Genomic DNA, 57,671 nt, shown 5'->3' with positions numbered 1-57,671 from the left:
TAGCTGGTCTGGGTGGCACCGGAGACGCCTTCGATGCCGGCGGCGTTGAAGTCGATGTGAGCGATGTTTTCGGTGGTCATGCCATCGAAGGTCTTTAGAAACGCGGGGTCGCCGGTGACGTAGCCGACGTACTCCTCGGTATCGTAACTGCGACGAAGGGCGATGCCGCGCAGGGTGGAACCGGTGGCATCCATAAGCATGAAGGTATCGCTGGGGCCTTTGTAGCCGATGGTGCTGTCTGAGGCGGGGGCGGTGCGGACGGCGAGGGCGATGAGGGTGCCGGTGGCATCGAGGACGTCTTGGGAGCCGGGGTGAGATTTGGATTCGCGGAGGGAGGCTGCCTTGGGTTCGAGCTTTTGGACTTCGGCGAGGGTGAGGGCGTCGGGGAAGCGCAGGGAGGTGGTGGCGCTTTTGCCGAGGCGGCGGAGGACGCCTTCGGCGATGGCGCTGCTGGTGAGGGTGGCGCCGGTGACGGCCTGGGGCTGGAGTGTGGCGAGGTCGGCGGCCTTCTTTTCGGTGAACTGCTTGAAGAAGGGGCGGTGGCGCACGACTTCGGCGAGGTGGTCGGTGGTGTCGCCGCTGGAGAGAATGCGGAGGCCAAGGACTCTGCCGCGGGAGTCGAGGGCGATGAGGGTGTTGGTGGGGCCCGAGTAGCCGATGATGTCGTCCGCCTCCGGGGAGGTCTGCATGACATGGCCGAGGGTGATGCCGGAGGCGTCCTGCACACCCTGCATGCCGCTGCTGTTTGGCGGAGTGAGAGAGGCAGCGGCGGGGAAGAAGTCGTGGATACGGTCCGGGGTGAGGGCGACGGCTGAAGCCGTGGGGTGGGTGCGGCGGAGGGCGAGGACCGCGAGGACCAGCAACGACAAACGCCAGAGGCGGAGGGCGTGGGGTTTCCAGCGGTGGGGAGCGGGCATGGGGGAGTGCTAGGGAAGCACTGATTTTTTACACCGCGAGCTGCGTAGCCGCGAAGCGAAATTAGAAAACCTCAGAGATCGGATTCTTGGGAGCCGCAAAGAAACGCAAGAGGGGGCGCAAAAATGGGACCGGAATCTGATGATTTGGTTTTTGCGACTTCTGCGTTTTTTTTGCAGATAGTTTTGCTCCGAGAACTCTGAATTTAGTGGCCGTGGACAAAAAAGAGGCGCGGGACCGGTGAGGGGCCGCGCGCCTGACGATCACTTTTGTTGTGAGCTCTTCCTAGAGGGGTCGAGCTGTACGTGTCGGTGATCACTGAGTTATCGTGGTGGGTGGGAGGGGTGGATGTGTGGTGGAGTGTTTTTTGCCAAAAGGCGACTTTTACCGCTGACCAAGGGATTCGGATCGTTCTCGACAACTGTGACGGGAGACGTTAATTTCAGGCCATGAGCCAGACGCTGGATCATATCAAAGAGGAGATCAAAAGCCTTCGGCCTGCCGAACGTTTTGACCTGTGGCGTGATCTGGGACAGGAGTTCGACACGTCGATGGGTGAGAGTGAGGATGGAGCATCGGTTGAAGCCGATTGGGACGCAGAAATTGACGCTCGTGTCAGGCAGGTAGAGAAGGGTGAGGTGGAGCTTGTCTCTGCTGACGAGGCGATTGAACGCGTCCGTGCCAAGCTTGCTGCTCGGCGTGCCGAACTGACGACGGCGGCATGAAGCTGACGGCCATGCATCCTCTGGCCGAGCAGGAGTTGGATGAAGTCACTGACTACTACGCGGCGATTGACGTAGACCTGGCCGAGGCGTTTGTGGACTGCTTTACGTCCTCCAAGCAACGAATCACCTAACACCCGCTGCATTTCAGGCAAAGGAGAGGAGTGGTGCGCCGAGCCAATTTAAGCGCGCCGTTTGGCGAATATTATCTGCCGTTCATGATCTGGAAGGACCGCGTGGTCATCCTCGCTGTCGCCCACGCGAAGCGTCGGCCCTATTACTGGCAAAAACGCATCGGCGAGGCGAAAGACTTGTTCTGACCGAGAGTCGATCTTGGGGGAACGAGCAGCAGCAGACAAAAAAAGAGGCGCGGGACCGGTGAGGATCCGCGCGCCTGACGATCATTTAGGTTTCGTGCTCTCTCCCGAGGGGCCGGGGTCGAGTGTCGTATCGGTGATCAATGAGTTATCGTTTGGGGTGGCAGAGGCGGATGGGTGGAGAGGAAATTATTTTTGGCGGCGTGCGGGCGGGTGAAGAAGGTGCCTGGCGTTAGAGCGGGAGAAGGGTAAAAAAATTGAGGGTAAAAAGATTTCTTCCGTTAGGTCTCTTGGGGAAGTTGAGTTCCGCAGTGCGGGGACAAAAAAGAGGCGCGGGACCGATGAGGGTCCGCGCGCCTGAAGATCATTTTCGTTTCGGCTCTTCCTAGAGTGGTCGAGCTTTTGTGTCTGTGATTACTGAATTATCGTGGCAGGTGGGAAGGGCGGATGTGGGGATTTTGTTTTTTCGGTGAGATTGATGGGTGGCCGCCATGAGGCGCAAGAAGGGCTCAAAAAACGGACCCGAATTTGGAGGGCTGATTTTGCGACTCCTGCACTTTTTGCGGCTGGACTAGGTCTGCCCTGCTTTCACTGACGGACGGGGCAGAAAAAGCCGGAGGCGCAAGGTTTACTCGCGCAGATCCACCACCCATGCGGGGCCGCAGCGGTGGGTGAGGATGAGGTCGGAGGCGAGGTTGTACCAAGAGGCGGCGCCGTCGATGACGACGGCGTCGGAGCTGATGGTGATGGCGTCGCGTGCGGCGATGAGGTCGGTGTCGGGATTGAAGACGGGTTCGACGGTCCAAGGCCAGGCGTGCTGTTCGGCGAGTTCGCGGATGCGGGCGGCGAGGCGGCCGCTGTTGGAGACGGGCTTGTCGAGCAGCCAGTGGACAGAGGCGGCGTGGAGTTCGGCAAGGCGATTGCCGACGAGGGTGATGGCGGTGTCCGTTTCTACCACGGTGTGGTAGGAACCGTGGACGCTGGACATGTCGCGCAGGCAGCCGTCCCGGCAGTGCAGGAGGACGCCGCCGCTGAGGGCGGCTTCGAGGGTGACGAGGAGATTGAAGCCGTCGATCCAGACGGTGCGGCCGTGCAGGATTTCTGCGGGAATGTGATTCTGTGAGCGTGCTTCGCGTGCGGTGTCTGAGCAGGCGGCGCGGGCGGTGGCGAGGCGCTGCCGCTCGCGCAGTTCGTAGCGGTCGCCGACGAGCTTGACGGCGGAGTTGCGGGCGTAGCCGCGGCCGAGGAGCCAGGAGAGGTCTGCCACGGCCTGGCGGAGGGCGGGTGTGGAGGCGGGGCCGAAGAGTTCTTCATCCAACGGGTGCCTGCCACGATGTCGGTCTGCGCTGCTCATGGGAATGGCGCGCATGATGAAGCAGGGGGCGGAAGAGTGCCCGTTTTTTTAACCACAGAGGGCACGGAGGAGGGATTTTGGGGGATTGAGGGAATGGGGAGCAACCTGAGTGGGTTTATTAGAGAGAGCCCATTAGCTGCGAGGAGCGAGGTCCCAGATTCCGTCTAAAGCCGGTACTACAATACTTGAGCTGGCTGGTTTCGAATCAGGGGCGATGCGGAGATCCGGAACGGGCTAAAGTCCGAACTACGTACTTGGTTCAAGAGCGGCGGAGATGCTGGGTTATTCGAGAAGTGCGGCAGAAGACAGCCGAGTTTTGGTTTGGTGCTCCAAGTGTTAAGCTGGAAGGACTTTGGGCAGACAGATTTTTGAAACCTCTGAAGTGGTGCTGGGTGGAGACAAAAAAAGAGGCGCGGGACCGGTGAGGGTCCGCGCGCCTGACGATCACTTCTTGTAACGCTCTTCCCCGAGGGGTCGAGTTTTGTGTCGGTGATCAGTGAGTTATCGTGGGGAGTTGGAACAGTGGATGGGTGGAGAGGGGAATATTTTTGGGTGGTGGTGCTGAAAGGGTTCACGACCGAGATCAATTCAAAATGGCAGCCGATGATGGGGGTTTCGTCGGTGGGTTTTTCGTCGGACCAGCAGGATTCATGGTCGCGGCGGAAATCTTCGGCGCTGGTGCAGGCTTCGCCGCGCCAGAGCTTTTCAGGGATGGAGCCGAAGGGGGTCTGGTAAACTTCGGTGATGCGGATGTGGCAGCGCAGGGTGCCGCGGCGGTCGTAAACTTCGACGATGTCTCCGGCGACGTAGCCGCCGTCGTCGTAGTCGCCAATGGGGATGTGCCAGTTCTTGGCGAGATCTGCGGTGGCGGTTTTATGGCCGTCGAAGACTTGATGCAGCAGGCGATCGTCGTCCTGGTCGCGGCCCCAGAACTGGGTTCGTTTGAGACGGTGCATGATGATGAGTGGATGGGGCCAAAAAGAGACGCAGAATTACAACCCAAGAGATTGGAAGACCGCAGAGGGGACCGGAATTTAAACCACGGATTACACGGAATACACGGATGCCGGATTGGGTGGAGGGAGCTGGAATGGCCGAAAGAAGGGGAATGAGTGTATGATCGGTCTATTGGCGTGTCAGCACAATGTGAGTCGCTCGTGGGGAAGTGACGTGCTGGGTGCAGGTGTAGCCGAGGGCGGGGAGGTTGAGGCCGGTGAGGAGGGGCTCGCCGGTGCCGAGGAGGACGGGGGAGATGGCGAGGTGGAGTTCGTCGATGAGGCGTGCTTCGAGGTATTGGCGGATGGTGGAGGCGCCGCCGCCGATGCGGATGTCTTTTCCGCCTGCGGCGGCGCGGGCGCGTTCGAGCGCGGCGTGGATGCCGTCAGTGACGAAATGGAAGGTGGTGCCGCCTTCCATGACGAGGGGGTCGCGAGGATGGTGGGTGAGGACGAAAACGGGCATGTGATAGACGGGGTTGTCGCCCCACCAGCCGCGCCAGCTTTCATCGGGCCAGGGGCCGCGCACGGGGCCGAACATGTTGCGGCCCATGATCCAGGCGCCGACATTGCGGAAGCCGCGGGCGGCGAAGTCTTCGTCGATACCAGTCTCGCCGTCGGGTTTGCCGAAGAGCTTGGACTGGAAGGTGCGCGTGGGGAAAGCCCAGGCGTGGAGGGCAGTGCCGCCGATGCCGAGGGGGTTGTCGAGCGTTTGGTCGGGGCCGGCGGCAAAGCCGTCGAGGGAGAGTGTGAAGCTTTCGACGCGGAGTTTGGACATGGGGAGTGGTGTTGTTCGGGGTAAGGAGCTGGCTGATGATGTTATGCTGTTTGGTGCAGAAATATCAAAGAAGATGGATGGCCGCAAAGAGTCGCAAAAGAGGGAACAAAAGGAATCTGGCATGAAGGGCACTCGTTTAAGGATCATTATCGCGGTTTTCGTTGCCACTGGGCGCAGGCGTGGGGCGGAGGTTTGTCAGACGCTGCTGGCACCCGGCAGACTGCGGCGAAGCGCTGGGTTTGCTTTCCGATTTGCCTGCGGTAACCCAGGGTCGCCTCGCTGAGGCTCGGCTGACCCTGGGCTGTAATCCGCAGCCCTTTCAGGGCTGATGTGTGGCGGAGTCAAGTGATGGAAGAGAGCGGTATTCCAGCAAGAAAACGCATAGTCCCGACATCAGGGAACCCACGAAAAGATGCCTTAACCGAGTCACATTCATATCTGGTATCTTTTTCGACGTGGCGAGTTTAGGTCTATCGCACGGAACAGCCGGAGGTCCGCTTTAACCCACAAGATTTTTCGTCTATGAGTAACGACGTTGAGATTAGGCCTGCATTCCAAGGCGGTCCGAACATCGCCATGAAGGTGCCTTTGATTGAGTATGAGGCGACGTTGCGGTTCTATCGGGATGTCGTTCGGTTGCCGCAACTTAATTCCTACAAACCGGACAATGTTTTTCAATTCGGTTCAAGTCTCCTGTGGTTGGACTGCGTTGCAGGGATTCAGCAGGCGGAAATCTGGCTTGAGCTTCTTGCCTCAGACACCAGCCTTGCAGCTGAGCATTTGAAGAGATCAGGCGTTGAGAGATGTGATTCCGTGGAGACTTTGCCAACGGGATTCGATGGTTTCTGGATTCGCAGCCCCGCTTCTGTTGTGCACCTCATCACTCGATAGCGTTCATATCCACACGGAGACCCCTACGAGGAGCTCAGAACGAACTAGGGTGAAAATGGAAAAGAGTCGTCAGTCCGAATGCGCACATCATGACCGAGAATGACATCTTCGAGCAGACCCAAGGTGCCTACCTCTGTCTGATTCATCCTATTCGACGTGAGGACACCTATCGGCGGGAGATTGCACCGGTGATTGCACTGGCGCCTTCGGTGCCCGACGAGCTTGTTGCAGCGATGCTTGTGGGCGCGTCGTGGCGGGAGCGACTTCTGGGACTGTGCATGGCGATGTCCAAGCCACGCGCCATATTTACCGAGGCGATGTCGCAGTCACTGCGAGACCTCCGTGGTATCTCCATTGTCCCGACCTGCGCGGCGCTTGCCGTGCTGGCACGGGAGGGTGCCTTCGAAATGCCGCTGTCATTCGCGGACAGGTTCGACCGCACTGCTTTTGATGAAGAGGTTGGCTGGGCTACGGACAAGGCCATGCATTTTGCTGGATTGCGCGCAGAAGATGTTCCTGGGCGCGGACCGAACTACGGACAAGTTTTTGAGGACCATGTTGAGGTTTACAGTTGGATTTATGCGGGCTGATCATCCGCTCGTAGCGAACAGCGGCGTTAGCATTCGATTGTCCCATACATCAGCAGCCCTCCGCTTCTCAGATCAAACCACATTCGCGGAGGTGAGGGGATCGCTGGCGGGGAGGTCGATCCAGAATTCGGCGCCTTGGTCGTCGTTGTTGCGGCAGCCGGCGGTGCCGTGGTGGGCATGGGCGAGGGCCTGGACGAGGCTGAGGCCGAGACCCATGCCGGGGGTGCGGGCGCTGGAGGCGGAGCCACGGACGTAGCGCTGCCAGATTTTCGCCTGATCGGCTGCGGTGAGGCCGGGGCCGGTATCGCGCACGGAGATGCGTGCCTGCTCGCCATGGATGCTGAGTGCGAGGGTGATGATTCCGCCACGCGGGGTGTAGGCGAAGGCGTTGTCGAGGAGGTTGGCGACGGCCTGGTTGATGCGCTGGCGGTCGATGAGCACCCAGCGGGTGTCCGGGGCTTCGAGGGTGAAGTGGAGGCCGCGCTCTTCGGCGGCTGCTTTGTAGAGTTCAAACAGATCGGCGAGCAGCTGGCGGAGGTCGATGATTTCGAGGTGCAGCTTCAAGGCTTTGTGCTCTGCGGCGCGGGTGGTGAGGATGGTCTGCACGAGTGCGGCGGCGCGGTCGAGCTCCTCCAGGCCGCGCGCGGCGGCATCGCGTGCGGTGGGATTGTCGATGTGATCGTGGAAGGTTTCGAGATTGCCGCGGATGCGGGCGAGCGGGGTGCGCAGCTCGTGGGCTAGGTTGTCATTGGCGTTTTGGAGTTCGGCGGTGAGGGCATCGATGCGGTCGAGGCCGGTGTTGAAGGCGGTGGCGAAGGCCTGGAGTTCAGGGACAGCGCCGGGCGCCTGAAGCCGGGCCTCGGTGCTGCCCTGGGCGAGCTTGTGAGTGCTGAGCATCATCTCCCGCACGGGCTGCAGCACGTGACGCACGAACCACCACAGGGGCAGCAGCATGAGGACGGTGGAGGCGAGACCGGCGAACCAGAGATGGCGGCGGATGTGCTCGACGTAGGCGAGGTCTTCGGCGTCGGTGCGGCCGAACCAGAGCGCATTTTTATCGTCGAGAATCTGACAGCCGACGAGCAGCTGCTGCTGGCGTTCGGGGTGTGGAATGGTCATGAGCCAGGTCTCAGATGGCTTCAATTTCTTGGGCGGACGTTTGGGCCAGTTGTAGCCTGCGACGGCGTCCGGGGTCTGCTCGAAGATGGTCTCGCCTGCGGGATTGGTGATGCGGACGGCCTGGCTTTCCTCGTGTTTGCCGGCGGCAAAAACTTCGGTGAGTTCTTTGAGGCCATTGCGGTTGTAGAGCACGGCGTATTCACCCAGATCATCGAGCACGACGGCGCGGGCGATGCTGCTGAGGTTTTGCCGCATGGCCCAGCCGGCGACGGAGATGCAGAGGGCGGTACTGAGGGCCATGAGGACTGCGAGCAGCAGACCCAGCCGCCAGGTGGACGGCATGCGCTCAGGGAACAGCTTTGATAACATAGCCTTTGCCTCGGACGGTTTGCAGATGGGACGGCTGGCCTGGAGTATCGATCTTCCGGCGCAGGCGGCAGATCATCGCATCCACGACATTGGTGCCGGGGTCAAACTGGATGTCCCAGACTTTTTCGAGGAGGAATTTCTTGGTGAGCGTGCGCCCTTCATTGGAGAGGAGGACTTCCAGCAAAGTCCACTCGCGGGGCTGGAGCTCGATTTTTTCGTCGGCATGAAGCAGGCGGCGTTTGATGGGATCAAGCGTCCATCTGCCGATGTGGCGTGTGGCCGGAGCGGTGGTGGTGCTGCCGCCGGCGCGGCGCTGAAGGGCCTCCAAACGCGCGAGCAGCTCCTCCATGGCAAAGGGTTTGGTCACGTAATCATCGCCGCCGGCTTTGAGGCCACGCACGCGGTCGGTCACGTTGTCGCGCGCGGTGAGAAACAGCACTGGCAGGGTCTGCCCGGCGGCCCGCATTTTTTCCACGACCGTGAAACCATCCATGTCCGGAAGACCAACATCGAGGATGACCGCGGCAAAGGCCTGCTGACGCTGCAGTGAGAGGGCCGCGACGCCTGTGGTGCAATGCGTGCAGGTGTGACCTGCCTCGTGCAGCCAGTGCATGGTCTGGCGCGCGAGTTCGTCATCGTCTTCAACGAGCAATATTTGCATGGTGGCGCGCAGCATAGGCACAGGCGCCTGGAATTGGCACCCAAATTGGGGGTTCATTACCAAACGATAACGTGTTTCGAAGATGGAATTGTGTCGAAATCCCCTGCCATGAGTCGTCTCTCCTTAGCGCGCCGCTGGATGCTGGCCGGGCTGCTGCTGCAGCCTGCGCTGCTTTTCGCCGGGAACGGCCAGTGGACCGTGGTGGCGTGGAACAACCTCGGCATGCACTGCATGGACGATGACTACAGCGTCTTTTCCATCCTGCCGCCGTTCAACACGATCAACGCGCAGGTCATGGACGCCGCAGGGCATCTGATCACCGATCCGACGGCCTCGGGGATCACCGTGACGTATGAAGCCGTGGCAAGTCCGGACGGCTCGATCAACACGACATCCCTTGGAAAGACGAACTTTTATGATTATGCGGCGGTGCTGTTTGGCGCCGGCCTCGGCACTGACCAGGGGCTCGCGGGAAAGTCGATGCCCGGCGCCGGCAACACGCCGCAGGTCATGACGTGGGACTCTGGTATGAAATGGTTTGAGGCGGCGGGGATTCCGCTGACACCCACGGACGATGCGGGCCATCACAATCCGTATCCGCTGCTGCGCATCTCGGTGAAAAACTCCCTCGGCGGCGTGCTGGCCAGCGCAGACATCGTCGCTCCAGTCTCAGACGAGATGGACTGCCGCGCCTGCCACAAGTCCGGCTCCGGACCTGCCGCGATGCCCGCCGCCGGATGGGTGAACGATGTGAATGACAAACGCGACTTTCGCCTGAACATCCTGCGGCTGCACGATGAGAAGAGCGCCGCTGATCCGCTCTATGCGCCGGCGCTTGCGGCGATGGGCTACGCACCGCAGGGGCTGTACCACAGCGTGGTGAATGCCAACAAGCAGGTGCTGTGCGCCACCTGCCATGCCTCCGAGGCGCTGGGCACCGGCGGCTATGCAGGAGTGAAGGCCCTGACTGCGGCGATGCATGGCAGGCACGCCACCGTGACCAACCCGACCAACGGCCAGCTCATGGACTCCGCCCTCAGCCGCAATGCGTGCTACCTTTGTCATCCAGGCTCCCAGACACGCTGCCTGCGCGGAGCGATGGGCGGCGCGGTAAATGCCACGGATGGATCTCTGGTGATGCAGTGCCAGAGCTGCCACGGCAGCATGAGCACCGTCGGCAGCGTGGCGCGCACCGGCTGGCTGGACGAGCCGAACTGCCAGGCCTGCCACAGCGGGGATGCCCAGGCCAATGAAGGATCGATCCGCTTCACGAGCGTCTTCAGCGCGCCGGGGGTGATGCGTGTGCCTGCCAACCAGCGCTTTGCCACAAACGCAGACACGCCGATGGCGGGCAAGTCGCTGTTCCGTTTTTCAAAAGGGCATGGAGGCCTGGTTTGCAGCGCCTGCCATGGCAGCACTCATGCGGAATACCCATCCCTGCACCGGGATGACAATCTCTACTCCTGGAACAAGCAGGGGCACCGCGGCAAGCTGGCTGACTGCACGGTCTGCCATCCCTCCATGCCGTCCAACAGCGTGGGCGGCCCCCATGGCATCCACCCCATCGGCAGCCAGACCTGGGTGAAGGACCATGCGGACATCGCCCGTGCCATCAGTCCGAATTACGCTGCATGCCGTGAATGCCACGGCACGGATCTGCGCGGCACCCCGCTCTCTCGCGCGCAGGCGGATCGGGCGCTGAGCACGAAGTTTGGGCTGCTCACGCTGAAGCGCGGCATGGAGGTGAGCTGCTACTACTGCCACAATGGACCCGGTAGCAGCAATGCCAGCACCCACGTCGGCCCCACGGTGGCAAACGCGCAGCTGGTGGTGCCCTTGAATACGCAGGCGAGCGTCACGCTGACTGCCAGCGGCGTCAGTCCGCAGCTGCGCGTGATCCAGCAGCCCACGCACGGCACTGTCGGCATCTCTGGAACGGTGGCGACTTACTTTCCCGACTTCGGATATCAGGGGCCGGATGCGTTCACCTACATCGCGAGTGATTCGGGCAGCTTTGTGGACTCGCAGCCTGCGACGGTTGCAGTCACCATTGGCATCACGGACTACAAGCGTGACACGGATGGCGACGGCTTGAGCGACTGGCTGGAATACACCCTGGGGCTCGATCCCGCGCTGCGCACCACGCAGCGGCCGCAGCACCAGATCGAAACCATCGGAGGCGTTTCCTACCTGACGATGCGGGTTTTTCGCAGTCCGATGCGTCCTGCGGAAATGAGCACCACGGTCAAAGTCTCCGGTGATCTCATCAACTGGACACCAGCGACGATTCTGAGCGACACCCCCACGGAACTCAAAGTGCGCGACAGCACTGGCAGCAACGCCGCCACGGCGCGCTTTCTGCGGATAGAAGCCAGCGGCCCTAACACGCCTTGAGCCGTTTAACAGGCCCACAGCAGTGCCATGTAGAGGGGGAGCGAAAGCGCAAAACACGCACAGCGCATGCCATGACGCGCTCAGTGCACGTGCTTCATTACCAAATGATAACGTGTCTTCCGGGGAGAGACATGGCCAAGTGCCCGGCACGCTTTCCATGCACTCCACCACCACCAGTCTTCCGCCGCAAGGCGAGCACGAGCTCCTGTTCGCCCAGGCGCTGCGGGGAGACGCCGCCGCGGCGGAGCGGCTGTACGTCCGCTGTGTGCCTGCGCTGGCAGGATGGCTGGCGCGGCGCTTTAGCATGCACATCGCGGAAGACGTGGCGCATGAGGCCATGGCGGAGGCTTTTCGCCAGGGCGAGCACTTTGAGCCACGCGGATCGTTCTGCGGCTGGCTCTGGAGCATTGCCTGGCATCGCGCGCTGAACACCCTGAGGAATGAAGCGCGGCGGAAGGCGCGTGAGGAGCTGTATTTCCAGAGTGAGAGACCGGTCCAGGTCCAGCAGCAGCATGAGCGGCATCTGCGGCTGACAGCCCTGCTGGCCAGGCTGCCCAGCTCCCAGCGGGAGCTGCTGGTGCTTCACTACGTGCAGGGAAAATCGAGCCGGGACATCGCGGTGCTGCGTGGCCGCACCCGCAGTGCGGTGGCGGTGAATCTGCACCGCCTCTGCCGCAAGCTGCGGGAGCAGCTCACCCAGCCTTCCGGTGCGCGTGGCGCACTACGGCCTTCTTCATCGTCCCGCATCTCCGCCTTTGCTGCCACCAACCTGCAAGCCCACCGTTCATGAAACGCGCGCTCACTTCCACATCTGCTGCCACGTGCACGCCACGCCGGTTTCATTCGCCTGCACGCCATCACAGCGGCCTGGCTTTGAGCCTTCTCACGGCGCTGCTCTTCTCAGTGGCCGGCACTCCCGCAGCACGCGCCAGCATCGCCTACGGCAGCATCAACAACTTCGACACGGTGAATGACACCGGCAAGGAGTGTCACGGTTTTGAGATTGAGCTCGATGACATCCACAGCACGGACATCACCTACACGTACAACTACAACCACTACGGAGTGCCGGAGATCACGGAGGACAATTCGGTGGCGGGGCATCCGAAGGTCTTCATCCGCTGGCAGAGCAAAAAGAATGCGGACGGCACCTGGGCGGCCTACACTGCCATCCCCGCCGCGCCGATCCCGCCGACGCAGGGGCATCAGTTCACCAACCCCGCGGTGAACTTTGGCGGAGAGCATTTCGGGGTGGGCTACACGGTGCAGCCCAGCGCGGTGCTGTACAACTGGCTGGTGGACAGCGGCTCTGGCACGCTGGTGCATGGCGGCGCGGTGCAGGTGTCCACGCCCACCTTTACCTACTACCCGCCTGCCGTGGCAGCACCTGCGCAGGTGCAGGCGGTGATCGCGCCGCCACCGCCTCCGGCACCGCCACCCAAGGAATTTGGAAATGCGGTGTGGATGAAGGAGATCAAGACCACCACGCATAACGCGAGCAAGGTGAAGCTGCGCGACCTGGTCTCTGATGATCCTGGCAACCCGAACGACAAAAACTGGAAGAACGGCGAACCTGACGAGGTCGAAACGGAGTGGCGGATCCTGCAAAAGAAAACGAGCGCGGCGGACGGAGGCCCGAACAACAAAGTGCCTGCGGCGGCCGAAGCGCTGCCGAACGGCAATGAAGTCGTGACACGCCGCTACGAATTCTACAAGTACACCGGCCCGCTGGATGCTGAGACGGGCGAGGCGATGGCCACGGCAGTGGGACCTGACGGCCAGCATGGGTCCGGCAGCGCCACGTATGCGGACCACTTTGACGCCGGCCTGGGAGAGTGGGCCACCGTGACCACGGACATGGCGACGAAAGTCGTGGTGGGAGATTTCACCGGTGCGCAGATGGCTGCGGTGGATGTGAATGCCGCCGTAGGATTGATCGACCACACTGGGGAGGGGAAAGTGGGCAAGGCCTTCGCGCCGCGTACGGTGGTGGTCGAAGGCGCGCTGCCTTTCACGGCGACGAAATCGGGGACAGTGCCGCCGGGGCTGAGCTTTAACGAAGCGACGGGCGTGCTCTCCGGAACGCCCAGCACCGCAGGCACCTACAGCTTCAGCGTCATCGCCAGTGATGGTGTGAACCCTGACGTGCAGAAAAACTACACCATGAACATTACGCCGGCTGGAGCCGCGGCGCCGGCACAGAGCCTGCTGGACACGGCTGCAGCGCCGGTGGGAATGGGCACGACGACGGGAGACGGCTCCTTCAACGTGGGAGACAGCGCCACGGTGACGGCCACGCCGGCGGCAGGGTGTGTGTTTCTGAACTGGACTGACAACGGGCAGGTGGTGAGCGTGGACGGCAGTTACACGCTGACCATGGATGTGAACCATTCGCTGGTGGCGAACTTTGCGCCGATGGTGACGCAGTGGTCGGTCACGACGAGCGCCGCGCCAGCCGCGGGTGGCACCACGGCGGGAGACGGGCTCGTGGATGATGGCACGAGCACCACGGTCACCGCCACGGCGAACGCGGGCTACGGTTTCACCAACTGGACTGAGGGCGGCACCATCGTGAGCACCAGTGCGAGCTACACTTTCGATGCCACGGCGGACCGCGTGCTGGTGGCCAATTTCTCCCCCCTGCCCTCTTTCACCGTCAGCACCAGCGCCGCGCCAGCGGCGGGTGGCACCACGAGCGGCGACGGCGGCTTTGTCAGCGGCACCAGCACCACGGTGGCGGCCACGGCAAATGCGGGCTACTTCTTTGTGAACTGGACGGAGAACGGGGCGCAGGTGAGCACGAGTGCGAGCTACACGTTCAACGTGACTGCGAACCGCACGCTGGTGGCCAACTTCGCCGTGACCGGCAGCATGCTCCGCACGATCTCGACTTCCGTTACGCCGGCGAACTCAGGCACGACCACCGGTAGTGGCTCATACGGTGATGGTACCAGCGTCACCGTGGTGGCAACGGCGGCGCCGGGTTACAAATTCAGCAAATGGAAGCAGGGCGGAAGCAACGTGAGCAGCGCGGCGAGCTACACGTTCACCGCGAGCGCGGACCGTGCGCTGGTCGCGACCTTCACGCCGGTCTATTACATCACGGGGACGTCGAATCCGCCGGAAGGAGGCACGACGGAGGCGGACAGCGCCAGCTATAATCCAGGGGATGGCGGCAACATCATAGCCAGGCCCACGGCGGGATGGCAGTTTGTGAACTGGACGGAAAACGGCAACATCGTGGGAACAGGCACGACGCTTAACTTTGGCAACGTGCAGGCGAATCACGGATACGTGGCGAACTTCGCGCTGACAGGCGGGGTGAACATCGCCACGAGCGCGGGTCCGGCGGCTGCGGGCACGACGAGCGGTGGCGGCAGCTACTTGATTGGTGACAGTGTGACCGTCAGTGCGATGCCCAATGCTGGTTACGCCTTTGTAAACTGGACTTCTGGGGGCACGGTGGTGAGCAGCGACGCGAGCTATACTTTCACTGCGAGTGTGAACCGGACGCTGGTTGCGAATTTCGCCACGGCGAACAGCATTGTCACAAGCTCCGCACCGGCGGTCGGTGGCAGCACCACTGGCGGCGGCGCCTATGCCAGCGGCACGAATGTGACCGTGACTGCGACGCCGAACGCGGGCTACGCCTTCCTGAACTGGACCGATGGCGCGGCGATCGCCAGCACGAGTGCGACGTATTCCTTCACCGCGAGCACGGGACGCACTCTGGTGGCGCACTTCGTCGCTGGCTATACGATTTCGGCTGCGGCGAATCCGAGCTTTGCGGGCAGCATTAACGGAGCTGGCATCGTCGATCCGGGCGCGAGCGTCACACTTTCCGCGACGGCGAATGCCGGCTACACCTTTGTGAACTGGACGGACGCCACTGGCACGGAGGTGAGCAGCAGCGCGAGCTACACTTTCACCGCGAATGACAACGCCACGCTGACGGCCAACTTTGCCGCCGCGCCGGTGACCATTGATTTTGATTTCGACACTGCGGCGCCGGTGCCGGCGGTCAATGACACGCTGCCGCTGCCGCAGACCAAGGCGGGCTACACGGCGACCTTCAGTTCGCCGGCAGCGGCGAACGCCTTCAAGGTCAGCACCGAGGCTGCCAGCGGGCGTGTGCTGTCGAAGTTTGACGGCAACTACCTCGAACCGCTTGCGGACAATGCCACGCTTGTGCTGCAGTTTAATCTTCCGATCACTGGGGTGAGCATTGACTTTGCCACGGTGGAAGCGCTGAATGTCGATGTGCCGTCGAACGTGCAGATCACCGCTTATGACACCTCAAGCGGCACGCCGGTGAGCGTGGGCACGGGCATCGCGCACGGCACTGTGACTGCAGGAGACACATTGCCAGTCGGCACGATCAACTTCAACTCCACGGGCGGTGCCTTTGACCAGATCGTGCTGCAACTCCCCGCGGCGCCGGTGGGAGCGCTTCGATTCCTGGTGGACAACATTCAGGTGAGTCCTGCCTCGAGCACGGGAGGAGCGCTGACGCTGGCCAATCCGAACTGGAACATCACGCTGTCTGATTTCGGCTATTCGGATTTCCTGCTCGACAACACTCCTGGCTTTGTGGGACGCGAGTATCTCTCCGGTGAGTGGGGCAGCGCGGTCGCCTACCAGCGCAACGGCCAGACGCAGTCACCTACCTGGCTGGACCCGAACTTCCTCTATCCTGACTGGCAGACGAACTCGAACTTTCATGTGGTCACCGGCATTCACCTGGTAGGCAGCAATGTGGATGGACTGCCGATCGCGGAGTCCGTGGTCTCCAACGACGATCTCGAAATCACGCTGCGTTTTGAGATGGTGGACACAGTCGTGGGTACACCCATGGGTGTGACGCCGGCCAGCGCCGCGAACGCGGTGGCGGCGATCAACAGCAACCGCTATGTGATGAACCAGACTTTCAGCGTGAAGAATGTCAGCGGTGTCAGCATCACAAATCTGCAGCTGTTCCAGCTGCTGCATGGCTTCATCTCCCAGCACGGTCAGTATGACAACCGCAGCTACACTGGGAAGCTCTCAGAGTACCGCTACGATGCCACGATGTCGGGAGTGGATGGCAATGCGGCCGGAGACCAGAGTTCCAGCATCGGGCTGGAGGACCTGATCGGCTTCCATTCCAAGGTGGCGCCCACGGCCTTTGAGATCGGCAGCTATGGGACTGAGGGCAACGGCGTGGATGATCATGTGAGCGGCAAGCCTTCGGACGGAGTGCATCTCTCGATCGAAAACAACTGGCAGAGCGGCCCGTACACCGGGCGCAAGGGCCGTGACAGCTTCGCGCCGGCGAACCGCTGGATTGCGGGCGGACAGCGCTGGGATCTGGGCGACCTGGCGGCGGGGCAAAGCGTGAACTTTGACATCGTGCTGAGCCTGCTCACGGGCACCAAGGTGGTCGTCACGGGAGGAGGCTCCAACGGCACCGGTGGCGGTGGCAGCTGCAACGGCGGCTCCGGTCATGTGGGAGGCGTCGATTTCGAGTTCGACGGCATCAGCCAGGAAGGCACCTTTTTTGGCGAGTATTCCGACGCCGACGACGCGGAGATGGCGGAACGTGAAGCCGAGGGAGAGTTTGCGATGCCAACGGTTCAGACGCCGAGCGCCACACGCAGACAGTTGTGGAAGCTGAACTACAACGGAGTGCACACGGGCAGCATCAAACTCAAATTTGCGTATGATCCAAGCCTGCTGCCGGCCGGCTATGATGAAAACCAGCTGGTCATCTACCACTTCCGGAACGGCACCTGGGAGAAGCTCAGCTGCAAGGTGGATACGGCGAACAACATCATCCAGGCGATCTCGCCCAGCCTCTCGCCCTTTGTGCTCGGAGTGAATGATGTGGTGGTGAAGCCGCAGGTGGAGGTTTCTGCATCGAGCCCCGGTACGCTCAATGTGAGCTGGCCAGATTCTTTCACCGGCTGGATCCTGCAGGAGGCGGCTGATTTGAACCCAGCGAGCTGGATCAATTCCACGCGTCCGATCACTGCGGCAGGAGGCTACAACAGCGTTGTGGTGCCGATCAGCTCTGGCGCAAGATTCTTCCGACTGCTGCGACCTTGATTGGTATTGCGTTGGAAAGGGTGATCTAAGCGGAATGCCGGCCAAATTCCCCGGTAGTTTCTGACTTCCTTCACGCGGGAGGCTGGGCATGAGATCGTGGACGAGGAACCTGGTGGTATCTGCGAATCCTGAATGATACGACTACAAGGAGACTGTTCGGGGTAGGAGGTGCGTAATACGGGTTGGTGTGGTATCTGCATGCCGCTGCCTGCTTTCCTCAAACGTACTCCTTTTTGATTCATGCCCGCCTTCATCCACCACATCGCCACGGAGACGCCGGAGTTTATTTATAGCAATGAGTTCGCTCGGGAAAGGATGAAAGGGTGGGTGACGGAGCCGAGGGCGAAGAGGATGGTGGAGATGATTTATGAGAGGACGGGGATCGAGACGCGGTATAGCGCGAGTGATGATTTCCTGAGGGATGATGGGGTGCTGTTTCGGACGCTGTCGGATGGGACGATCAACTCGCCGACGACGGGGGAGAGGAATGCGCTGTATGCGAAGGCCGCACGGGAGCTGGCGGTGAGGCTGGCGCGGAAGACGCTGGCGGAGTGCGCGGTGTTTGAGAAGGGGGAGATCACGCACGTGGTGTTTGCGTCGTGCACGGGGTTTGCGAATCCGGGGCCGGACTATCACATCATCCGCGAGCTGGGGCTGAATGAGAGTGTGGAGCGGTACACGGTGGGGTTCATGGGGTGCTATGCGGCGTTTCCGGCGTTGCGGATGGCGGCGCAGTTTTGTGAGGCGAATCCGCAGGCGGTGGTGCTGGTGATGTGCCTGGAGCTGTGCTCGCTGCATTTGCAGGTGAGCGACCGGCCGGAGAGCATCGTGGCGAATGCGCTGTTTGCGGACGGGGCGGCGGCGGCGCTGGTAAGCGCGCGAGAGCCGGCGGGTGAGAGGCCGTACTACCGGCTGCAGGGATTTCAGTCGGCGCTGATTCCGTCAGGGGAGACGCACATGGCGTGGGATATTGGGGACCATGGGTTTAACATGGTACTGTCGGCGTATGTGCCGGAGCTGATCGGGAGCAACATCCGGGAGATGGTGGGGGGGATTTTGGAGAAGCGGGGACTGGGGCTGGCGGAGGTGGATGAGTGGGCGGTGCATCCGGGCGGACGGGCGATCCTGGACCAGATCGAGGAACAGCTGGGGCTGCCGGGGGAGGCGCTGGAGATGTCGCGGGGGGTGCTGCGGGACTACGGGAACATGAGCAGTCCGACGGTGATGTTTGTGCTGAAGGGCTTTCTGGAGGAGGCGGAGACGGAGCGGGCGATGACGTGCGCGATCGCGTTTGGGCCGGGGCTGACGGTGGAGACGGCGGTGCTGGAACGGTGCGGGGCGGCGGTGGGGACGGCGCGGGGGGAGGGGAAGGGAGAGAAGGTCGCGCTGGGAGAGGCGGTGGGGATGCTGGATGCTGGGGGCTAGATGCTGGATGGCGGATGCGGAGCTTTGGGGCTATGGGAACACTGATTTTACACCGCGAGAGATTGGAAAACCGCAGAGATTGTTTCTGAAAAGTAGAACCCGTCTTGATCACCGAAACTTGTATGAATCAGAGTCTCCTTAGAGCTGCTTTCGAAACTCATTTCCGGTTGGGAGGCCGTGTCTTCCTTGAATGTTATGGGCTTCGACGGCGGCGGGCTGGGGACAGCCCGCCCTACCCGCGCTGGGCGCTCGTAGATCCAGCGCTGGTAGGGCGCTTGGTCCTCCAAGCGCCGTTGGGTGGACCCAAACTCGCCTTTTGAAGATGAGTTTCGAAGATCGCTCTAGCGTGGACAGCCCGGGGGGCACTGCGGACTACGATGTGATCATCGTGGGCGGAGGGCCGGTGGGGTTGCTGCTGGGGTGCTTGCTGAAGCGGGAGGGGCTGGGGGTGCGGGTGCTGGAGAGGAGAAGGGAGTCGCTGAGTTATTCGGCGGCGATTGGGATCACGCCGCCGTCGCTGGGGATTTTGAGGAGGGTGGGGCTGGCGGAGGCGTTTATCGAGGCGGGAGTGAGGGTGCAGGATTGCGTGGTGCACGGGCGCAGCGGGAGGCTGGGAAGTGTGTCGTTTCGGGAAATCCGGGATGAACACCGATTTATCCTTTCGCTGCCGCAGGCGGTGACGGTGGGGATGCTGCAGGGGTGTCTTGGGACCGAGAATGTGGAGATGGGATGTGAAGTGACGGGGGTGCGGCAGGTGGGGGAGGTGTGCGAAGTGGTGACGGGGGACGGGCGGGTGCTGAGGGCACGGTTTGTGGTGGGGTGCGATGGGAGCCGGAGCCGGGTGCGGGAGTGCCTGTGCCTGCGGACTCTGGGAGGGGGCGGCATCGGAGTAAGGAGCTCCCAGGGGGTGCGGACCTACGGCTGCCATTTTGTAATGGGGGATTTTGTGGATCGCAGCGGGCTGGGGGAGGAGGCGCACCTGTTTTTCACGGAGACGGGGGCGGTGGAGTCGTTTCCGCTGCCGGGGGGGATGCGACGGTGGATTGTGCAGACGGAGGGACCCGGGGTGCCTGCGGTACCAGGGCTGATCAGCGGACTGATCCGCGAACGGACGGGCCTGGAGGTGGCGGCGGGGGATCAGCGCAGCGAGAGTGCGTTTTCGCCGCATCGCTACCAGAGCGAGCGGTATTATGCGGGGCGGGTGATCTTGTGCGGGGATGCGGCCCACGGGATGAGTCCGATCGGCGGGCAGGGGATGAACACGGGCTTTGCGGATGCGGAGTTTCTGGCGGCGGTGCTGGGACGGGGGGATGAGGAGGCGCTGGGGCTGCTGCCAGCGTATGAGCGGTATCGGCGGAAGGCTTCTCTGGCGGCGACGCGGCGGGCGGAGTGGGGGATGGGCCTGGGGACGTGGCGAGGCAGGGCGCGGTGCGTGGTGCGGGATGCGCTGATCAGGCATGTGCTGTGCCGGAAATGGGTGAGCCGGTGTGTGGCGGAGTTTTATGCGATGCTGACGATTCCCTACGGGAGGGTGCCGGAGGATTTATGATTTACGATTTATGATTTATGATTTGCCGGAGGGGGGCGAGGTAGTGAGGTCAGGAGGATTGAATGGACTGGGGGAGGCGGACGGATTGACGATTGATGAGCCATCGATTTTTGATTTTTGAATTCTGAGGGGGGGCGCGGGGAATCTGGGGAAAGGGAGGTTTGAGACAGGCGGCACACTCAGGTCGGCTGGGTGCGGGGTCTGGCCTATGGAAGCTAGGCGATGGGCCTGATGGATGAGGGATGGCGTTGGCTGCCACCGGTGGCTAGGTGTCTTCCACGCCGAAAAGCGTTGAACCGCAACCAGAACCGACTAAACACAGGCCATGCCAGTCAGCGAAGAACGCACCCAGGAAATCGTCAAGTCCCTCAAACGTTGCAGTGAGGAGACGGTGGCCGCAGCGCTGCGCTTTGATGAAACAAAGAATCTGAATGAGCTGGACATCATCATTCCGGGCGTGCTGGCGCGTGATGCGGCCAATCCGCGGCCGGATGGCATGGCTTCGGTGACGGATGACATGAAGCTGATCGATGACATCGGGATGGATTCGTTTGGGATGATCGAAGTGGTGATGACGGCGGAGGAAGTGCTGGGCCTGACGATCGCGAATGAAGAACTGAGCGGGATCGTGACGCTGGGGGATCTGAAAAAATTCCTGCGTGCCAAATTTGGGGCGGGCGCTTCATGAAGCGTGTCGTCGTGACAGGGCTGGGGTTTGTCTCCAGCATTGGCAACAACCGCGCGGAGGTGACGGAAAGCCTGCGGGAAGGAAAGTCGGGCATCGAATTTGTGCCGGAGCTGGCAGCGGCGAATGACCGGGTGAAGCTGGCGGGCACGGTGAAGGGCTTTGCATTTCCGACGAGCGATCCGCTGGACTGGACCTTTCCGGAGCATGTGAAGCTGAACCGGGCACAGCTGCGGACGATGGTGCCGAACGCCGTGTTTGCGTATGCGGCCATGCTGGAGGCGATCGCGGATGCAAAGATGGAGCCGGCACAGGTGTCGGACGCGCAGACGGGGTTGTATTGCGCCTCGGCGGGCTCGCCATGGATGACCTATGTGGCGATGGATTCGGTGATCAAACGCGGGCCGGCGAGGACTTCGGCGCCGGTGGTGATCACGGGGATGCCGAACTCGCTGCACCTGAATCTGACGGCGCTGTTCAAGATCCATGGGGCGACGCTGGCGTTTAACAGCGCGTGCGCCTCCTCCTCCCATGCGCTGGGGCACGCGTGTGACATGATCCGGATGGGACGGCAGAAGACGATGTTTGTGGTGGGCGCGGAGGATGCGCAGCTGCTGCACACGGTTCTGCCCTTCGCCTCACTGCGGGCGCTGAGCTCCCACAGCGATCCAGCGCTGGCTCCGAAGCCGTTTGATGCAGGGCGCGACGGATTCATCACGACAGGCGGCAGCGTGGTGCTGGTGCTGGAAGAGGCGGAGCAGGCAGCGGCGCGTGGTGCGACGGTGTATGCGGAGGTGTCCGGCTGGGGCCAGGGTTCCGATGGCTACGATGTGGTGGCGCCGGACCCGAGCGGCAGCGGACTGGCGCGTGCGATGACAAATGCGCTGCAGGACTCCGGACTGAAAGCGGAGGAGGTCGATTACATCAATGCGCATGCGACTGCGACAAACGCGGGCGACATCGCGGAACTGAGTGCGCTGAAGACGGTTTTCACGGGTGAAAAGCGGCCGAAAGTGAGCAGCACGAAGGCGCTGACAGGCCACGGACTGTGCCTGGCGGGAGCGCTCGAGGCGGGGATCTGCTGCGTGGCCTTGAAAGAAGGCTTCATGCCCATCTCGGCGAAGATCCAGAATCTGGATCCCGCGTGCGAAGGGGTGGACATTTTGACGAGTCCGACCGACGAAACGCCGAAGGTCGCGATGAGCAACTCGAGCGGATTTGGCGGATCGAACGTGACGCTGATTTTTTCGAAGCCTTGATTTTGAGCCGGCTGGAAGCCATGAAAATGCGTGTGCTCCAGACCGAACTGCTCGACACGCTGCCGGCGGATGATCCGGATGCCGTGCGTGCGCGGGAGGAGATGCTGCAGGTGAACGGAATCATGGGAAATCACCGCTGGATCGAGCGCAAGGTGCGGAGGCATCGTGAAGAGGGGTGGCGTGTGACGGAACTGGGTGCGGGAGATGGGGCTCTTTCTTTGCGGCTGGTGCAGGCTGGCTGCTGCGCGGAGGCGGATCTGCATGCGTTTGATCTGGCGCCGAGGCCGGAGCAATGGCCTGCGGCGGCGCACTGGACGCAGGGAAATGTGCTGGCGCAAAGGCTGCCAGACAGGGAAATCGTGATCGCGAATTTGTTTCTGCATCATTTCACCACGGAGCAGCTGCGCGTGCTGGGGGCGGGGCTTTCGCCCGTGACGAGATTGATCGTGGCCGCAGAGCCGGCGCGGCGGTGGATTTACTCGGCGATGGGGCGTGTGTTTTGCGCGGTGGCGGAGCTGAACCACGTGCAGCGGCATGACATGCAGGCGAGCATCCGGGCGGGATTTCGAGGGCGGGAACTGCAGGAGGCGCTGGGGCTTGGTAGCGAGTGGAAAGCGGAGGCGCATGAGCATCCGCTGGGCGGTTATCGCTTCATGGCGTGGCGCTGAGAGGCGGCAGCATGTTCCGTCGTTTCAGAAGGCATGATGCGTCTGCTGCTCTGTCTGTTTCTCTTCGCTTCCGCGGTGAATGCCGCACCCAACATCCTGCTGCTGATCGGCGACAACTGGTCCTACGAGCATGCGGCGGCCAATGGGGACAAGGTGGTGCGCACGCCGGTGTTTGACCGCATGGCGCACGAGGGCATGCGCTTCACGAACGCCTTTTGTCCCGTTCCGTCATGCTCGCCCACGCGCTCGTGCATCGTCACCGGGCGTGCCGCGCATCAGCTTGAAGATGCGGCGAGTTTGTGGAGCAAGTTCCCGGGAAAGTTTCGCGTGTTTGGCGATGAACTGAGGCAGGCTGGCTGGCACGTCGGATTCTCCGGCAAGGGCTGGGCGCCGGGGAACTTCAAAGACTTTGGTCGCGAGCTGAATCCCGCGGGTGCCCAGTACCAGGACTTTGCTGCCTTCATGGCAGGGCGGAAGGAGAAGCAGCCGTTCTTTTTCTGGTTCGGATCGACTCACACCGCGCTGCACCAATGGAAGGCAGGCACCGGCAGGGCGCATGGCATTGATCCGGCGAAGGTGCGCGTGCCGAAGGCATTGCCTGACGTGCCCGAAGTGCGCGAGGAGATAGCGGATTATCTCGCGCAGGTGGAGCTGATGGACGCGGCGTTTGGCGAGGCCATCGCACTGCTGGAAAAGAGCGGTGAACTGGACAACACGGTGGTGATTCACACCAGCGACAACGGCTGGCAGATGCCGCACGGACTCGCGCATTGCTATGACGAAGGCACACGCGTGCCGCTGGCGGTGCGCTGGCCCGGCAGGGTGCAGGCGGGCAGCATGAGCGATGCGTTTGTCTCACTCACCGACTTTGCGCCGACGTTTCTGGAGATCGCCGGGCTTAAAGCGTGGCCGGAGATGACAGCGCACAGTTTTATGGATGTGCTGAAGGGAGAACCGCCGGCGCTGAAGCGTGACCGGATGTTCATTGAGCGCGAGCGGCATGCGAACGTGCGGCGCGGTGATCTGAGCTACCCGGTGCGCGGAGTCCGGACCGCGGAGTTTTTGTATCTGCGCAATCTGCGTCCGGAGCGCTGGCCTGCGGGCGATCCAGAACTGTATTACGCCGTGGGTCCGTATGGTGACATTGATGGTTCACGCACAAAGCTCTACATGATGGCGCATGCCAATGATCCGGGGATGAGGCCGCTGTTTGAACTCAGCTTTGGCAAACGGCCAGGCGAGGAACTCTACGATGTGAAAAACGACCCCGACCAGGTGGTCAATCTCGCCGCCGACCCCCGGTATGCCAGAGTCAAAGCAGAGCTCAGCAGCAGCACCGATGCCTGGATGCGGGCAACGGGCGATCCGCGGGTCGATGCCGCGACGAACGTGTGGGACAGCTATCCCTATCTGGGCGGCATGGCCAAGGACCTGCGTCAGACGAAAAAATGACGCGCATTGATCGCATGCGTTCGAGAGTACATACTGGAGATCCATGATCCGGCCACACTCGCCGACAGAAACACCCGCTGAGAAGCCCGCCCATGGCGGACGAGCGAGTGTTGCGTGGGCATCGCCATGGGAGCTGGATCTGGAATGGCAGGATGCGCCGCCGGGAAAAAAGATTCCCTATGTGGAGAAGAAGGCGGTGCCGCCGTCGCCGCAGGAACCCAAGCCTGCTCCAAAGCAGAAACCACCACCGGAGCCCGAGCCGCAGGCGGCAGCACCGGAGGAGGAGGTCACGGAGACCGCAATACCGACGCCGAGAAAGGCGCCGCCGTCCCGGCTGGTGACGAAGCCGAGGCGGCCTGCGCAGGTGGTCGAGCGCGAAGCTTCCTGGTCCACGCTGGTGATCCTGAGCATGGGACTGCTGGCATTTGTTTTCATCGCCTGGCTGTATGTGGACGATCAAAGCCCGGGGCTGGACGAGGATCTGCGCCTGAACCGGCCGGTGGATCAGGCGGTGACGATTCAGACGCCGGAGAAGTTGAGGAAGTTTTTGAACGCACTCGTTCCGTTTGAGAATGCGGAATTGTACAACAAGCCGCCGTGGCTTTGGGACACACCCACGCTGTCGCGGGTGGTGCAGGCCAATGGCACGGCCCTGGACAATCTGCGGGATCTGCTGGAAGACGCGGACTGGCATGCCACACATGCGGCATGGCATGCGGCGGACCCTTGCGCGGACCCGCGCTGGCGTCTGGCCATGCTGCTGAAGCAGGCGGAGGCGGCGTACCTCTCGCGCCGCATGCAGGAGGAGGCGGCGTTTACCGCGGGGATCGATCTCGCGGAGCTGGGCTGGCGGCTGGAGCAGATCTGGGCCTGGCCTTCGTGCTATCAGCGCGCGCTGGAGGCTCACACGCTGGCGGAGCAAACGCTGGCAGATCTGCTGCGGCAGACGAAGCTGCCGGAGTCCACGCTGCGGCAGTTTCAGCGGCAGTTCAATGTCTGCCAGCCTTCGACGAAGGTGCTGGAGAGCGCGATGAACGGCTTCTACGTGCATGAGAAGAAACTCATTCTCGGCCCCAGGAGCGGCGAGCCTCTGGACACGATGCCGGGTGGCGTGCAGCTGCATCGTCCGGGGCGGCTGTTTTTTAAACCGCATGAAACGCTGCAGCACTTCGCCACCGCTTTCCGGCAGATGAAGGCGGAGACCCAGGCCCCGCTGGTGCACACGGCGGAGGTGCGGCTGAAAGAAAGCATGACCGCGGATTCGGCCTACCAGCCGAACTCCGCCGGCCTGGCCTACTTCCACCAGCGCATGAAGCTCTACACGCCGCTGCCTGCGGAACTGGGGCTGGTGCGCACGCGGGGGAATCTGATCATCGCGCTCTTTGCCGTACGGCGCTGCATAGCCGAGAAAAAAACCGTGCCCGCCACACTGGAGCAGCTGCGCACCTTCAACTTCTTGCTGGATGTGCCGGTGGATCCTTTCACGGGCGGACCGCTGCAGTACAGCCTGGCGCGCGGGATCATCTGGTCGGTGGGAAATGATCTGAAATCTGCGGAAGGAAGGCCGACGGAACCGCCGATGGATGACGCGAGTGAACCGACGGTGGAACTGGGGATCGCCGTGGCGGGAGTGGCGAAGTAGGGGGGCTTGCTTTCGGTTCGTTCGCCCGGTAGAGTGTCGTATGGCTGTTCTGAGTCCATTGCCCAATCCTCCCGCCTCCATGCGACCCCGGGTGACGGTGGAAGAACTGTATCGACTCTACGAAGAGCGCGATCCTGCCGATGCACAGCGGATGGAGCTGATTGAGGGAGAGATTGTCTTTATGATGCCGCCCGGACCTTTGCATTCTGGATTTACCGACGAAGTTGAAGACGTCATTCGTCGCAAAGTAGGCAGTGCCTGCCGTGTGCGCTGTCAGCACCCGATCCGAATCAACAGTCACAATGAGCCGCAGCCGGACATTGCGGTGGTGAAGCCGCGAAAGGATGCGTATGCGCTTTCGCACCCGTCACCGGACGATGTGCTCCTGATCATTGAAGTGTCGGATTCTTCCCTGGAGTTCGATTTGAATATCAAGCGCCGTGTCTATGCGAAAGCGGAGATCGCGGAATACTGGGTGCTGGATGTGAACTCGCGGGAGCTGCACGTGTTTCTGAATCCTTGGGAGGGTGATTATACGCAGCATGCAACCTATCAAGGCGAAGACGAATGGGCGTGCACGATGATCGGCGGGCTAATGGTGAGGGTGAGAGAACTTTTGCCGGCGGTTTGAGGAGGGGAACCGGTCCCCAGTTGCGGCGCAACTGGACTACTTTGACTTTTTCCAGCGCATGCAGCGGAAAGGATGGTCGTCGATCATGTTGGGCTGGATGCCGGTGAGGCGGTCGGCGTGGTAGAACTGGACTCCAACGTAGTGGTAGATGGGTATGATGACGCAGTCGTCGGTGACGAGAAGTTTCTCGGCCTGCTGGAAGAGTGTATTGCGGAGAGTTTGATCGGGCTCGCGGGCAGCGGCGGCGAGGAGCTCGTCGTACTGCGGGCTGGCCCAGCCGGTGCGGTTGTTGCCGTTGGTGGAGAGAAACATCTCCAGGAAGGTGCCGGGGTCGTTGTAGTCCCCTACCCAGCTGCTGCGGCAGAGGTGGTAGTTTTTCTCCTTCATGGAGTCGAGGTAGATCTTCCATTCCTGTTTGGCGAGATCGACACTGACGCCGAGGTGCTCCTGCCACATGGCCTGGAGTTCGACGGCGATGCTGCGCTCGATCGGCTTGGGGAAGTAGAGGTGCTCCACGCGGGGGAAACCTTTGCCGCCGGGGTAACCAGCCTCTGCGAGGAGCTGGCGCGCACGTTCGGGATTGAACTCGGGACCGGGCGGCGGCTGGTAGTTCTGTCCGGCGCCGGGCGGGGTGAGGCTGAAGGCATTGCGCTCGCCGAGCTGGGTGATTTTTTCGGTGATACGGTTGCGGTCGATGGCGAGTGAGAAGGCGAGACGGATCTTCGGATTGTCGAAGGGAGCGCGGGTCACGTTGAAGCGGGTGAAGAAGCTGCCGAGGAAGGGGCCGGTGTGGAAGTAGGGCTGCTGCTTGAGCTTGGCAGTGAGAGAGGTGGGCACCATGCCTTTGTCCATGATGAGGTCCGCCTGGCCGGTGAGGAAGTAATTGATGGCGGTGTTCGGCTCGGAGATGGGAAGTACGTCAATGGTTTGCAGGGGCACGTTGGCGGTGTCCCAGTAGCGTTCGTTGCGGCGCAGTGAGATGCGGTCGTCGAGGAGCCAGTCTTCAAGGATGTAGGCGCCGTTGCCGATGAGGAGGCCGGGTTTGATCCAGGCGGTGCCGTGCTTTTCAATGATGTGCCGAGGCACGGGGCTGAAGGGCGTGATGGCGCAAAGGTCGATGAAGTAAGGCGTGGGGTTTTCCAGCTCCACACGCAGGGTTCGATCATCCAGCGCGGCCACTCCGACCTGCGCGAAGTCTTTGAGCTTACCCTCGTGAAAGGCGCTGGCGTTTTTGATGACGTAAAGCTGGCTGGCGTAGTCGGCGCCGAAGTCGGGGCTGAGGATGCGCTGCCAGGAGTAGAGAAAGTCCCGCGTGGTGAGCGGGGTGCTATCGCTCCAGGTGGTGCCGGGGCGGAGGTGAAAGGTGTAGGTCTTGCGATCTGGTGTGACGTCCCAGCGCTCCGCGAGGCCGGGCTGGGGCTTGCCTGCTTCATCGATGCGGCAGAGGCCTTCGAAAAGGGCGGAAGCGACGCGCATGCCGACCTGATCGGTGACGATGTGGGGATCGATGCTCTCGGGCTCGGCGCCGTTGATGAAGATGAGGTCTGCACGCGGCCGTGTTTTACCGCAGGCGGCGAGAGAGAAAAGGAGTGCGGCGGCGAGGGCGAGACGGATCACTCGGAAGGCTAGCACGGGCCTGCCAGACGGCAGGCACTAATCAATACCGATGATTTTTCTCAGCTGCTCCAATACAGCGCGTTCTTCTTTGCTGATTTTCGAACCCAGGCCCAGAAAACCACCTTCTGCTTCGGCCGTTGCTTCGGCCAAAGTCATGATGAGAGCGCAATAGGCACCATATTCTGCAAGGTCCAGTCGCTCTTCGACGAGCCGTATCGCAGCTTGCACGAGTTTCATCGGCTGGGCATTGCGACCAGTTGCGATCGGCCATAAGCTGTCCAAGGCATTGGGTATGCGCGTCAAGGCCTGCACCACCGGCCCTAGATGCTCAGCCTGTTGCAGGGACTCGATGAGATTTACAAAAGTCTCCATTTCCTTGCGGCCCATTTTGCCGTCCGCCCCGGCCACAAGCGTGAAGGCGGCGATGAAACCCAGGCTCATGAGATCCAGCTCCTCTTCTTGCAGACCGTTGTCTTCCTCGGGCACAGACTCGCCTTGCATGATGGCGGTGATCTTGGTAAGCATCTCGGACACTGCAGGAGGTGCATCTGCCGTCATGAAAGCTGTACCCAAGGCGTTGAAAAAATGCATGAAGAGCGCCTGTTCCTCGGCGCTGAATTTTGCCTGGAGCAGGGCATATCCCTCCTGAAATACGGGAAGGCTGGACTGAGTGAACTGCACTTCGACGTGCGTCAGTGAAAACAACTGGTCTAAATAACGCAGCAAAGCATGCACGCGGCAGGTTTCCTTCCCTGGAGAGTAGGCGGCCATGAGCCAGTCCCGCACAGCATCGTCGAAAGCATGGGTCGCTGCTGCTCCATGGCAGCCGTTAAGTGTGGCAAAAAGACAGCCGAAAACAGCGGCCAGGCTGCGCAGTTCAACATCGTTGAAGTCTTTGAGCAAGGGATCGCAGCCGGGCCAGTAGTCCACGATTTCGAGGCCATCGGTCAGCCGTGTGCTGTAGCGGCCATAGTCAGGCATGGCGAAGGTCTGGCCCATGGCCTTGGTCATTTCCACCGCCGCTGGCACCGGATGCCCCGCCACATCGCGCGCAGAGGCCATGGCGACCCGCGCCAGGTGTGAGCGGAAACGGAGACTCTCGTTCTCCGGCACGCTTTGCAGTATCTGACGGATGCCTCGCACCAAAGCAGGTCCTTCAGGGCTGCCATTTACTTCAGCGTACAAACGGTTGAAATGCTCAAGCATGTGCCGCATGACGTCGGTATAGAGGCAGACGCGTGCATTGGGTTTCGCGGCCTCCTCGGTCAGTGCTGCAAAACGCTTTTCATCCGTGGGGGTGATGCTGGATTTGGCACTCGCCACATGGAGGAACACGAAGATGGGAGCTTTGGCCAGAGTATCTAAGTCGGCTTGAGTCATGCGAGGCGTTTTATGAGAGACTCCTGCTGGGAGTGTCGAGAAGAATCGCATCTTGAGCAGCGAAAATGGCAAAGCTGCATCGCACTGCAATGAATCGCCTTCACGTAGCGTTCCCAACGTCCCTCATTTTCCCGACCCATGCGCATCCTCTGCCTCCTCACTCTCCTAGCCGTTTCCGCCCGTGCGGAACTGAAACTTCCCGCCGTCATTGGCGATAACATGGTTCTCCAGCAGAAGCAGGCGAATCCGCTCTGGGGCTGGGATGCTCCGGGCACGGAGGTGACGGTGACGTTTGCCGGCCAGACGAAGACGGCAAAGGCGGATGACAAGGGCAAGTGGACGGTGAAGCTGGATGCGGTGCCGGCGAATGCGCAGCCCGCGGTGATAACCATCAAAGGCAGCAGCACGAGGGAGCTGAAAAATGTGCTGGTAGGCGAGGTGTGGATCTGCTCCGGCCAGTCCAACATGGGCTTCAATCTGAACAGCACCTGGGATGCAGATCTGGACATTGCACAGGCGAAGGATGCGCAGCTGCGCCTGATCTCGGTGCCGCAGGTGGGCACGCAGGAGATCCAGGACGACTTCAAAGGCCAGTGGGAGGAGTGCAACCCAACGACGGCTGCTTCTTTCACCGCGGTGGGCTATCATTTTGGCCGTGTGCTGCGGGAGATGCTGGGCGTGCCGGTGGGCCTGATCGACAATGCCTGGGGCGGCAGCGCCTGTGAGGCCTGGGTGAAGCGGGATGTGCTGGAGAAGGATCCGCGCTTTGCCTCCATCATCGAACGCTGGAAGCAGCAGGAGGCGACCTTTACCAAGGAGGCGTTTGAGAAGCAGGTGGCGGATCACAAGGCCAAGCTGGACGCCTGGAACAAGGCCCGCGTCGAAGCCGCCAAAGCCAAGCAAATGTTCACCGCCCCGGCACCGCGTGCGCCACAGAATCCCATGACGGGGCAGCATCGTCCGGGCAATCTGTATGCTGGCGTGCTGCACCCCACCATCGGCTACGGCATCAAGGGGGTGATCTGGTACCAGGGCGAGTCCAATGCCGGCCGGGCCAAGGAATACCGCGACCTGTTCCCCTTCATGATCGAGCATTGGCGCAAGGAGTGGAAGCAGGGAGATTTCCCCTTCTACTGGGTGCAGCTGGCGGACTACAAGAACTACCAGACCGAACCCGTGGAGAGCGACTGGGCGGAGCTGCGCGAGGCGCAGACGCTGACAATGAGCAAACTGAAGCACACGGGCCAGTGCGTCATCACCGATCTCGGAGAAGCCAACGACATCCATCCCAAAAACAAGCGTGATGTGGCCGAGCGCCTGGCCCGCTGGGCGCTGGTGCAGGACTACGGCCAGAAGCTGGTCTATCGCAGCCCTGAGCTCAAGGACGCCAAGTTTGACGGCGGCAAGGCCACGCTCACCTTTGACTACGCCCCGCAGGGCCTGCGCACGGTGGACACGGACGACGTCAAAGGCTTCGCCGTCTGCGGCGAGGACAAGAAATGGGTCTGGGCCAAGGCCAGCATCATCGGCGGCTCCAAGAAGGGCACCAACCAGATCGAAGTCAGTGCTGATGGCGTGGCAAAGCCCGTCGCCGTGCGCTACGCTTGGGCGGACAATCCGGTGTGCAATGTCTATTCCGCCGAAGGCCTGCCGGTGACCCCCTTCCGCACGGACGATTTCCCGATGATCACCGACCCGGCCAATCCGAACAACCCTGCCGCCCAGGCCGCGAAGCGGACTGAGGACCTGAAGAAAGTCATGGAGGCGAAAAAGGCCAACGAAGCCAGGAAGAAGGCCAAGGCCGCGAAGTAGGACTTGCGCCGATGGCGATTATTTCATCTGCAAACTTGTGTTAGAAGCGGCGGACTGCGTATGTTGGTGACTTCAAGTCATCCCGCATGAACATCCGCCCGCTTCTGCCTTTTCTCGCCCTGGCTCTGCTGCCTTCAGCCCTCAGCGCGCAACCTGTTCCGCCTCCACCCGCCGCCCCTCAGGCGATCGACACCACTTCGGGAGCCTGGGAGGGCATCGTGAACATCGATGTTTCCGTGCTAGTGCCGGATTATCGGGAGCCGTGGAACGCAGGTCAGCCCAGCGGGGGCAGCGGTACGGGCTTCCTCATCGGAAAAAACCGATTCCTCACGAACGCGCACGTGGTCAGCAATGCCACGCGTATTTTGATCCGCACCACCAACGACCCGGAGCCGCATCCGGCGAAGATCGTGCACATCGCGCATGATTGTGATCTGGCACTGATCGAGGCGGAGGACGGCAAGCACTTTGAAAAGCTCAAGCCGCTGGATTTTGGCGGCATCCCGCAACTGAACACGGAGGTGATCGCGATTGGGTACCCCATCGGTGGGGACCGCATCTCGGTGACACGCGGGGTGGTGTCACGCATCGACTTCCGGCCTTACAGTCACACGAGCGTGGACTCGCATCTGGCCATCCAGGTGGATGCGGCCATCAATCCCGGCAACTCGGGCGGACCGGTGATGCAGGAGGGGAAAGTGGTGGGCGTGGCCTTCCAAGGATTCAGCGGACGAGTGGCGCAAAACGTGGGGTACATGATCCCGGTGCCGGTGATCAAGCGCTTCCTGAAGGACATCGAAGACGGCCGCTATGATCACTACGTGGATTTGGCGGCGAGCGACTTCCCGATTGAGAATCCGGCGCAGGCCAAGGCCCTGGGGATCAATGGCGATGGAGTGGGCGTGATGGTGGGAGACGTGGAGCCGCAGGGCAGCGTGGGCGATTTGCTCAAGATCGGCGATGTGATCCTGAGCATCGATGACAACCCCGTGATGAACAACGGCCTGGTGCGTTTCGAAGGCGAGCTGATGGACATGAATGAGATCGTGGAGCGCAAGTTTGCCGGAGATACCATCAAGCTGAAGTACATGCGCGAGGGCAAGAAACTGGAGACCACGGTGACCCTGAAGCGCTTTGACCCCTATGTGCGCCTGGGCGCGCAGTACAACCAGCGCCCGCGCTACATCGTAAATGCTGGTCTGGTGTTTCAGCCGCTGGACCGCAACCTGATGGATGCGCACCAGATGCGCGATGACACGGTGAACTACGTCTTCGACAACTTCCTGACGGAGAAGCTCTATGTGGAGCGTCCGGAGCCGGTGGTGCTGACCAACGTGCTGCCGGATGAAGTGAACACCTGGCTGGCACCTTATGCGCACAGCATTGTGGACGAGATCAACGGCGTGAAGATCAAATCCCTCAAGGATGTGCAGACCGCGCTGGCAAAGAAGGACAAGCCCTTCATCGAGATCATGCTGCTGGAGAAAAACCGTCCGCTGGTGCTGAAGCGGGATCTCGCGGAGGCCGCTCACAAGCGCATCATGGAAACCTACAACATCCAGGAAGACTCCTATCTCGGCGATGAGTAGCCCTGTGATCCTCCTGCTCCGATTCTGAATTTTTTTCCCGACGCAACCATGAAGCTTTCCCAGATTTTTATCCTGCTGGCACTCGGCGTGAGCACCCTGCAAGCCCAAACGCCCGCGGCTGACGCGCCCAAACGGAGGCGCGCGGCCGCCGCCGCTCCCGCTGAGAGACCGGCAGCCCCGCAGCAGGTGGTGCAGAACAATTCAGTGGTCAGGGTGAACGCCACCTCCCAGCCCTACAGCCTGCACCTGCCATGGCAGAAGGAGTCTGCCTCAGGACGTCGCGGCCTGGGAGTGGTGCTGGCGGGGAACCGCGTGCTGGTGACCGCGCAGATGGTGGCGGACGCCACCTACATCGAGCTGGAGCTGCCGGAGAAAGGCAGCAAAATTCCCGCGAAGGTGGTGGCGGTGGATTATGAAGCCAATCTGGCGCTGCTGGAGACCGGGGCCTCGGACAGGCAGAAAGCCTTTTTCTCCGGACTCAAGCCGATGGCCGTGGACGTGAGCGCCCGCATTGGCGACAAGGTGGACATCCTGCAAACCGGACGCGTGGGAGAGCTCATCGAGAGCGAGCTGATCATCGGCAAGGTGCAGATCCGCCGCTACAACGTGGAAGGCTCCGGCTTTTTGGTGTACGAGGCCAACAACATCGTGCGCAGCGAGGGCAACAGCTTCACGCTGCCGGTGGTCAACAAGGCAGGCAAGCTGGTGGGCCTGCTGCTGGCTTATGACTCAAAAAACCAGATCACCACGATTCTTCCTGCTCCGATCATTGAGCACTTCCTCAAAGACGTGGCCGACGGCAGCTATGAGGGCTTTCCGAGCCTCGGCATGGAGATGCAGTCCACGATGGACGAGCAGTATCGTGAGTATCTGGGCATGAAACCCGATGCGCCGGGTGTGCTCATCAGCATGGTGATGAAAGGGGGCTCTGCCGAAAAGGCGGGCCTGAAAAAGGGAGACATCCTCGTGGCGATCAACGGCTTTGCCATCGACTCCCGCGGCAACTACAAGGACCCGCAGTTTGGCGCGCTGAGCTCAAGCCACCTGGTGCGCGGCCGCGCCTATGTGGGAGACAAAGTTGACATCAAAGTGATCCGGGATGGCAAGGAAACCACGCTCACGGGAGATCTGGCCCGGCGCAAGCCGGATGACTTTCTGGTGCTGCCCTACCTGTTTGACAAAGGCCCGCGCTATTTCCTCATGGGCGGGCTGCTCTTTCAGGAGCTGTCCCACCCGTATCTGGACGCCTTTGGCGAAGACCAGCGCGGAGGCGCCATCCTGCGCCTCTCACGCATCGCCTCGCATCCGGACAAATTTGAAGAGGAGGGACGCAAGAAGCTCATCTTCCTGAGCCTGGTGCTGCCGACTCCCAGCACACAGGGATATGACAAGCTGGGCGGACAGGTGGTGAACAAGGTGAACGGCCGCGTCATCACGACCCTGGATGACCTCGCCGAAGCGTTCAAGAACGCGAAGGACGGCGTGCATGTGGTCGAGCTCAATGAATTCCCGCACCTTCTCTATTTGGACAGCTTCAATGCGGAGCGTGACAACATGCGCCTGCTGGACGGCGCCTACCGCATCGGGAGCTTGAAGCGGCTGGAGTAGTCCTTTGCAGCCACCGCCATGCCATCGCGTCAACTGTTGGAGGCGCGTTGGCAACGGTTCTACTTCACCGCGCCAATCAGTGTCTGCAGGCGTGATACCTGGGCTTTGAGCAGGGAGATCTCAGCCTCCATCTTAGCGCGCCATTCCGCCTCGGAGGAAGATACGGATTCCTCCTGCGCAGACGCTGCGGGTGCCGGGATGGAAAGCATCGCGGAGGGTGTACCTGTCACTTCACCACAGAGAAGATGCATGAACTGCGCCACCCTCTGGCCGGGGCCGGCGGGGATGCATTGCACCAGCGGCCCTTCATTGTAGCCGATGAGTTCGGTCAGGGTGTTTTCCACGCTCTGCATGTCGGGGAATTCAAAAAGACGCTCGGTGCGCTGCCGCAGCTCGCCGGCGGTTTGTGAACCACGCAGCATGAGCATGCACAGCAGCGCCATGTGGGAGCGGTCCAGACCGGGCAGCTTGCCTTTGAGATTGTGACGATATTTGAGCGTGCGTCCGCCCACGATGTTCACTTCAAATACATAGCCGTGGGATTTCATGGACTCCAGGGCACGCAACACGGTGCGCTCATCATAGCGCACGATGGGGTCGCGGTTGGTGGTCTGATTGCAGGCCGTGACGAGCGCATTCAGCGTCATCGGATAGTAATCTGGCAGTGTGATTTCCTTTTCGATCAGACAGCCCATGACGCGGGCTGCTTCGGGAGAGAGGGTGAAAAGAATGGCTGGAGTGACGGATTCTGCGGACATGAGTACGGTGCTGGAATGAGCCCATCATCCGCTGCTGCGGCCAGCGTTCAACTTCCGGTCATGGTTGGTTTTCAACTAACACGAAATTAATTCTGAATAGTTCATGCTGGGAGGCGTCGAAGTCGGTGTTATGAAAACGAAACTTCTCCTCCTTTGCGGTGCTCTCATCGCCGCATGTTCGCTTACATCATGCGACATCTACGGTTACCCCGGCTATGGATATGGCTACGGTAACGGTTATGGGTACGGTGGCTATGGCGGATACGGCAACTATGGCGGTCTCGGCCTTCTGGGGCTGAGCAACTACTACAGCAGCAATTACTACGGCGGCTATTCGCGGCCCTACTACAGTGGCTACTCACGGCCTTACTACGCCAACAGAAGCTACTACTCACGCCCGAGCTACACTTCCTTCGGGAACTTTGGCAACTTCGGCAATTTCAACCGCTACTCCCACAGTCCGTTGCTCAGGACCTCGGGCCTCTCTTCATTCGGCGGCAGTCGTGGTTTCGGTGGAGCTCCATTCGGCAGCCGTGGCTACAGCTCGCCTTTCAGCGGCAGCCATTCCTTTGCCGGACTCTCCAGTGGCGGGCATAGCTTCAGCGGCCTGAGTGGCCATAGCTTCGGAGGTCACAGCCTGGGCGGCGGCCACTCGTTCAGTGGTGGCGGGCATAGCTTTGGCGGTGGCGGTCACTCCTTTGGTGGCGGCGGCCACAGTGGCGGTCATCATCATTGATCCCGCGAGAATGATTTGATCTAACTCTCTCCACGCAGCGCTCAAGGTTTCTTGGGCGCTGCTTTTTTTTGCTTCACGTAGTCCGGCCACTGGATCTTTTTTCCTTCGGCACCGGTGAAAGTCCAGGCAGGCCAGGTGGGCGACTCACGGCAGACATCTTCATATTTGGTTTGCAGCAGTGCTTTGATTTCGGCGAGCTTTGAAGGCTCTGCGGCTGCGAGGTCGTGCTTTTCGCCGATGTCGGTGCTGAGATTGAAGAGCATGAAATCCTTCAATCTTGCCTCCTTGAAATCGCGCTCGGTTTGTTCGGTGATGTCGTTGCTTCGAGACGGCGGAGCTTTGTCGAGAGAGGCGAGAATCTTCCAGTCTCCAACGCGCATGGCGACCTTTTGATCATTGGTGGCGCGGTTGAAGTGCCAGTAGAGCGGCGTTTTGCGCTCGATCTTGCCTCCTTCGAGAATGGGCAGCCAGGAAGTGCCGTCGAGCACGCGGTCTTGAGGTGGTTGGACTCCGGCGACGGCGCACATGGTGGGCAGGAAATCGACGCCGCAGATGGGTTCATCGCTCACAGTGCCGGGTTTGGTTTTGCCCGGCCAGCGCAGGATGCCGGGGATGCGTATGCCGCCTTCAAAGGTGCTGCCTTTTTTGTCTCGCAACGGTCCTGCAGAACCATGCGGATGCTGCGGGGTGATGGCGGGGCCGTTGTCGCTGGTGAAGAGGACGAGGGTGTCCTCGCGCAGGCCGGAGTCATCGAGTTTTTTCATGAGGCGGCCGAACGCGTCGTCCATCTGGGAGATGTTGCCGTGGTGGCCGTTGAAGCTGGGATCGGCGGAATGGTAGAGCGCGGCGTATTTTGGATCAGAGGAGATGGGCTCATGCGGCTCGTGAATGCAGACGTAGGCGAAGAAGGGTTTGGTTTTGTCCCGCTCATCCAGCCAGCGCATGGCTTCGTCCACAACCAGGTGCGCGGCATAGCCTTCGAGCTTGCCGACCACGGTGCCGTTGCGCACGAAGTTGTCGGGGTTGTGATGATTGGGGTAGGCGTTGTTGTGCGTGGAGAACCAGTGATCAAACCCGTGGTCATTCGGCTGCGGCTGAGTGGGTTTGTTGAACTCGCCGTTCATGTGCCACTTGCCGACATGGCAGGTCGCATAGCCTGCTTCGTGAAGGAGTTTGGCGATGGTGATCTCGCTGCGGCGCATGTGGACCGGTGAGTCTTCGGGGATCCAATCGCGCACGCCGACACGGGTGGGTGTGCGGCCCGTCATCAGAGCGGTGCGTGAAGGGGAGCAGTTCGGATGCGCCGCATAGCAGGAGGTGAAGCGCAGGCCTTCGGCGGCAAACTTGTCCACGTTGGGTGTGAGCACGTCCTTGGCGCCGTAGCAGCCGAGATCGCCGTAGCCGAGATCGTCATCGAGAACGAGGAGGATGTTGGGACGGTCTGCGAACGCGATGGAGGTGAGGGCCAGCGCGAGGAGGGGGAGCAGCGGTTTCATGGTGTGGCGTGAACGTGCGAGCATTCGGTCTTGTTCCAGGAAAGTGATTCTGGCAGAGTGGGGCATGCGATGGATGTCCGGCATTTTTGTCCAACAGCTGAACCTATCCGAAGAACGTATGCACCCCCCAGATTTCACAATCGCCCTAGTTCAGAGGAAACTAATAACAATAAAAAATCGGTTTCGCCTATCGATCTGGTTTGTCGCGCTGATGATGTTTCAGTGTTGGACAGCCCATGGAATCGATCTTTCTAAGAAATCGAGCGAATATCGTGTAGTGCATGTGTCATTTCAGAATTTGCATTCTGGCATCGAGTTAGACGTTCAATATGGTAAATACGTCAAGATCGAGGAAACTAAACTAGTCTACAAAATTGCATCTTCACCTAGTAAAAGCGTAGTTCTCACAACTCACGATGTGGCGAAACTTCACGATTTGCTGCGTCACATTTTGCAGGCCTACTCGCTGGAAGAATCTACAGATGTTGAGGGGGTTATGGACTGTGCCGGTGCGAGCACTTTCATTGTAGAGGTTGGAACGGCTGAGACTTCCGTCGTGCTTAGATACAACATAGCCGATGAAACTCGAATCAAGGTTGCGCGTGAGTGTTTCGACTGGCTTTTGTCAAAATGCCAACTGCCAAAAGCCAATGCTGGGAGCCTGGGAAAGGATGAAAAGATCAAGCCAAGATGAGAAGCTGGGAAATGGTTCAGCTGACAAAGTGGTCCTCCGCTTCTTTCCACCATTGACCGCCGAATCTTTATCCTACGGTCTGCCTGACTGCGCGAGGAGACGCTCATCTACACGTTGTTTGGATATCGAAAGGACACCCGACTTTGCCGCAAAGGAGGAGAGAGGCAGAGGTGGCAGAGAATGAATTTAATCTATTTCAGTTCTGGAGGGACTTCGTTCTGAACACTGCGGAGGACACCGTGAACTCAAGGAACCTGAAGCATCTGCCACTCGCCTTCGGCGAGATCGCCGAGGGTGTAGGGGCCGAAGCGTTCGCGGTGGAGTTTTTCGACGTGCCAGCCCTGGCTGGCGAACATGCGGCGGACCTGATGGTAGCGGCCTTCGGTGATGGTGAGGCGGGCGGTGAGAGGAGAGACGATTTCCAGTTTCGCGGGCAGGCAGGGTTTTTCTTCGCTGCGGAGCATGAGATCGCCTTTGGCAAAGATGTCGATGAGCGAGGGATCGAGTTCACGATCGACTTCGACGAGGTAGGTTTTCTCGATGTCGGATTTCGGCGAGGTGTAGCGATGGACGAGGCTGCCGATGTCGGTGACGAGGAGGAGGCCGCTGGTGTCTTTGTCGAGACGGCCCACGCTGGTGACGGCGGGGTTGCGCTCGGGCCAGTGTGAGGGCAGAAGCTCATAGATGTTCGGGCCTTCGTCGGCGCTGTGGGTGCAGGAGTAGCCGAGGGGTTTGTGAAACATGGCGAGGAGGCCGTCGGGAGCTTCGAGAGGCTGGTCATCGACCGTGATGAGGGCAGCATCCACGCGCTGGTCGGAGCGTTTGACGACGGCTCCGTCGAGTTTCACGCGGCCATCTTTGACGAAGGCCATGGCCTCGCGGCGGGAGCAATAACCGAGGGCTGAGAGGAGCTGATCGAGGCGGCGCATGGGGGGGGGATTGGGCGCAGAGTCGTCGCTGGGGGCGTGGTGTCATGCGGGAAGTGCTGTTATTGGAGGTCGCCGTGGTGGGTCTCCCGTGGAATCCAAATCAGAACAGGCCAAAGCACGAACTACGTAGGTGCGCTTGGTTTGCGAAAGGCAGGGTTGAGGGTGAGCATCCATCGATCCTCCGAGTGCGCACGGATTGCTGCGCAGCCGCGAAGCGAATCTCAAACTACCCACGCGTGCTGCGTGTACAAAAACGGCGGGGGAAATTTCGGGCGGGGATGGTGCATGCATCCGCCTTCAGTTAACCATGCAGTGCATTTCTACAGCGCACATTTTTTAACTCAGTCATGCCCGGACGGCGGAGCGGCCCCATTGGCTGCGTTAGTCGCTTGCCTGTTATTCTTCAATAGCAGGCGGCGCTCCCGCCTTGCCACTGGGGCCGCTGCGCTCGCCGGTTCAATATGACAATCTTTTCGAGAACTGGTCTAGGTCCAAAGCTCTCAACCACTCTGCACAAAAAAGCGGCCCGGAATTGCTTCCGGGCCGCGAGTGGGGGTTTTGGGTTTTGATTCGCGGCGAGGGTTGGGTCGCGCAGCGGTCAAAAAGTGGGCATTACATCATGCCGCCGTGGTCGTGGCTGTGGCCAGCGTCGGCTGCTTCTTCCTTCGGAATGTCTGCGATGAGGCACTCGGTGGTGAGGAGCAGGCCGGAGATGGAAGCGGCGTTTTGAAGAGCGCTGCGGGTCACCTTGGCTGGGTCAACGACGCCTGCCTTGATGAGGTCCACGTATTCGCCGGTGGCGACGTTGTAGCCGTGGTTGCCTTTGCCCTTCTTCACTTCGGCCACGATCAGCGCGCCTTCGACGCCTGCGTTTGCGGCAAGCTGACGGAGAGGAGCTTCGATCGCACGGGCGATGATTTCAGCGCCGGTCTTTTCGTCGCCGGTCAGCTTCAGATCGCCAACGGCGGCCTGAGCGCGGATGAGAGCCACACCGCCGCCAGGGACGATGCCTTCTTCCACGGCTGCACGGGTGGCGTGCAGGGCGTCTTCGACGCGGGCTTTCTTTTCCTTCATCTCCGTTTCGGTGGCAGCACCGACGTTGATGACGGCCACGCCGCCGGCGAGCTTGGCAAGACGCTCCTGGAGCTTCTCACGGTCGTAGTCGCTGGTGGTTTCGGCGATCTGGTTCTTGATCTGGGACACGCGTCCGGCGATCGCGTCGCTGCCGCCTTCGCCTTCGACGATGACGGTGTTTTCCTTGCCGATGGTGATGCGCTTGGCCTTGCCGAGGTCGGTGAGCTCGATGTTCTCAAGCTTGATGCCAAGGTCTTCGGTGATGCAGCGGCCGCCGGTGAGGATGGCGATGTCTTCGAGCATGGCTTTGCGGCGGTCGCCGAAGCCAGGAGCCTTGACAGCCACGATGTTGAGGGTGCCGCGCAGCTTGTTCACCACGAGGGTGGCAAGGGCTTCACCTTCGACGTCTTCAGCGATGATGAGGAGGGGCTTGCCGGAGCGGGCGACCTTCTCAAGCAGAGGCAGCATGTCCTTCAGGTTGCTGACCTTCTTCTCGTTGATGAGGATGTAGGCGTTCTCAAGGTTGCACTCCATCGTCTCCGGATTGGTGACGAAGTAAGGGGAGAGGTAGCCCTTGTCGAACTGCATGCCTTCCACGACTTCGAGGGTCGTTTCGATGGACTTGGCTTCTTCGACGGTGATGGTGCCTTCCTTGCCCACTTTGTCCATGGCTTCGGCGATGATGTTGCCGATGCTGGCGTCCCAGTTGGCGGACACGGTTGCGACCTGGGCCACTTCCTTGCTGTCCTTCACGGGGGTGGAGATTTCCTTGAGCTTGGCCACGATGGCCTCGGTGGCCTTCAGGATGCCGCGCTGCAGGGAGGTCGGGTTGGCGCCGGCGGTCACGTTGCGGAGACCTTCGGAGTAGATCGCCTCGGCAAGCACCGTGGCGGTCGTGGTGCCGTCACCGGCGATGTCGGAGGTCTTGGAGGACACTTCCTTGATGAGCTGGGCGCCCATGTTTTCATAAGCGTCTGGAAGTTCGATTTCCTTGGCCACGGTCACACCGTCCTTGGTGATGGTGGGGGAGCCGAATTTCTTTTCCAGGATGACGTTGCGTCCGGCTGGGCCGAGGGTGGCCTTCACGGCACGTGCCAGTTTGGTGACACCGCGGAGGAGGGCCTGGCGGGCGGATTCGTCGAAGTTGAGTTGTTTAGCCATAACAGTTTTAAGTAGTGAGTTGGGGGTGGGTTTGAGGGGGGGATTAGCCGATGATGCCGAGGATGTCGGTTTCGTTGATGATGAGGACGTCGTCGCCGTTGAGCTTCACTTCCGTGCCGCCGTACTTGGAGATGAGGACCTTGTCGCCCTTCTTCACGGTGAAGAGAGTGGACACGTCTTTGCCTTCGTCGTCCTTGCCGGTGCCGAGTGCGAGCACTTCAGCTTCCTGTGGCTTTTCTTTGGCGGTGTCGGGAAGGAAGATGCCGCCGGCGGTCTTTTCTTCGCTGGAGGAACGCTTGACGAGGACGCGACGTCCGAGGGGTGTAATGGAGGTTGCCATAGTTGGTCTGGTTTATGCTTTAGGGTTTCTAGTTCGGGTTCGGTTTGGTTCGGGTTGTCTGCCCGGCCTGCTGTCACACGGGTTGGGTGTGCCGGCTGGCCGGGCGGAAATTCATTCGGGGTCGGTGGGCGGCGGCGCGGCCGCTGGCGCGGGGATGGTGTTGGGGACGATGGCCACGCCATTCGGCGCGCGCTCCATGCCGCCATAGCTGAGATCCGGGGCCGCTTCGCCGATCTCACTGACGAGGAAATCCACAATGCGCTGCGGGTCTTCGGAAAGCACGGACTGCAGCATGCGGGAGGTGCGCGTCTTGTCGTAGCCCTTCATGTCCAGGTCCAGCTTGGCGGCGCCTTCCATTCCTTTGATCTGTGCGGCGAGATCCACGCTGGAGTTCACACGCTTCAGCAGGACGGGGTCCTTGCCGAGTTTGTCCATCGCCACCGCCAGCTTCTCCTTCAGCTCCGGAGTGCCCAGCAGCTCGGTGGCGGTTTTGCCGGGATATTGCTCGATGATGCTGTCCGCTTCCTTCCTCAGCGCCTCGTCCGCCGCTGAAAGCTCCGTTGCAGGTGCGGGCGCGGAAGCGAGCGCGCTGGAGATCTCAGCTTGGATCTTTGCGTCAGGTACAGCCGCGGGCACTGCGGGCGCCTTGGCCGCTTCAGGCTTTTTACCGCAGGCAGCCAGCGCCAGCGCCGTGATGAGGAGAAGGGTGTTCGTCGTCTTCATGGTGCGCGGGGGGCGATGGCGGCTTGGGAGATTTCCCGCAGCGCGGTTTTAACGGCCTGATCAAACGTGGAGAAAGACTCATACTGCGGCTGCACGCCCACCATCGCGAGGTTGTCCCCCATGGTTTCCATGCGGCCAATCACATACCATTGATCGTTGCCCTGGTTTTCGATCATCGATTTCAGATAATCGATCTCCAGCTTCTTGTTCGTGATCTGGTCGTTCGTGTCCGAGCTCTGATTGGTAAACTCCTGCAGCGGCTGGCGGAAGAGCAGGATGCCATACGCGCGGTTCGCCGCCAGAGAGCAGGTGATGATGTACTTCGCCTGCGCCTCCACAAGAATGTGAGACGGATCCGTGCCACTGATGGCCAGTTCCGTATCAGACAAACGGGCGCTCACGCCCATGGGATCGCGCTTGATGCGGAAGCCCTCCGCCTCCGTCAGTCCTGCAAAGCACTCAACGATCTGCGCGAGGTAGCGCCGCCGGCGGTCCAGCAGCAGCTCCTCGTATCGATGAAGGAGGCGTTTCACCTCCCCATCGAGCGCGGACAGTTCTTTGAGGGCTTCGAGGCTCATCGCGGGGAAATGAGGTTTACGAGCGAACGCCGTCCGCATTTTCCCAAAACGATGCCTGACGGCGAGCTGGTGTGGCTCGCCGTCAGGCTTTGGATCGTTCTGGTATGATGAAACAGCATCAAGTCAGCTGGCTGAGTTTGCGTCAGGGAACAACTTACTTGTCCTTGTCCACCACTTCGAAGTCGGCATCGACCACCTTGCCTTTGTCCTGGGACTTCGTTTCCGAAGCACCAGCCTCAGGGGCTGCGCCACCCATGCCGCTCATGTCGGGCATGCCACCGGGGGAACCGGTTGCGCCTGCGGCAGCGGCGGCCTGATAGGCTGCGGCGAAGAGTTTTTCGAGTTCTTCGGTCTGGGCCTTCATCTTGTCGGTGTCGCCGGATTCGACGGCGGACTTCAAGCTGGCAAGCTTGTCCTTGATCGGGGAGAGCTGTTCGGCGGGGACTTTGCTTTCCCAATCCTTGAGCTGTTTCTCGATCTCGAAGCTGAGGCCTTCCGCCTTGTTCTTCACTTCCACGGCTTCCTTGCGCTTGAGGTCTTCTTCGGCGTGCTCTTCAGCATCGCGCTTGGCTTTTTCGATCTCTTCCTGGCTGAGGCCGGAGCTGCCCTGGATGGAGATCTTCTGCTCTTTGCCGCTGACTTTTTCCTTGGCGGAAACGTGCAGGATGCCGTTGGCGTCGATGTCAAAGGTCACTTCGACCTGGGGCACACCACGTGGGGCTGGTGGGATGCCGTCGAGCTTGAAGGTGCCGAGCGTCTTGTTGTCGCGGGACATCGGGCGCTCGCCCTGCAGGACGACGATTTCCACGCCGGGCTGGTTGTCGCTGTACGTGGAGAAGATCTGGCTGTGCTTCTTCGGAATGGTGGTGTTGCGCGGGATCATCGGGGTGGCCACGCCGCCTGCGGTCTCGATGGAGAGCGTCAGCGGGGTCACGTCCAGCAGAAGCACGTCCTTCACGTCGCCCTTGAGCACGCCGCCCTGAATGGCAGCACCCACGGCCACGACTTCGTCCGGATTCACACCCTGATGCGGGTCTTTGCCGGCGAGCTTCTTCGCGGTTTCCACCACCTTTGGCATGCGGGTCATGCCACCCACGAGCACGAGTTCGTCGATCTTGCTGGCGTCCAGCTTGGCGGCGGCCAGGCAGTCCTTCACAGGCTTGATGGTGCGCTCAAACAGGCTGTCCGTGAGCTGCTCCATCTTGGCGCGGGTCAGCGTCTTCATGATGTGCTTCGGCCCGGTGGCGTCCGCAGTGATGAAGGGCAGGTTCAAATCATAGCTCTGGCTGGAGCTGAGGGCGATCTTGGCCTTCTCAGCTTCTTCCTTGATGCGCTGAAGCGCGTCAGGCTGGCCGCTGAGGTCGATGCCGCTGTCGGTTTTGAATTCGTTGACGATCCAGGTGATGAGGGTGTTGTCCCAGTCGTCACCACCCAGGTGGGTGTCGCCGTCCGTGGCGAGCACTTCGAAGACGCCGTCGCCGATTTCCAGCACGGAGATGTCGAAGGTACCACCGCCAAGGTCATACACGGCCACTTTTTCGTCCGACTTGCTGTCCAAGCCGTAAGCGAGGGCTGCTGCGGTCGGCTCATTGATGATGCGGCGAACGTTCAGGCCGGCGATTTCGCCTGCAGCCTTGGTGGCATTACGCTGAGAATCATTGAAATAAGCAGGAACGGTGATGACGGCTTCGGAGATCGTTTCGCCGAGCTTGGCTTCTGCATCCGCTTTCAGCTTAGCCAAGATCATGGCGCTGACTTCCTGCGGGGAATAGGTCTTCGTTTCGCCGCCGACTTCCACCTGCACGTGGGCGTCGCCATTGCTGGCTGCCACGATCTTGTAGGGCATGCGTTTGTCGGCTTCGGTGAGTTCTGCGAACTTGCGGCCCATCAGGCGCTTCACGGAGAAGACGGTGTTGCGGGGGTTGGTCACGGCCTGGCGCTTGGCGGCCTGACCGACGACGCGTTCGCCGCTCTTGGTGAATGCGACGATGGAAGGCGTGGTGCGTGCGCCTTCGCTGTTTTCCAGCACCGTTGCTTTGCCGCCTTCGAGGACGGCCATGCAGGAGTTGGTGGTGCCGAGGTCAATGCCGAGGATTTTGCTCATGGTTTTTTAGGTTGGGGGGAGAAAGGTTAAACTGACTTAATGCTGCCTCTCTCTATGGCTAGAGGCGTGCCAAGTGGGGTTTTTGAGATGCAATATGCTGATTGTTAACACATTAGGCGAGAATGACACTAAGTGTCACAGAGCCGAAAATTGTGCCAAATTGTGCCAAAGTGCCAAAACGTGGCACAATTGCGCTGGCATTTGGCGCATTTGGGTTGCAAAGAATGGTTCGTTGCCCCGCCACATCATTCCACCAGCATCACGTCGCAGGAGCGCAAGAACAGGTCGTGTTCTTTGGACTTCCTGATCAAAATCGCTTCGGTGTCCACCAGAATGCGTTTGTTACCTTGGGGCGTCTTGCGAACGATCTGGATTTTGGGAAAAGGCTTCTTGGAGGTGTGCCCGCCTGCCCACCGCAGAAAGCCGCTTACGGTGAGATCTCCCCTCTGTGACAAATCGTACTTCCCTGCGTTGGCCACCTTTCCGAACACACAGATCACCTCTTCGGGAAAGCATCCCGTAACTGTATGCCACAGGTCCGATGTTGTGGAATCCAAGGTCACCAAGACCGTTGCAGTCAGGAAAAAAGCCTTTTCGAGTTCCCTTTTGATATTAACAGCCACTTCCGCACACGTCAGGCCTCCAGCCTTGACCAGCCCCACGTACGGAGCCCGAACCTCGCCCGTTACCGCGATGATTTGCTGAAGCTTTTCGCGTTTGTCCTCCAAGATGCGGAGGCCGATCGTCCAGCCCGGCCGCAGCTTGATGTTGTTGTCCAGTTCATCCATGGATGGAGGCCCGCAGTGGGTCCCATTATTGAGCGCAACGACCACAGTAGGACCTTCAGAATAGAAAGGACGTCTGGCGAGGGGTACAGCGACCAGTTTCTGGCGGATGAATTGCGCCAGCTTTCGGCAGGTCATGCCCTCCGCCTTGACCGTCCCCACGTAGGTAACTTCGATCATGCCGTCTTCTGGCACCCTGCGGTCATCGGCACGGCGGTCCTCAAGCACGCGGATCGAAACTGTGTCCCCCGGTACAAGAGTGTGGCGGTCATCCAAGACATCCATGATATTCTTCATTGCCGGCAGAGGCTTCTGCTGCGCGTGAACGCCGCCCACACAGAGCCAAAAGAGAAAAAAGGGGACAATCCAGTGCGGCATAGGGAGGAACGACTCTAGACGGCTCTGGAGCGCCGACGTTCACAAATAATCGGCCCCCGCGCTTGTGAAATATTTCACAATCCGATTGCCGCCCCTGCGCAGGGGGCGTAATTCTAGCCGTCCCAAACCCCCTGACTCCCATGGTCGCCCCTGCTGATTCCACCGTTGCTGCTTACGACTCCAAGGTCGAAGGCAATATCATCTTCACCAAGATGGACGCCGCCATCAACTGGATGCGCAAGAACTCCATGTGGCCGATGCCGATGGGCCTGGCCTGCTGCGCGATCGAGATGATGGCCGCTGCTTGCAGCCGCTATGATTTGAGCCGCTTCGGTGCGGAAGTGATGCGTTTCTCCCCCCGCCAGGCCGATGTGATGATCGTGGCCGGCACAGTGACTTACAAGATGGCCCTCGCCGTGAAGCGCGTGTGGGACCAGATGCCTGAGCCGAAGTGGTGCATCGCCATGGGTGCCTGCGCCTCCAGCGGTGGCATGTACCGCAGCTACGCCGTGCTCCAGGGCATCGACCAGCTCATCCCGGTGGACGTTTACATCTCCGGCTGCCCGCCGCGCCCCGAAGCGCTGCTGGAGGGCCTCATGCGCCTGCAGCACAAGATCGAGACCGAGCACTCCACCTCCGACCAAAAGAGAGAGCTGCTGGAAGAACTGACCGCGTAATTTTTTCCCGACCATGAAAGCCGCCCAAATGGTTGAAGCCCTGAAGCAGAAATTCAGCGATGCCGTGCTGGAAACGAAGGAGTTTCGCGGAGAGCACACGCTCGTCGTCAAGCTCGCCAGTGCCAAGCCCCTGCTGAAGTACTGCCGCGATGAACTGAACTTCGACTACCTCGTGGATGTCTCCAGCCTGGACTACATGGGCCGGGAGCCGCGCTTTGAAATGGTGTACGAGCTCTACGGTTACGGCCACCTGCAGTATCTCCGCGTGCGTGCCGCCGTGGCGGAGGACGAGGAAGTCCCCACCGTCAGCGACATCTGGGCCACGGCCAACTGGCACGAGCGCGAAGCCTACGACATGATGGGCATCAAATTCAGCGGCCACCCCGACATGCGGCGCATCCTCATGTGGGAAGGCTACCCTTTCTTCCCCCTGCGCAAAGACTTCCCCCTCGAAGGCAAACCCAGCGACATGCCAGAAGTCGGCTTCACCAAGACCGCACCGATGGCGGACGGCCCCTTCGTCACCAGCCCCGGCACCGGCGATACCGTCACGCGCGAGCCCCGCTCCCGTCGGCCCACGGAATAGCCCCGCCTGCTGAACGTAGCAGGCAAGTCGTGTTTGGCGCCAAACCGCCCGGTTTCGAGGACGGTCGTAGCGTCCGGTGGTTGCGGAGTTTTCAGGGACAGGTGTGAATGCTCTGCGCAGGGTTCTTTTCCATCGTGGACATTCAGGTACGTTCGCGTTTTAATACAAATCTTTGGCAGCCACGTTCACTCCTGTGACGATGCTGCCAGAAAGAGCCGCATCGTCTTGGCCGTTCCCCTTTTTCTCCTCATGACACGCACGCACCTCACCACCGCTCTCGGTCTGGCCCTGGCCACGACTGCTTTCTCCGCCGCTGACCCCACCGACTGGGGCACCTTCCGCGGCCCTGCCGGCAATGGCATCGTCGCCGCACCTGCAGGCGCCAAATGGAGCCTCAAGCAAGTTTGGAAGGCTCCCACAAACCTCGGCTTCAGCTCCTTCGCTGTTGCGGGCGGCAAGGCCTACACCCTCGTCACCGGCGAGACCGATGGCAACAAAGGCGAGATGATTCTCTGCCTCGATGAAAAGAACGGCAAGGAGCTCTGGAGCAAGCCGCTCAGCGTCATCCCCAAATATGATGGCGGCGGTGACTCCGGCACGCCCGACAACAAAGGCGGCGACGGCTCCCGCTCCACCCCTGTGGTGAATGGCGGCAAGGTCTATGCCATCGACTCAATGCTCGGCGTCTTCTGCTTTGATGCCGCCACTGGCAAACAGGTCTGGAGCCACGACGTAATGAAGGACAACGCCGGCGTGCAGATCAAATGGGAAAACGCCGCCTCCCCCGTCATCGATGGCGATGTGCTGCTGCTCGCGGGCGGCGGTGCCGGCCAGGCGCTCATCGGTTTGGACAAAAACACCGGCGAAACCGTGTGGAAAGCCGAAGACGACAAGATGACCCACGCCACCCCGGTGCTGGCGGACATCCTTGGCGTTCACCAGGCCATCTTCTTCACGCAGACCGGCCTCGTGGCGGTGAGTCCTCAAAATGGCAACGTCCTCTGGCGTGCCCCCTTCCCCTTCAAGGTCAGCACCGCCGCCTCCCCGGTGGTGTACAATGACATCGTGTACTGCTCCGCCGGTTACGGCGTGGGCGCCGGTGCCTTCAAGATCAGCAAGAGCGGAGACAAGCTGGAGGCCACCCAGATCTGGCGTCGTGAAAACCAGTGCTTCAACCACTGGAGCACCCCTGTGGTGAAAGACGGCTACCTCTACGGCATGTTCAGCTTCAAAGAATACGGCGCAGGCCCCCTGGCTTGCGTGGACATCCGCACGGGTGAAGACAAGTGGGCGGAAAAAGGCTTCGGCCCCGGCCAGGTCATCCTCGCGGGAGACAAGATCGTCGCCACCAGCGACAAAGGCGAGATCGTCGTCGTCGAGGCCAAGCCGGACAAATACAAGGAAGTGGCCCGCAAGGACGTGATGGAAGGCAAAGTCTGGAGCTATCCCGTCCTCGCCAACGGCAAGATCTTTGCCCGCAGCACCGTCGAGGGCGTCTGCCTGGAGGTGAAGTGATCGCAGCGCGGGTAGGGCGGCTGGTCCCCCAGCCGCCGCCATAGCGCCCAAAGTTCTCGAAGCCCGGAGCTCACACCTCCGGGCTTCTTTTTGCCCTGCGACCGTGCAGCCTTGACGCATCGTGCCCTCTAACCGACTCTCCGTGCTCCCTCCGGCATGAAGTGGCTCTATCGTATGCCTAAAGCCTGGCAAAAGGCACGTGATCTCCCCTACCTGGGGCGGGGTTCCTTTGCCGTGATCATCACTCTGCTGATCATCTCCATGCTCATGGGCTGGCACCGCACCCATCCGGACGATGCCGTGGACGCCGCCATGCAGCAGGCGCAGCAGTCCCAGTTGGATGTGCCGGAGGGCATCCTCGTGCTGGCCCGCGTGCTGCCCTACCTCAATCTCTGGATCCGTCTGGGAGTGCCGGTCCTCCTCATCGTCATCTGGCGCCGCTGGGGGGACCTGCGCCGCCTCATGTTCCCCGTCAGCGTCGCCTCCATTTCCATGGCCGTGTGGGCCATCGCGAGTGATCTGGTGGACTACATGGCACGTGCGCACATGACGGAGATCGGCGAGCCGCCGGTGCCCGTGGCCTTCGCCTTCAAGCTCGCCTTCATCGGGCTGGTGTTTCTGTCCGTGCCCTTTGCCCTGCACTACTACCGGCGCATCGGCATACTGGAAAGGTACACTCTGCGCACCTTCCTGCACCCGCTGATCTTCTGCTTCGTGTCCTTTTTCACCCTGTGGATCATCATGGATCTGCTGGACAATCTGAAGGACTTCCAGGAGTCCAAGGCCGGCGTGGTGTGGGTCATCACCTTCTACCTGGGGATGATCCCGTTTGTCTTCACGCAGATCCTGCCGGTGGCGTTGCTGCTGGCGGTGTTGTACTCCCTCACCCGCATGTCGAAGGCCAATGAGCTCATCTCCATGCTGGGCACCGGGCGCAGCCTGTTCCGCGTGCTGCAGCCCATCTTCATCTGCAGCGTGTACGCCTGTGCGCTGAACATGGCGGCAAACTACTACTGGGCCCCGCGTGCGGAGGGCCACCGCGATGCCAAGGTCAGCGGCCTGAAAGTGCATGCGGCGGACTCCATCATGGCCTCCGCCATCATGTTTCATGACGAGCAGACGCAGCGCACCTGGTACGTCGCCACCTTCCCCTTTTCCATGCGCACCGAGTCCGAGCGCATGCACGGCGTGCAGATCCGGGAGGTGGACAAGGACGGCCACCCCACGCGCACCATCCTCGCCCCTTCGGTGGGCTGGTCTCCGCGCACCGGCTGGCGCTTTTACGATGGCAAGGAGCTGATCTATGACAAGGAAACCGAAAGCGTCTCGGCCATCCGTGAGTTCCCCCATGGCCCGGACGGCCAGCGCGTGCTTCAGGTGCCGGGCATCGAGGAGACTCCGTGGAGCCTCGTCAGCTACGCGCTGCGGCCGGACTTCATGAGCGTGCCTGAGCTCCTCTCCTACCTGCGCGCCCACCCCAAGGCCGCGGATGACAAGCTCGCTCCCTTCCGCACCCATTTCTGGCACCGCTTTGCCATGCCGTGGCAGGCCCTGGCGCTGGTGCTCGTGGCAGCGCCGCTCGGTGTGGCCTACTCGCGCCGTGGCTCCGTCGGCGGCATCGCCGGCAGCGTGTTCATCTTCTTCATCTTCATGTTCATGAACAATCTCTTCCTGAACCTCGGCAAAGGCGGCCACCTGCCGCCCTGGCTCACTGTGTGGATGCCGCACATCATCTTCGGCTCCCTGGGCGTCATCCTCTTCTATTTCCGTTCAAACAACCGCGATCTGCCCGCCCTCAAGCTCCGCCTTTTCAAAAAGACGCCCGCGCAGATCGCCCGCCCGCGCAACCGCCGTTCTCCCCTGCCCAACGCCTCTGCCACTTGAACCTTTAAACCTGAAACTTTAAACCCCGTTCGATGCAGCAAAACTGGTCCATCCGCAGCCGCGCCCACACCTGCGCCCTCACCGGCCGCCCCTTTGAAGACGGTGAGGTTTTCCACACCGCCATCCACTTTGATCCCGAGGAAAACGGCTACGTCCGCCGCGATGTCTGCGCCGAGGCCTGGCCGCAGGAGCAGGAACTGCGCAAACCCGTCGCCGCCTGGAAAACCGTTTACAGCAAAGTCCTCGTGGAGGCCAAGCCCGAGATCGCCCCGAAGGAAAGCGCGCAGGCCCTGCTGCAGCGCTTCATTGAGGAAGGAGACCCCCGTACCGAAAACGCACGCTACATCCTCGCCCTCATGCTGGAGCGCAAACGCCAGCTCACCCAGACCGCCGAAAAGGAAGTGGATGGCGCCAAGATGCTCTTCTACGAAAACCGCAAGACCGGCGAAATCTTCATCGTGCGCGATCCCGAACTGCGCCTCGATGAAATCGCCGACATGCAGGACGAAGTCGCAACCCTCCTCGCCTTCGGCGGCCCCGCCGCCGATGCCGCGAAAGCCGTCGGAGTGACGCTCACGGTCGATGGCGTGGTGCCCAAGCCGGATGATGAAGCGGCAAAGCAGACGGAAGATGCTGCCCCGCCCACCGATGAGGCTGAAACCGCACCCACGGCAGAAGCCGAAACGGAGACTCAATCCGAAGAGACTGCCGAGGAGGAACAAGCAGATCCTGTGGCCGAGGAAGAGTCCGAGCCTGCGACGAAAGAGACTGAGACAGAGTCCGAACCCGAGTCTGCAGCAGATGCGGAGTCCGAGCCTGAAACTGAGCACGAAGAAAAAGCGGCGGAGGAATAAGGTGCGTTAAAGGATTGCGCTCGTTTCCGGATCATCGCACGGCCAGGCCCTCAAGCGATACTCCTCTTCCCACTGAAGAGAGGGCAAAGCCCGGTTCATCCTTTGGGGGGAGGCAAAGGTGAGGGGCCATCCCAACACTTTCGAGAGTTAGAGCATTTTAAATTATTTCATAGCCTTGTGGAACTGCAGAGGCTTCGCAAGCCAAAGGCTGGCGCACATAGTGGTCCGCACAGTCCTCTGTGCGGTTCGAGCGTGCACGGCGGTCCAGATGCCGCACAGAGGACTGTGCGGACCACTATGCTGGCGCCTTCGCGATGCCCAGTAAATGTCTTTCACCACTCGGTCGGCCATGTAATTGTTTAAAATGCTTTAGTCTATGGGGACGAGGCAGAACGAGCAGCGTCACAGTCCCAGCTCTTCCCGCACCTGGGCATCGTTGATCAGCTTTTCATATGCAGACTTGGCTCCGCCCGCAGCCTTGTTGGCCTTGCTCACCAGATCCACGTAACGTGCCCCAGAACGCACCGGATTGAGCAGCGCGCCGCGGATGACTTCGCCATACGTCACCAGATTGTCCACATACGGCCAGACGCGTGGATCCAGCAGAGGGCGCAGGGTGCGCAGCCGGTTCAGGCTGGTGCCCAGCTCGTCTCCTTTGAGGCTGGACATGTTGGTGTCCACGTCATGATCAATGGAGGACACGATGGCGTCGGCGCTGCCCTGCGCCGCCTCGATGGAGCCGCCGATGGAAAGCGTGCGCGGTCCGCGGCCTTGCACATACAGCAGCAGATACTTGGCGGAGTAGCAGTTCGGCGCGGCGGCCAGCAGCGCCTGCAGACGCTGCGCGGCATGCGGTGTGCGCAGCAGCGGCACGATCTGGCGCGGATCCCGCATCATCACCGTGCGCATTTTGTCAAAGTCGGTCAGCGCATTCTGCAGCGCCTGCGGGCGTTCAGGGTCGGCCAGCAGCAGCGCCTCTTCGAAAGACTTGATGCCAAAGACCGTGATGCCCACCAGCGGAGCCGGACCCTCCAGAACCAAAACATCCTGCACCGCCTTTTCATTCTTCACCGGAACACCCACGATCTTGCACGCGCCCTTCGTGGCCCCCCGGATCTTCGCCTGCACGCCGCCGATGGGCTGAACGCTGCCGTCCGCATTCATGTCGCCCGTCACCGCAAAGGACGGGTCCCACTTTTTCCCGGTGATCGCCGCCTCCAGCAGCAGCGCGCAGGCCACGGCCGCAGAAGGGCCGTCTTTGGAGATGTATTTGTCCTCAAACCCCACCTCCACCGCATGCCCGCCCGGCAGCCCGCCATGACGGATCTGCGTGAACTTGCTCACCTCATCCAGCGCCTTCTGCATGTCATTCCCCACCGATTGGTTGAACTTCAGCATCGAAGGCGCGCTGCCGAGGGAGGGCAGCGCCGTCAGGCTCATCTTGGTGACCATACCCGCTTCCTCGCCGGAGGAGAGCTGCTGGATCAGCAGGCCGTTCACACTGGAGATGCGGGATTTGAAGTTCAGACCCGCCGCCACAACGGTCGTCGGCATCGGGGCGGCTCCAATCGCGCTGCTGGTCATGGTGACCGCTGGCGTCGTAATGATGGGCCGGCCGCTCGCGTCTGCCAGACGTACGACATCGGCAAGAGGCTGGCTGTTTGGCGCTGAACTCAGAATCTCAGGCCCGCCGCTTTTAGTGCCGGCAGGATAAACAGAAGAGCCGTCGATGAGTTCGAAGTGCACCATGCCAGCCTTCTCCGGCAGAGATGCCGGAGAGCGTCCGGTCCACGCCACCTGCACCAGGACGGGTTTGGTCAGGTAGGAGGCAAAATTCTGGGAGAAGGTCCCCGCATACTCGCACTGGCTGAACCAGCATTTGGAGCTGCACAGCAGTACTTCTCCTGCATGCAGCGTGCATTGGGAAAGGATGCTGGCGTTGTAGCTGGAGTTTGTGTTCGTACCGTCCTGTTCCGTCGCATGCAGATCGGAGATGATGATGCGGCAGTTCTTCGTCGTCAGTCCCATGGCCGCGGGAGACTCGAGGGTGGAGTGACTGAGCACAGAGTCCGTGATCGTCACTCGCGGGGCAGGACCTGCGCTGCCACTGGGGCTGGCACCGCCAGAGAGGTAGCCCTGCATTAGCGCGCAGTTTTCCAGACGGATCTCTCCGCCAGGCTGGCAGATCAGGCCCAGTCTGACGAGGCTGGCGTCCCGAATGATGAGCCTGCCCCCTGCCCTCACCTCAAAAGTCGTGCTGGCGATCTTCGTGCCTTTCTCAAAAATCAGCTCCACGGGGGTCGAGCCACCACCGATGACCACCTTCTCTCCGGGCTGCGCGTAATGCCGCGTGTCCCCCACCGTCTGACTGCTTTGCACGTGGGCATCGCTGGCAGGCATCTGGAGCCAGGAGGGGACTGCGCTGAACCCATGGCAGGTCAGAAAGAACAGGCTGGTGACTAAAAATATCCGCTTCATGGTTCAAGGAATTACTCAAAAACACCATGCTGGGTCAATAAGAGTTTTCACCCGCATGCAGAGGCGTGCAAAGCACTTGTCATTCCATCCCAGCCCCCTTATTTGCCTGCAATATGTCCCTCGAACAAGACCGCGCCGAACTCCTGCAAATTCTCAAAGCCAAGTCCATCAAGACCGGCAAGTTCACCCTCGCCTCCGGCAAGGAGAGCGATCTGTATGTGGACTGCCGCGTGACCACGCTCGACTCCCGCGGCGCCGTCCTCGTCGGCCGCGTGCTGCATGCGCTGCTGCGTGAGGAGGAAGCGAAGCGCGGCCTCAGCATCGGATCCCTCGGCGGCCTCACCATGGGCGCGGACCCCATCACCCTCGCCGTCGCCATGAGCTCCAGCATGGCCGGCGATACCCCGCCTGTGCAGGCCTTTGTGGTGCGCAAGGAAGCCAAAGGCCACGGCCGCGGCAAACGCATCGAAGGGAACTTCATCACCACCCAGCCCGTCGTCGTTGTCGATGACGTCATCACCACCGGCGGCTCCACGCTGAAGGCCATCGAAGCCATCGAAGAAGAAGGCGGCAAAGTCGCCTTCGCCCTGATCCTCGTGGACCGCTCCGAAGGCGGCCGCGAAGCCATCGAAGCGAAAGGCTATCCAGTCGCCGCCGCGTTCACGCGCGCGGATCTGGTGTAGTTCACTCCCTGTGAAGGCAGTGCTTTTGCGCCGCTGCGACCCAGAAGGGAGGTAGAAAAATTTAGGGTAGAAAGATTTTCCGAATCCTCTGACTCTGAAATCTTTCTACCCCTAATTTTTCTACCTTTTGTCAGTTCCGCTTTGTCGCTCAGCACTCCGCCCCACCCGGCCGTCGCGAGAACCCCTCACAGCTTTTCCATGACGCCACCTGCCCCGCGCCTGCATCAAGCATCAGCGCGTGCGCTTATTTTCGCCGCGCTGCTTCTCTCCGTCACATCCTGCATGCACAAAAAGGCCGTGATCTTTGACCACAATCCCCTCACAGGCCAGGACACCATGACCTACCGTGGAAAGCAGATCTCTCCCGAGGAGCTGTACGATCTCGCGGAAAAGGCCGAGGAGCATCAGATCGACATGATCATTCAAAAAGACGACCATACGCAGAAGCTCGATCTCAAAACATGGCACACCGGCATGAAACTCCTGCCGGCAGTCATGCAGTCGATGCAGGAAGACACACAGGACTAAAAACACCATGAGTTTCCGCCGTGCCAGCAACGAACACGAAGCATGGCGCGCAGTGGTGCAGGAGAGCCAGGCTCTTCTGAGTGAGATTCCTGCGGCCGCACTCGTCAGTAAAAGCGCCTTTCGTGATTATGTGACGTGTGGGGTGCATCGTGACGTCGCTTTCGCCCCTTCAGTCTTCGAAATCTCCGCCAAAGCGCGGGCTGACTTGTTCGACTTCATGCACGGCAAAGCCCATTTCGACATGGAAGGGGGCGGCTTTGACCACTTCAATGCAGCGTTTCGATCAGACAGCGCATCAAACGTCTGATTGTTAGTCGGGCAAACAGAGGCTTGTTAAGGAGCTGGCAGCCCTTTTGTTTGCATGAAAAAATCACCCCAATGTCCGCTTTGCTTTTCCTCGCTTGAGAGGCGCGAAGTGGCTCCGTGCATGGATTGCGGGCATTGCCCTGAAGAGCTGCAGCACTTGCGTGAAGGCATCCATCAGTACGCCGAGTGCGAGGCATTCGGGAAGCTCAGCGTCATCCTTTGCAACTTTTGCGCGGTCGATTTCGGCTCTCATGTTCCGGCCTATTTCGGTGTTTCGCCGAGGAAGTGGAATACAGCCAGCCGTCTCAATTTTCTTCGTGCCATCTACCCGTCTGCCGAGCATACCTGGGACGCAGTTTGTCCAGAGTGTCAGCGCCGCTGCGCCTGGCTTGACTTCGTGCAGGCAGCACGGCAGCTCAATGATCCCCAGAGCGAGTACGCATGATCGCGATCGCTTGCATCGCGTCCACCTTTGCAGAGTGTTGTGCATACAACCCCGCCTCCCATGAACGACGCATTAACCCAAGACCTGATCTGGACGATGGGCGAGCACGGCTTCGTGCAGGTCGCGGACATGGCGGCCATTCCCGATGCCATCCTCCTGCTCAAGCGCCAGAGTTTGAATACCAATCGCGCGGTGGTGGTCGTCTCTCCGGCGGAGGTGCCGGCGGATTTCCATGCCTACCTCCGGCAACTTCGCAAACGCGTGGCATTTCGCTGCCGCTTCTTTCCTTTGCTATGGGGCATCGGCATTCAGGTGGTGGTTATCACCCCGGGGATTTCTCAGAGCGGCATTGACCCGAGCCAGCACGTCGCCCGCTTCGACAATCAATGGGCCATCATCCAGAGCCTCTTCCTCGTCGATCCGGCAGCACGCACCTGCCAAAGCGCACGCACCTGGGGCCAGGTGGTCACCGGCAAGTTTCAAGACGCGATCCTGGGAGTTTTGTCCGGTCGATTCCATGACGTCTCCAATCAACGCCGTCCCTGAATCTGTCTTTTGCAGTCGTACTCCCGCAGCAGTCATTTTCATGGCGCTCGTTGATTCAGGAGAACCAGGTTCGTATGAGCTAAATCTTTCTTGGACCGCCCCGGCGCAATCACCTAGTTTCGGCTGTTCGCCAACTCCACCATGCCATGCCGTTACCCCATGTATCATCCGAAGGCGGTCCGTTGCTCATCGGCGATTTCCAGTCATTGAAATTTTGGAGAGGCGTATCCGACGATTCGGGGGACTATGAGAAGGCCTGCGAAACTTTGGGAAGTGAGGCATTGAGTCAGATTCAGGTTGGCTCTCATGAGGCCATCGTTTGGGACATCGGAGGTCCGGGCACAGCCGACATAGTGAGGGTCAGCCCCGTCCATATTTCGATCGTACGTATCTGGCCTGATGCCTCATGGTCCGAAGAGGAGTGCGAGCAGGCGGTTATCGCCGCAGCGACAGATCGCTTTGGCACACAGGAGCTGGCGCGGCTCTCGATCCATACTGGCTATCTGCTGGCATTGTGGGCACCGGAGGATATGGCAGCCGCAGGGCCTCCGGCAGGTGAGTCTGGGGTTCCCGACGATCTCAGCATCGGTGATGGCGGTGTTTATGTGCAAATTCCCTGCGGCCACTATTCCGTGAGTGCCTGTGAGTGGCAGACAGGGATTTACGATGTTACCAAGATAGACCTCAAACTGCAGCCGTGAACGCATTGACTGCACCAACCTCGTCCAAACAGCTGCGGGCAACGAACAAACGCACATCCCATGAACCCTAGACCGGTTCTCGAAAAGATTGTCATAAACTGGTCTTTGGGCGGCACTGGGACTGGAGGATGGCAGGTTGCTCAAAGAGAGATTGCACAGATGCGATCAGGCGTTCCTGAAGTTCTTGAGCGCTCTTGGCGATCCAG

General features: G+C 60.8%; 48 protein-coding genes (1 of these 48 running past the window's edge). 30 read left to right on the top strand and 18 right to left on the bottom strand.

What is annotated here, in order from left to right; translation table 11 throughout:
• A protein-coding gene (locus ACILSR_RS08865; RefSeq protein ID WP_395749396.1) for an FMN-binding protein crosses the window boundary here: on the bottom strand, positions 1-917 show its 5' portion. The gene continues 763 nt to the left of window position 1, outside the view; only the first 917 of its 1,680 coding nucleotides appear in the window; it begins with the start codon at positions 915-917; the stop codon falls past the left edge of the window.
• 447 nt (positions 918-1,364) lie between these two features.
• On the opposite strand from ACILSR_RS08865, the gene ACILSR_RS08860 reads away from it, so the two are divergent.
• Complete coding sequence (locus ACILSR_RS08860; RefSeq protein WP_395749395.1) at positions 1,365-1,640, top strand: addiction module protein; 276 nt, start codon at positions 1,365-1,367, stop codon at positions 1,638-1,640.
• A gap of 942 nt (positions 1,641-2,582) precedes the next feature.
• Here the strand turns inward: ACILSR_RS08860 and ACILSR_RS08855 are convergent.
• The 3 genes from ACILSR_RS08855 to ACILSR_RS08845 all read right to left on the bottom strand — a co-directional run bounded on the left by ACILSR_RS08855 (position 2,583) and on the right by ACILSR_RS08845 (position 5,081).
• A complete protein-coding gene (locus tag ACILSR_RS08855) occupies positions 2,583-3,323 on the bottom strand; it encodes a DUF434 domain-containing protein (protein ID WP_395749394.1) in 741 nt (246 codons plus the stop codon).
• A 161-nt stretch (positions 3,324-3,484) separates the two neighbouring features.
• The gene (locus ACILSR_RS08850; protein WP_395749393.1) at positions 3,485-4,264 is read right to left on the bottom strand and encodes an ASCH domain-containing protein; all 780 of its coding nucleotides are present in this window, start codon (positions 4,262-4,264) and stop codon (positions 3,485-3,487) included.
• Between the two features lie 169 nt (positions 4,265-4,433).
• The gene (locus tag ACILSR_RS08845; RefSeq protein ID WP_395749392.1) at positions 4,434-5,081 is read right to left on the bottom strand and encodes a dihydrofolate reductase family protein; all 648 of its coding nucleotides are present in this window, start codon (positions 5,079-5,081) and stop codon (positions 4,434-4,436) included.
• Between the two features lie 522 nt (positions 5,082-5,603).
• Here ACILSR_RS08845 and ACILSR_RS08840 point away from each other — a divergent pair.
• Together ACILSR_RS08840 and ACILSR_RS08835 are read left to right on the top strand one after the other, a co-directional pair.
• On the top strand, positions 5,604-5,972 hold the full coding sequence (locus ACILSR_RS08840) for a hypothetical protein (protein WP_395749391.1): 369 nt from the start codon (positions 5,604-5,606) through the stop codon (positions 5,970-5,972).
• 89 nt (positions 5,973-6,061) lie between these two features.
• Positions 6,062-6,562: a hypothetical protein gene (locus ACILSR_RS08835; RefSeq protein WP_395749390.1), complete on the top strand. Its 501-nt coding sequence runs from the start codon at positions 6,062-6,064 to the stop codon at positions 6,560-6,562.
• A 72-nt stretch (positions 6,563-6,634) separates the two neighbouring features.
• Here ACILSR_RS08835 and ACILSR_RS08830 read toward each other — a convergent pair whose 3' ends face one another.
• Together ACILSR_RS08830 and ACILSR_RS08825 are read right to left on the bottom strand one after the other, a co-directional pair.
• Entirely contained in the window at positions 6,635-8,023 is a 1,389-nt protein-coding gene (locus tag ACILSR_RS08830) for a sensor histidine kinase (protein ID WP_395749389.1), read from the bottom strand.
• Between the two features lie 4 nt (positions 8,024-8,027).
• On the bottom strand, positions 8,028-8,711 hold the full coding sequence (locus ACILSR_RS08825) for a response regulator transcription factor (protein ID WP_395749388.1): 684 nt from the start codon (positions 8,709-8,711) through the stop codon (positions 8,028-8,030).
• Positions 8,712-8,819: 108 nt separating this feature from the next.
• Here ACILSR_RS08825 and ACILSR_RS08820 point away from each other — a divergent pair, with 108 nt between their 5' ends.
• The 11 genes from ACILSR_RS08820 to ACILSR_RS08770 all read left to right on the top strand — a co-directional run bounded on the left by ACILSR_RS08820 (position 8,820) and on the right by ACILSR_RS08770 (position 26,500).
• Entirely contained in the window at positions 8,820-11,105 is a 2,286-nt protein-coding gene (locus ACILSR_RS08820; protein WP_395749387.1) for a multiheme c-type cytochrome, read from the top strand.
• A gap of 157 nt (positions 11,106-11,262) precedes the next feature.
• Positions 11,263-11,895: an RNA polymerase sigma factor gene (locus ACILSR_RS08815; RefSeq protein ID WP_395749386.1), complete on the top strand. Its 633-nt coding sequence runs from the start codon at positions 11,263-11,265 to the stop codon at positions 11,893-11,895.
• The gene (locus tag ACILSR_RS08810) at positions 11,892-17,189 is read left to right on the top strand and encodes an InlB B-repeat-containing protein (protein ID WP_395749385.1); all 5,298 of its coding nucleotides are present in this window, start codon (positions 11,892-11,894) and stop codon (positions 17,187-17,189) included. The genes ACILSR_RS08815 and ACILSR_RS08810 overlap by 4 nt, the downstream gene beginning before the upstream one ends.
• Positions 17,190-17,429: 240 nt before the next feature.
• A complete protein-coding gene (locus ACILSR_RS08805; RefSeq protein WP_395749384.1) occupies positions 17,430-18,614 on the top strand; it encodes a type III polyketide synthase in 1,185 nt (394 codons plus the stop codon).
• A gap of 322 nt (positions 18,615-18,936) precedes the next feature.
• Entirely contained in the window at positions 18,937-20,163 is a 1,227-nt protein-coding gene (locus ACILSR_RS08800; RefSeq protein WP_395749383.1) for an FAD-dependent oxidoreductase, read from the top strand.
• A gap of 325 nt (positions 20,164-20,488) precedes the next feature.
• Entirely contained in the window at positions 20,489-20,851 is a 363-nt protein-coding gene (locus ACILSR_RS08795) for a phosphopantetheine-binding protein (protein ID WP_395749382.1), read from the top strand.
• A complete protein-coding gene (locus ACILSR_RS08790) occupies positions 20,848-22,107 on the top strand; it encodes a beta-ketoacyl-[acyl-carrier-protein] synthase family protein (protein WP_395749381.1) in 1,260 nt (419 codons plus the stop codon). The genes ACILSR_RS08795 and ACILSR_RS08790 overlap by 4 nt, the downstream gene beginning before the upstream one ends.
• A 20-nt stretch (positions 22,108-22,127) precedes the next feature.
• The gene (locus ACILSR_RS08785) at positions 22,128-22,775 is read left to right on the top strand and encodes a hypothetical protein (protein WP_395749380.1); all 648 of its coding nucleotides are present in this window, start codon (positions 22,128-22,130) and stop codon (positions 22,773-22,775) included.
• Positions 22,776-22,808: 33 nt separating this feature from the next.
• A complete protein-coding gene (locus ACILSR_RS08780) occupies positions 22,809-24,227 on the top strand; it encodes a sulfatase-like hydrolase/transferase (protein WP_395749379.1) in 1,419 nt (472 codons plus the stop codon).
• Between the two features lie 43 nt (positions 24,228-24,270).
• A complete protein-coding gene (locus tag ACILSR_RS08775; protein WP_395749378.1) occupies positions 24,271-25,869 on the top strand; it encodes a hypothetical protein in 1,599 nt (532 codons plus the stop codon).
• Between the two features lie 79 nt (positions 25,870-25,948).
• Positions 25,949-26,500, top strand: coding sequence for a Uma2 family endonuclease (locus ACILSR_RS08770; RefSeq protein WP_395749377.1), 552 nt, complete (start codon positions 25,949-25,951; stop codon positions 26,498-26,500).
• A gap of 36 nt (positions 26,501-26,536) precedes the next feature.
• On the opposite strand, the gene ACILSR_RS08765 is transcribed toward ACILSR_RS08770, so the two are convergent.
• Both ACILSR_RS08765 and ACILSR_RS08760 read right to left on the bottom strand, forming a co-directional pair.
• Complete coding sequence (locus ACILSR_RS08765) at positions 26,537-28,132, bottom strand: peptide ABC transporter substrate-binding protein (RefSeq protein ID WP_395749376.1); 1,596 nt, start codon at positions 28,130-28,132, stop codon at positions 26,537-26,539.
• A gap of 21 nt (positions 28,133-28,153) precedes the next feature.
• Positions 28,154-29,497: a hypothetical protein gene (locus tag ACILSR_RS08760; RefSeq protein WP_395749375.1), complete on the bottom strand. Its 1,344-nt coding sequence runs from the start codon at positions 29,495-29,497 to the stop codon at positions 28,154-28,156.
• A gap of 138 nt (positions 29,498-29,635) precedes the next feature.
• On the opposite strand from ACILSR_RS08760, the gene ACILSR_RS08755 reads away from it, so the two are divergent.
• The 3 genes from ACILSR_RS08755 (at position 29,636) to ACILSR_RS08745 (ending at position 34,506) form a co-directional block, all read left to right on the top strand.
• Positions 29,636-31,309: a sialate O-acetylesterase gene (locus tag ACILSR_RS08755; protein WP_395749374.1), complete on the top strand. Its 1,674-nt coding sequence runs from the start codon at positions 29,636-29,638 to the stop codon at positions 31,307-31,309.
• 86 nt (positions 31,310-31,395) lie between these two features.
• Positions 31,396-32,898: a PDZ domain-containing protein gene (locus tag ACILSR_RS08750; protein ID WP_395749373.1), complete on the top strand. Its 1,503-nt coding sequence runs from the start codon at positions 31,396-31,398 to the stop codon at positions 32,896-32,898.
• Between the two features lie 48 nt (positions 32,899-32,946).
• Entirely contained in the window at positions 32,947-34,506 is a 1,560-nt protein-coding gene (locus tag ACILSR_RS08745; RefSeq protein ID WP_395749372.1) for a PDZ domain-containing protein, read from the top strand.
• 59 nt (positions 34,507-34,565) lie between these two features.
• Here the strand turns inward: ACILSR_RS08745 and ACILSR_RS08740 are convergent, their stop codons facing one another.
• On the bottom strand, positions 34,566-35,264 hold the full coding sequence (locus ACILSR_RS08740; protein ID WP_395749371.1) for a YceH family protein: 699 nt from the start codon (positions 35,262-35,264) through the stop codon (positions 34,566-34,568).
• A gap of 130 nt (positions 35,265-35,394) precedes the next feature.
• Here ACILSR_RS08740 and ACILSR_RS08735 point away from each other — a divergent pair, with 130 nt between their 5' ends.
• A complete protein-coding gene (locus ACILSR_RS08735; protein ID WP_395749370.1) occupies positions 35,395-36,000 on the top strand; it encodes a hypothetical protein in 606 nt (201 codons plus the stop codon).
• A 41-nt stretch (positions 36,001-36,041) separates the two neighbouring features.
• Here ACILSR_RS08735 and ACILSR_RS08730 read toward each other — a convergent pair whose 3' ends face one another.
• Positions 36,042-37,496, bottom strand: a complete 1,455-nt coding sequence (locus ACILSR_RS08730) for a sulfatase-like hydrolase/transferase (protein WP_395749369.1) — start codon at positions 37,494-37,496, stop codon at positions 36,042-36,044.
• A gap of 73 nt (positions 37,497-37,569) precedes the next feature.
• Between ACILSR_RS08730 and ACILSR_RS08725 the strand changes: the two genes are divergently transcribed.
• Positions 37,570-38,190, top strand: coding sequence for a hypothetical protein (locus ACILSR_RS08725; RefSeq protein ID WP_395749368.1), 621 nt, complete (start codon positions 37,570-37,572; stop codon positions 38,188-38,190).
• 245 nt (positions 38,191-38,435) lie between these two features.
• On the opposite strand, the gene ACILSR_RS08720 is transcribed toward ACILSR_RS08725, so the two are convergent.
• The 7 genes from ACILSR_RS08720 to ACILSR_RS08690 all read right to left on the bottom strand — a co-directional run bounded on the left by ACILSR_RS08720 (position 38,436) and on the right by ACILSR_RS08690 (position 46,262).
• Positions 38,436-39,119 carry a pseudouridine synthase gene (locus ACILSR_RS08720; RefSeq protein WP_395749367.1) on the bottom strand — a complete coding sequence of 228 codons (684 nt, stop codon included), beginning with the start codon at positions 39,117-39,119 and terminating at the stop codon, positions 38,436-38,438.
• Between the two features lie 612 nt (positions 39,120-39,731).
• Positions 39,732-41,354, bottom strand: coding sequence for a chaperonin GroEL (gene groL / locus ACILSR_RS08715; RefSeq protein WP_395749366.1), 1,623 nt, complete (start codon positions 41,352-41,354; stop codon positions 39,732-39,734).
• 43 nt (positions 41,355-41,397) lie between these two features.
• On the bottom strand, positions 41,398-41,694 hold the full coding sequence (locus ACILSR_RS08710; protein ID WP_395742039.1) for a co-chaperone GroES: 297 nt from the start codon (positions 41,692-41,694) through the stop codon (positions 41,398-41,400).
• A gap of 111 nt (positions 41,695-41,805) precedes the next feature.
• The gene (locus ACILSR_RS08705; protein ID WP_395749365.1) at positions 41,806-42,417 is read right to left on the bottom strand and encodes a hypothetical protein; all 612 of its coding nucleotides are present in this window, start codon (positions 42,415-42,417) and stop codon (positions 41,806-41,808) included.
• The gene (locus ACILSR_RS08700) at positions 42,414-42,995 is read right to left on the bottom strand and encodes a hypothetical protein (protein ID WP_395749364.1); all 582 of its coding nucleotides are present in this window, start codon (positions 42,993-42,995) and stop codon (positions 42,414-42,416) included. The genes ACILSR_RS08705 and ACILSR_RS08700 overlap by 4 nt, the downstream gene beginning before the upstream one ends.
• Positions 42,996-43,149: 154 nt before the next feature.
• Positions 43,150-45,099, bottom strand: coding sequence for a molecular chaperone DnaK (gene dnaK, locus ACILSR_RS08695; protein ID WP_395749363.1), 1,950 nt, complete (start codon positions 45,097-45,099; stop codon positions 43,150-43,152).
• Positions 45,100-45,344: 245 nt separating this feature from the next.
• A complete protein-coding gene (locus ACILSR_RS08690) occupies positions 45,345-46,262 on the bottom strand; it encodes a polysaccharide biosynthesis/export family protein (protein ID WP_395749362.1) in 918 nt (305 codons plus the stop codon).
• Positions 46,263-46,402: 140 nt separating this feature from the next.
• Between ACILSR_RS08690 and nuoB the strand changes: the two genes are divergently transcribed.
• From nuoB to ACILSR_RS08665, 5 genes are all read left to right on the top strand, one after another.
• A complete protein-coding gene (nuoB, locus tag ACILSR_RS08685; protein WP_395749361.1) occupies positions 46,403-46,939 on the top strand; it encodes an NADH-quinone oxidoreductase subunit NuoB in 537 nt (178 codons plus the stop codon).
• A gap of 13 nt (positions 46,940-46,952) precedes the next feature.
• On the top strand, positions 46,953-47,525 hold the full coding sequence (locus tag ACILSR_RS08680; protein ID WP_395749360.1) for an NADH-quinone oxidoreductase subunit C: 573 nt from the start codon (positions 46,953-46,955) through the stop codon (positions 47,523-47,525).
• 249 nt (positions 47,526-47,774) lie between these two features.
• Complete coding sequence (locus ACILSR_RS08675; protein ID WP_395749359.1) at positions 47,775-49,040, top strand: PQQ-binding-like beta-propeller repeat protein; 1,266 nt, start codon at positions 47,775-47,777, stop codon at positions 49,038-49,040.
• 156 nt (positions 49,041-49,196) lie between these two features.
• On the top strand, positions 49,197-50,924 hold the full coding sequence (locus tag ACILSR_RS08670) for an LptF/LptG family permease (protein WP_395749358.1): 1,728 nt from the start codon (positions 49,197-49,199) through the stop codon (positions 50,922-50,924).
• Between the two features lie 32 nt (positions 50,925-50,956).
• Complete coding sequence (locus ACILSR_RS08665) at positions 50,957-51,778, top strand: hypothetical protein (RefSeq protein WP_395749357.1); 822 nt, start codon at positions 50,957-50,959, stop codon at positions 51,776-51,778.
• 402 nt (positions 51,779-52,180) lie between these two features.
• Here the strand turns inward: ACILSR_RS08665 and ACILSR_RS08660 are convergent, their stop codons facing one another.
• Complete coding sequence (locus ACILSR_RS08660; protein ID WP_395749356.1) at positions 52,181-54,256, bottom strand: S16 family serine protease; 2,076 nt, start codon at positions 54,254-54,256, stop codon at positions 52,181-52,183.
• Between the two features lie 113 nt (positions 54,257-54,369).
• Between ACILSR_RS08660 and pyrE the strand changes: the two genes are divergently transcribed.
• The 6 genes from pyrE to ACILSR_RS08630 all read left to right on the top strand — a co-directional run bounded on the left by pyrE (position 54,370) and on the right by ACILSR_RS08630 (position 57,465).
• On the top strand, positions 54,370-54,939 hold the full coding sequence (gene pyrE, locus ACILSR_RS08655; protein WP_395749355.1) for an orotate phosphoribosyltransferase: 570 nt from the start codon (positions 54,370-54,372) through the stop codon (positions 54,937-54,939).
• A 198-nt stretch (positions 54,940-55,137) separates the two neighbouring features.
• On the top strand, positions 55,138-55,467 hold the full coding sequence (locus ACILSR_RS08650; protein ID WP_395749354.1) for a hypothetical protein: 330 nt from the start codon (positions 55,138-55,140) through the stop codon (positions 55,465-55,467).
• A gap of 7 nt (positions 55,468-55,474) precedes the next feature.
• The gene (locus ACILSR_RS08645; protein WP_395749353.1) at positions 55,475-55,774 is read left to right on the top strand and encodes a hypothetical protein; all 300 of its coding nucleotides are present in this window, start codon (positions 55,475-55,477) and stop codon (positions 55,772-55,774) included.
• A gap of 54 nt (positions 55,775-55,828) precedes the next feature.
• Entirely contained in the window at positions 55,829-56,218 is a 390-nt protein-coding gene (locus ACILSR_RS08640; RefSeq protein ID WP_395749352.1) for a hypothetical protein, read from the top strand.
• A 60-nt stretch (positions 56,219-56,278) separates the two neighbouring features.
• Positions 56,279-56,764 carry a hypothetical protein gene (locus ACILSR_RS08635; protein WP_395749351.1) on the top strand — a complete coding sequence of 162 codons (486 nt, stop codon included), beginning with the start codon at positions 56,279-56,281 and terminating at the stop codon, positions 56,762-56,764.
• Between the two features lie 146 nt (positions 56,765-56,910).
• Entirely contained in the window at positions 56,911-57,465 is a 555-nt protein-coding gene (locus tag ACILSR_RS08630; RefSeq protein WP_395749350.1) for an Imm21 family immunity protein, read from the top strand.
• Positions 57,466-57,671 lie beyond the last annotated feature (206 nt).

This window comes from Prosthecobacter sp., assembly GCF_044222565.1.
Lineage (GTDB): Bacteria > Verrucomicrobiota > Verrucomicrobiia > Verrucomicrobiales > Verrucomicrobiaceae > Prosthecobacter.
This window is presented reverse-complemented; position numbering and strand designations above follow the sequence as displayed.

Excerpts from the sequence above, each read along its gene's own strand:
- ACILSR_RS08790 (WP_395749381.1), top strand. The coding sequence starts at position 20,848 with ATGAAGCGTGTCGTCGTGACAGGGCTGGGGTTTGTCTCCAGCATTGGC.
- ACILSR_RS08700 (WP_395749364.1), bottom strand. The coding sequence starts at position 42,995 with ATGAGCCTCGAAGCCCTCAAAGAACTGTCCGCGCTCGATGGGGAGGTG.
- ACILSR_RS08860 (WP_395749395.1), top strand. The coding sequence starts at position 1,365 with ATGAGCCAGACGCTGGATCATATCAAAGAGGAGATCAAAAGCCTTCGG.
- ACILSR_RS08730 (WP_395749369.1), bottom strand. The coding sequence starts at position 37,496 with ATGAAACCGCTGCTCCCCCTCCTCGCGCTGGCCCTCACCTCCATCGCG.
- ACILSR_RS08690 (WP_395749362.1), bottom strand. The coding sequence starts at position 46,262 with ATGCCGCACTGGATTGTCCCCTTTTTTCTCTTTTGGCTCTGTGTGGGC.
- ACILSR_RS08815 (WP_395749386.1), top strand. The coding sequence starts at position 11,263 with ATGCACTCCACCACCACCAGTCTTCCGCCGCAAGGCGAGCACGAGCTC.
- ACILSR_RS08645 (WP_395749353.1), top strand. The coding sequence starts at position 55,475 with ATGAGTTTCCGCCGTGCCAGCAACGAACACGAAGCATGGCGCGCAGTG.
- ACILSR_RS08785 (WP_395749380.1), top strand. The coding sequence starts at position 22,128 with ATGAAAATGCGTGTGCTCCAGACCGAACTGCTCGACACGCTGCCGGCG.
- ACILSR_RS08820 (WP_395749387.1), top strand. The coding sequence starts at position 8,820 with ATGAGTCGTCTCTCCTTAGCGCGCCGCTGGATGCTGGCCGGGCTGCTG.
- ACILSR_RS08775 (WP_395749378.1), top strand. The coding sequence starts at position 24,271 with ATGATCCGGCCACACTCGCCGACAGAAACACCCGCTGAGAAGCCCGCC.
- ACILSR_RS08780 (WP_395749379.1), top strand. The coding sequence starts at position 22,809 with ATGATGCGTCTGCTGCTCTGTCTGTTTCTCTTCGCTTCCGCGGTGAAT.
- ACILSR_RS08800 (WP_395749383.1), top strand. The coding sequence starts at position 18,937 with ATGAGTTTCGAAGATCGCTCTAGCGTGGACAGCCCGGGGGGCACTGCG.
- ACILSR_RS08835 (WP_395749390.1), top strand. The coding sequence starts at position 6,062 with ATGACCGAGAATGACATCTTCGAGCAGACCCAAGGTGCCTACCTCTGT.
- ACILSR_RS08725 (WP_395749368.1), top strand. The coding sequence starts at position 37,570 with ATGTCCGGCATTTTTGTCCAACAGCTGAACCTATCCGAAGAACGTATG.
- ACILSR_RS08855 (WP_395749394.1), bottom strand. The coding sequence starts at position 3,323 with ATGCGCGCCATTCCCATGAGCAGCGCAGACCGACATCGTGGCAGGCAC.
- ACILSR_RS08760 (WP_395749375.1), bottom strand. The coding sequence starts at position 29,497 with ATGACTCAAGCCGACTTAGATACTCTGGCCAAAGCTCCCATCTTCGTG.
- ACILSR_RS08635 (WP_395749351.1), top strand. The coding sequence starts at position 56,279 with ATGAACGACGCATTAACCCAAGACCTGATCTGGACGATGGGCGAGCAC.
- ACILSR_RS08735 (WP_395749370.1), top strand. The coding sequence starts at position 35,395 with ATGAAAACGAAACTTCTCCTCCTTTGCGGTGCTCTCATCGCCGCATGT.
- ACILSR_RS08845 (WP_395749392.1), bottom strand. The coding sequence starts at position 5,081 with ATGTCCAAACTCCGCGTCGAAAGCTTCACACTCTCCCTCGACGGCTTT.
- ACILSR_RS08750 (WP_395749373.1), top strand. The coding sequence starts at position 31,396 with ATGAACATCCGCCCGCTTCTGCCTTTTCTCGCCCTGGCTCTGCTGCCT.
- ACILSR_RS08720 (WP_395749367.1), bottom strand. The coding sequence starts at position 39,119 with ATGCGCCGCCTCGATCAGCTCCTCTCAGCCCTCGGTTATTGCTCCCGC.
- nuoB (WP_395749361.1), top strand. The coding sequence starts at position 46,403 with ATGGTCGCCCCTGCTGATTCCACCGTTGCTGCTTACGACTCCAAGGTC.
- ACILSR_RS08795 (WP_395749382.1), top strand. The coding sequence starts at position 20,489 with ATGCCAGTCAGCGAAGAACGCACCCAGGAAATCGTCAAGTCCCTCAAA.
- ACILSR_RS08670 (WP_395749358.1), top strand. The coding sequence starts at position 49,197 with ATGAAGTGGCTCTATCGTATGCCTAAAGCCTGGCAAAAGGCACGTGAT.
- ACILSR_RS08710 (WP_395742039.1), bottom strand. The coding sequence starts at position 41,694 with ATGGCAACCTCCATTACACCCCTCGGACGTCGCGTCCTCGTCAAGCGT.
- ACILSR_RS08630 (WP_395749350.1), top strand. The coding sequence starts at position 56,911 with ATGCCGTTACCCCATGTATCATCCGAAGGCGGTCCGTTGCTCATCGGC.
- ACILSR_RS08825 (WP_395749388.1), bottom strand. The coding sequence starts at position 8,711 with ATGCAAATATTGCTCGTTGAAGACGATGACGAACTCGCGCGCCAGACC.
- ACILSR_RS08745 (WP_395749372.1), top strand. The coding sequence starts at position 32,947 with ATGAAGCTTTCCCAGATTTTTATCCTGCTGGCACTCGGCGTGAGCACC.
- ACILSR_RS08805 (WP_395749384.1), top strand. The coding sequence starts at position 17,430 with ATGCCCGCCTTCATCCACCACATCGCCACGGAGACGCCGGAGTTTATT.
- ACILSR_RS08660 (WP_395749356.1), bottom strand. The coding sequence starts at position 54,256 with ATGAAGCGGATATTTTTAGTCACCAGCCTGTTCTTTCTGACCTGCCAT.
- dnaK (WP_395749363.1), bottom strand. The coding sequence starts at position 45,099 with ATGAGCAAAATCCTCGGCATTGACCTCGGCACCACCAACTCCTGCATG.
- ACILSR_RS08705 (WP_395749365.1), bottom strand. The coding sequence starts at position 42,417 with ATGAAGACGACGAACACCCTTCTCCTCATCACGGCGCTGGCGCTGGCT.
- ACILSR_RS08675 (WP_395749359.1), top strand. The coding sequence starts at position 47,775 with ATGACACGCACGCACCTCACCACCGCTCTCGGTCTGGCCCTGGCCACG.
- ACILSR_RS08810 (WP_395749385.1), top strand. The coding sequence starts at position 11,892 with ATGAAACGCGCGCTCACTTCCACATCTGCTGCCACGTGCACGCCACGC.
- ACILSR_RS08850 (WP_395749393.1), bottom strand. The coding sequence starts at position 4,264 with ATGCACCGTCTCAAACGAACCCAGTTCTGGGGCCGCGACCAGGACGAC.
- ACILSR_RS08680 (WP_395749360.1), top strand. The coding sequence starts at position 46,953 with ATGAAAGCCGCCCAAATGGTTGAAGCCCTGAAGCAGAAATTCAGCGAT.
- ACILSR_RS08650 (WP_395749354.1), top strand. The coding sequence starts at position 55,138 with ATGACGCCACCTGCCCCGCGCCTGCATCAAGCATCAGCGCGTGCGCTT.
- ACILSR_RS08740 (WP_395749371.1), bottom strand. The coding sequence starts at position 35,264 with ATGTCCGCAGAATCCGTCACTCCAGCCATTCTTTTCACCCTCTCTCCC.
- ACILSR_RS08640 (WP_395749352.1), top strand. The coding sequence starts at position 55,829 with ATGAAAAAATCACCCCAATGTCCGCTTTGCTTTTCCTCGCTTGAGAGG.
- groL (WP_395749366.1), bottom strand. The coding sequence starts at position 41,354 with ATGGCTAAACAACTCAACTTCGACGAATCCGCCCGCCAGGCCCTCCTC.
- ACILSR_RS08840 (WP_395749391.1), top strand. The coding sequence starts at position 5,604 with ATGAGTAACGACGTTGAGATTAGGCCTGCATTCCAAGGCGGTCCGAAC.
- ACILSR_RS08665 (WP_395749357.1), top strand. The coding sequence starts at position 50,957 with ATGCAGCAAAACTGGTCCATCCGCAGCCGCGCCCACACCTGCGCCCTC.
- ACILSR_RS08770 (WP_395749377.1), top strand. The coding sequence starts at position 25,949 with ATGCGACCCCGGGTGACGGTGGAAGAACTGTATCGACTCTACGAAGAG.
- ACILSR_RS08755 (WP_395749374.1), top strand. The coding sequence starts at position 29,636 with ATGCGCATCCTCTGCCTCCTCACTCTCCTAGCCGTTTCCGCCCGTGCG.
- pyrE (WP_395749355.1), top strand. The coding sequence starts at position 54,370 with ATGTCCCTCGAACAAGACCGCGCCGAACTCCTGCAAATTCTCAAAGCC.
- ACILSR_RS08830 (WP_395749389.1), bottom strand. The coding sequence starts at position 8,023 with ATGCCGTCCACCTGGCGGCTGGGTCTGCTGCTCGCAGTCCTCATGGCC.